This window comes from Amycolatopsis sp. NPDC114484 (assembly GCF_055633755.1).
Genome location: NZ_JBVKDQ010000011.1, coordinates 246,388 through 302,428 on the forward strand (window position 1 = coordinate 246,388; position 56,041 = coordinate 302,428).

The window sequence follows — 56,041 nt, forward strand, 5'->3', positions numbered from 1 at the left end:
TTGGGACCGGGGTGGGGGGTTTCTGGCCAGGGGGGGAAAGATACCGGAAAAACCCCCCCCGCGCCGTGTTTTTGGCTTCGTATCGGGGTGCGGGGGTGGTGTGGGTGCTTGCTTGGTGGGGTGGGTGCGCGGGGTGCGGTTTCGTGGGTGGGGCTGGAGAGATTAAGTCCGTGAGGGGAACCCTGGGGGAATCAGATTCCCCCAGGGTTCCCCTCACGGACGTTGGAGTGGGGGGTTATTCTGTTTCTGCCATTGCTTCTGCGAATTGGGCTGCGTAGAGGCGGGAGTAGGCGCCGCCCGCGTTGATGAGCGTTTCGTGGTTTCCCTGTTCCACGATGTTGCCGTTTTCCATCACCAGGATTACGTCCGCGTCCCGGATGGTGGAGAGGCGGTGGGCGATCACGAAGCTCGTGCGGCCGGTGCGCAGGGAGTTCATGGCGTGCTGGATCAGCACCTCGGTGCGCGTGTCTACCGAGCTGGTGGCCTCGTCCAGGATCAGGATCGCGGGCTTGGCCAGGAAGGCTCGGGCGACGGTGATCAGCTGTTTCTCGCCGGTGCTTACGGTGCCGCCCTCGTCGTCCAGGACTGTGTCGTAGCCGTCTGGGAGGGTGCGGACGAAGCGGTCCACGTAGGTCGCCTTCGCGGCTTCGATGACCTGTTCACGGGTGACGTTGTCCGCGCCGTACGCGATGTTTTCCGCGATCGTGCCGCCGAACAGCCAGGCGTCTTGCAGGACCATGCCGGTCTTCGCGCGCAGTTCTTCGCGGTCCATGGCCTTGATGTCGACGCCGTCCAGGGTGATGCGGCCGCCGTCGATCTCGTAGAACCGCATCAGGAGGTTGACCAAGGTGGTCTTGCCCGCGCCGGTCGGGCCGACGATCGCGACGGTGTGACCCGGTTCGACCGACAGCGACAGGTCTTCGATGAGCGGCGTGTCTTCCAGGTACCTGAACGACACGTGCTCGAATTCGACCTGCCCGTGCACGACCTCCGGACGCTGCGGGTGCTCCGGCTCCGGTTCCTGCTCCTTGGCGTCCAGCAGCGCGAACACCCGCTCGGCCGAGGCCACGCCGGACTGCAGCAGGTTCGCCATGCTCGCGATCTGCGTGACCGGCTGGCTGAACTGGCGCGAGTACTGGATGAACGCCTGCACGTCGCCCAGGGACAGGGTTCCCGAGGCGACCCGCAGCGCGCCGACGACCGCGACCAGGACGTAGCTCAGGTTGCCGATGAACATCATGACCGGCTGGATCGTGCCGGAGATGAAGGCCGCCTTGAAGCTTGCCTGGTACAGCGCCTCGTTCTGCTGCCGGAAGACCTCCTCGGCCTCGTCGCGGCGGCCGAAGACGTGCACCAGCGAGTGGCCGGTGTACATCTCTTCGATGTGCGCGTTGAGCTTCCCGGTCGTGCCCCACTGCCGGATGAACTGCGGCTGCGCGCGTTTGCCGACCTTCGCCGCGACGAACACCGACACCGGCACGGTCAGCAGCACGATCACTCCCAGCAGCGGCGAGATGACGAACATCATCACCAGCACGCCCAGGACGGTGAACAGCGACGTGACGATCTGCGACAGCGTCTGCTGCAGCGACTGCGCCAGGTTGTCGATGTCGTTGGTGACCCGGCTCAGCACCTCGCCGCGCGGCTGGCGGTCGAAGTAGCGCAGCGGCAGCCGCGCGAACTTCTCCTCGATGTCCTGGCGCAGCCGGAACACCGCGCCCTGCACGAGATTCGTGGTGAGCCGCGCCTGGAGGACGCCCAGGAACGACGCGAAAACGTACAGCGCCAGCACGATCATCAGTACCTGGCCGACCGCGGTGAAGTCGACGCCGTGGCCGGGCATCAGGTCGACTCTGGTGAACATGTCGGCCAGGGTGTTCTCCCCGTGCGCTCGCAGGCCGTCGATCACCTGCTCCTTGGTCGCGCCCGGCGGCAGGTGCCTGCTGGTGATGCCGGCGAAGATCAGGTCCGTCGCGCGTGCGAGCACCTTCGGCCCGACCACGGTCAGCGCGACGCCGATCGCGCCGAGCACCAGCACCCCGGCGAGCGCCGCTCGTTGCGGGCGGAGCAGTTTCAGGAGGCGGCCCAGCGAGCCCTTGAAGTCGAGCGCTTTTTCCGCGGGCATGCCGGCGGCCATCATCCGGCCGGGCCCCACCGCCGGTGCCTGCGGCCGCGTCTTGTCGCGCGCGACGGCGGCCGGTTCGTCGGTGTCGGGCGCGGTCTTCGTTTCCTCGCTCACGCCGCCTCCTGTTCGGTCAGCTGCGAAAGCACGATTTCCCGGTAGGTTTCGTTGGTGTCCATCAGCTCGTGGTGGGTTCCGGTGCCGACGACGCGGCCGTCGTCGAGCACGATGATCCGGTCCGCGCCGCGGATCGTGCTGACCCGCTGCGCGACGATGACGACGGTCGCGTCGCGGGTTTCTTCGGTGAGCGCGCGGCGCAGCGCGGCGTCGGTCGCGTAGTCGAGCGCGCTGAACGAGTCGTCGAACAGGTAGATCTCCGGCCGGTGCACCAGCATCCGCGCGATCGCGATCCGCTGCCGCTGCCCGCCCGAGACGTTCGTGCCGCCCTGGGAGATGGGGGAGTCGAGGCCCTGTTCCATCCGTTCCACGAAGTCCTTGCCCTGCGCGACTTCCAGCGCGTGCCACAGCTCTTCGTCCGTCGCGTCCGGATTGCCGTAGCGAAGGTTGCTGGCGACCGTCCCGGCGAACAGGTACGGCTTCTGCGGCACCATGCCGACCACCGACGAGAGCACTGCCGGGTCGAGCTGGCGCACGTCCACGCCGTCGACCCGCACGGAACCCCCGGTGGCGTCCATCAGCCGCGGGATCAGGTTGAGCAGCGTCGTCTTCCCGCTGCCCGTGCTGCCGATGATCGCGGTGGTCTCGCCGGGCCGCGCGAGCAGCGAAACGTCCTGCAGCACCGGCTTTTCCGCACCGGGGTACCGGAATTCCACAGTGGACAGATCGAGATGCCCGCGCTCGGTCCCGGCCGGGAGCGGCCGGTCGGGCGGGCGCACGCTCGACTCGGTGTCCAGCACCTCGGTGATCCGTTCGGCGCTGACCTCCGCGCGCGGCACCATCATGAACATGAAGGTGGCCATCATGACCGCCATCAGGATCTGCAGCAGATAGGCCAGGAACGCGGTGAGCGCGCCGATCTGCATGGCGCCGCTGTCGACCCGCTGCCCGCCGAACCACAGCACGGCGACGCTCGACACGTTCACCACCAGCATCACGGTGGGGAACATCAGCGACATGAGCCTGCCGACCCGCAGCGATACGGTGAACAGCTCGTCGTTGGCGCGGCCGAAGCGTTCGCGCTCGTGCTTGTCGCGCACGAACGCGCGGATCACCCGGATGCCCATGATCTGCTCGCGCAGCACCTGGTTGATCTTGTCGATGCGCACCTGCATGAGGCGGAAGGCCGAGCGCATCCGCATGATGATCAGGCCGACGGCGACGCCCAGCACCGGCACGATCACCACGAGCAGCGACGACAGCGGCACGTCCTGCTGCAGCGCGAGCAGGATGCCGCCGACGCACATGATCGGCGCGGACACCATCAGCGTGAAGGTGAGCGCGGCGAGCAGCTGGATCTGCTGGACGTCGTTGGTGGTGCGGGTGATCAGCGACGGCGTGCCGAACTTGCCGATCTCGCGGGCGGAGAAATCCTGCACGCGGTGGAAGACTCCGGCGCGGATGTCGCGGCCGACGGCGGCGGAAACGCGGGAACCGTAGTAGACGGCCCCGATCGACCCGGCGATCTGCACCAGCGTGATCAGCAGCATCACGCCGCCGATCCTCATGATGTAGCCGGTGTCGCCCTTGACGAGGCCGCCGTCGATGATGTCGGCGTTGAGCGTGGGCAGGTACAGCGCGGCGATCGTCTGCGCCAGTTGCAGCGCGACCACGAGCCACAGCACGGCCCGGTACGGGCGCAGGTAGCTGCGCAACAGTTTGACCAGCACGGTCGGGTACTCCCCCAAAAGTGAATGGCGTCGGTTCGGGTCTAGCGGGCCGCGCCGGACGCGGCCAGGGCCGGCATCCCGGCGGCTGCCTCCCGCAGGAGGCCGGTGAAGGCCGATACGAACTCTTCGTCGTCGGAGTCCGAATTGAGCCAGGTGTCGAAGGCGATGCGCGAAGCGTTCTGCACAATGCTCGCCATCAGCCGGGCGTGCAACGGATTTGCGTGCTCGCCCGCCCGTTCGGCGATGGCGTCGGCCAGCACGCGCTCGACGGTGGCGTACGAGCGCAGCATCTCGCCGAACAGGCCGCCGTTCTCCATCATCGCGCGCACCCGCCGCACGTCGTCGCGGTTCGGGCGGTCGTCCTCGGTGAACCGCGTGATCGAGGCGTTGACGACCGCGTCCCACAGCGGTTCGTCCGCGGGCCTCGCCAGAAGCGCTTCGCGCACGCGCTCCTGCCGTTCGACGATGAACGCGCAGACGGCTTCCTCCTTGCTGGAAAAGTAGTTGTTGAAGGTGCGCGGGGACACGCCCACCTCGTTCGCGATGTCCTCCACCCGAAGCTGGTCGAGGCCCCGTTCGAGCGCGATCCGCAGCGCTGCTTCGGCGAGCGCCCTTCGCGCGGCTCGCTTCTTGCGCTCGCGCAGGCCCAGAGGTGCGGTGGAGGTCACCGGGACGAGAGTAGCAGCGAAAGTTGCGCGATGCGAAAAATTATGCGGACCGCGAAAAGTTTCGTTCTCGCAGGGGGCCCGGCCGGGGCGGGGGGCCGGATGATGGGGAATGATCGGGTGGTGCGGGGACGGGATTTGCCACGGAGCGATCGTCGTAGTCCGCTGTCACTGGGCCGTCACGTCGGCGCACGACCGGGTTCGGACGTCGATTTGTCAGCGCTGTGGCTGCGGCAATGGCCCGGGTGCCCGCCGTTGGCCGACAGGCTGAAGCACGCTTACCGCGACCGATGGGTGCGTTTCCACTGAGTACGACATCGTGCTCGGCCGCTGCAACACGGTCTTGGGCGAATTGTTCGGTGGTCAGGAAGTCTGGATTGGCACCACGGGCTGGGTGAAACCGACCCGGACTTCATCGCCTACGCCCATCTGTGCGTCAGCCGCCGACGCTGGCGGACCGGTCTCGTGGACGTCCTGCTCCGCGCCGTCGCCGATGACGTCGCCGCCAACGCGATGATCGCCAGCCTGTCCTTCGACCGCGTGCACCACCCGTACGACGGAGGCGCCGATGTCCTGCTGCCCACGACCGGTGAACGCGACCGCCTGAAAAGCCGGCACGCCGGCTGGCTCTCCGCTCATCCTCTCGGCTTCTGAGCACCGCATTCCGCGTGGCTGCCCGAGCTCCGCGCATGCGCGGGCGTAACAATGGGGAGATGTCGGGAGAGGCCCAGGCCGGCGCACCGCGCACGCGCAACCGCTGGGGAGAAGGCGAGTTGCTGCGCGGGGAGATCCTCGAGGCGGCCAGCCGGTTGCTGTCCGAACTCGGCGGGGAGGACGGGCTGACCATCCGCGGCGTCGCCCGCGCCGCCGGGATCGCGCCGGCCAGCATCTACCAGCACTTCACCGATCGCGCCGCGCTCGTGGCGGGCCTCGCCGAGCACGAGTTCGTTCGCCTGCGCGTCGCGATGGAGACGGCCGAAGCGCGCGTGGACTCCGCTGACGTGGTCGGCCGGGTGCGGGCGATGCTGCACGCGTCCTGCCGGTTCGCAGTGGACAACCCCGGGCACTACCGGCTGATGACGGCCAACGGGCCGCCCCGGACCGCGCCCGGTGCCCGGCGGGTCGGGCCGCTGGCGGACGTGATCGGCCTGCTCGTCGACGGGTTCGCGCGGTGCGCCGCGGCGGGGATCGCGCTCCGGGTGCCCGCGGAACGAGCCGCCGTGATCGCGTTCGTCGGGGCGCACGGACGCGTCGCCCTCTTCCCGAACTCCGCCGAGCACGCGGACGCGGATGCCGTGCTGGCGTTCGTCGACGAGTTCTTTTCGCTCGTTTTCGCCTGAAACGCCACGGTTTCTCCCGTTCGCTCCCGGTAGATCGGCGGCCTTGATCAAGAGGGTGGACAAGGCAGTCCGAGATGCCTAACATCTGTTCGGTAAGTATCCGAACATTCGTTTGGCAACTTTCGCCGTCTCCCCGCGGGGGAACCGAAAAGGAGCGGAATGTTCCATCTAGATCACCTCTGCCTCGGCGTCCGCGATCTCGGCGAGGGCGTCCGCCGGGTGCGGGAGGAGACCGGGCTCGCCCACTACGACGGGGGAGCCTTCGCCGCCGGCATCGCGAACACGATCTTCCCGCTCGGCGGGGACGTCTACCTGGAAGTCGAGGCGGTGACGGCCCCGGCGGGCGAGCGGGACGAGGGGGTCGCCTGGTTCGACCGCGTCGTCGCGGACGGCGACCGGTGGATGTTCTGGAGCCTGCGCGCCGACACGCTCGAGGAGTTGGCCGAGGTCGCGCAGCGGCTCGGCGGCGAGGTGGCGCGACTTCCCGGGCGCGTCCAGCCCGACGGCACCCAGCGCGTCATCACCACCGCTCCCGGCCCCGGCCGCGCCCTCGACACGTGCTGGCGGCGGGGGCTGCCGAACTGGTTCTACCGCGAGGACCCGGCCACCAATCCGGATCGAGGGGCGGCGGAGCACGGCGAGCGCGGGGCGGCGGTGACCCGGCTGGAGATCGGCGCGGACGCCGACGAACTGCGGGACCACATCGGTGCCGAGACTTTCGACCGGCTGCCGCTGACGGTCGTGTCCGGACGGCCGGGCGTGCACGCGGTCACGGTGCGCACCGATTCCGGGCGCGAGGTCACGCTGCGCGGAGACCCAGCCGACTTGTAAAGATCCAGGAGGATCGAAATCGATGATCGTGCGACGTGCACGCCCATTGCTTTCCCGCTTCGTATCGGACCGTGCTGGGAAAGCTGGCCAAGAAGTCCGAAGCTTCGACCACGGCGAGTTCGGTGCTGGGGGAGCGCAAAACGTTCGCGGTGATGACCGACGAACCGGGGATGATCGAGCAGCGCATCGCCATGATGGACGAGGCCGGAGTGGTGCGGCAGATCCTCTCCGCCGCCGGTATCGCGCCTTACGCGGCGGAATCCCGGGTGGCGGTCGAGGCGGCGCGGGTGCTCAACGACAGCTGCTGCGAGCTGACCGTTTCGCGTCCCGGCCGGTTCTCGTCCTTCGTTTCCCTGCCCTTGCCGCACATCGACGCGGCACTCGAGGAAATGCGGCGCGGACTGGACGAACTGGGCATGGTCGGAGTGACGATGAACTGTTCGGTGTTCAACCGCTCCACGGCCGGAGAGGAATTCGAGCCGCTGTACGAGGAAATGAACGAGCGCGGAACGACCCTCTTCTTCCATCCGGCTCAAAACGGCATCTGTTCGCCGTTCATCAACGACTACGGCTTCACGGCGGCGGCCGGGGCGTCCCTGGAGGACACCGCGCTCGTTCTCCATCTGATCAAGCGGAACATCCCGGTGAGCTACCCGAACATCAAGATCGTCATCCCGCATCTGGGCGGCCTGATCCCGATGCAGCTGGCGAGGCTCGACGGGCAGGCCAGCACGCCGGATCTGCTCAGCCCGCCCAGTGCGATGGCCCGCAGTCTCTACTACGACACCGTCGGCTGGGGCTCGCAAGCCGCCCTCCGGTGCGCCCGCGAAGCCTTCGGCGCCGACCGTCTCGTGCCCGGCAGCGACTTCCCCGTCCTGCTGTCGGTCGAGTCGTACCGGCGGACGTTCGAGTACATCAAGGAATCCCGCTTGCCCGACGAGGAGATCGACAAGATCCTCCACCGCAACGCGCCGGCTCTTTTCGGCTTTGTGCCAGGATGAACACATGTTCGATGGACTGCGCACGATCGTGTATCCGGCCGACGACCTGGCGGCGGCGAAAGAGTGGTGGACCCGGGTCCTCGGGGTGCCGCCCTACTTCGACGAGCCGTTCTACGTCGGGTACCGCGTGCACGGCTACGAGCTGGCGCTGGACCCCAACGGCCGCGCGGAGAACGGCGACGGGCCGGTGACGTACTGGGGAGTGTCCGATGTGGAAGCCGCGGTGGCGAAGCTGGTCGGGGAGGGGGCGGCCGAGCACGCGGCGGTGACCGATTTCGGCGGCGGGATCCGGACCGCTCTCGTGCGCGCGCCGGACGGGAACCTGGTCGGGGTGATCGAGAACCCGCACTTCCCGGGGACCCCGGCCTGAGCCAAGCCGCGGCGCCGCCGTCGTGCTGGCAACCGCCGGGAAGCGCCTGAGCACTCGCCGTGGCCGCGCGCAAGCCCCCTACGTGCGCGGACTGTCGGATTCGGACGATCGCGGCTACGGTGGTCACCGAGCGTGAATACGTACCGGCGAACTCGGCGGAGGTGCGCGGCATGCGGTCGATGTGGAAGGGCTCGGTGTCCTTCGGGCTGGTCAGCATCCCGATCCAGCTGTACGCGGCGACCGAGAACAAGAACGTGTCGCTGCGCCAGGTGCACGTCGCCGACGGCGGGCGGATCCAGTACAAGCGGTTCTGCTCGATCGACGGCGAAGAGGTGCCCTACTCCGACATCGCCAAGGGGTACGAGCTGCCCGACGGCGAGATGGTCGTGATCACCGACGCCGACCTCGCCGAACTGCCGCTGCCCACCCAGCGTTCGATCGACGTCCTCGAATTCGTGCCGCTGGAGTCGATCGACCCGATCCGGTTCGACCGCACCTACTACCTGGAGCCGCAGAAGAACGCGGTGAAGCCGTACATCGTGCTGCGCGACGCGCTGCAGAAGGCCAGCCACGTGGCGATCGCGAAGGTCGCGGTGCGCCAGCGGGAAAGCCTGGCGCTGCTGCGCGTCGTGGACGACGTGCTCGTGATGACCACGATGCTGTGGGCCGACGAGGTCCGGGTCCCGGATTTCCCGTTCCTGCGCGAGGATCCGCCGCAGGTCCGCGCGCAGGAGGTGACGATGGCGGGTTCGCTGATCGACTCGCTGTCCGAGCCGGTGTTCGAACCGGAGAAGTACTCCGACTCCTACCGCGAAGCGCTCGAAGCGATGATCGAGGCGAAGGCGGGCGGCGGCGAGACGGTCGGCGCGCCGAAACAGGGGGAGAAGGCCGAGGTCGTCGACCTGATGGCGGCGCTGGAGGCGAGCGTGTCGGCGGCGAAGAAGGCCCGCGGGCCGGCCAAGGAGACGAAAAAGGCCGCCGCCGGCGGCAAAGCGGCGGCGAAGAAGCCGGCCGCGCGGGCCCGGCGGCCGAAAAGCGCCTGACCGGCGCGAAACCGGGGGTTTCGCGCCGATGCCTCGCGGACGAGTTCCGGGCCAGGATGTTCCGTGTCGCGGAACAGTGAATTTTCTCCGCCGCCGTCCGGAAAATGCCGATCGTCACGCCCGGTGAGCAAGTGCGGCCGACTTCACCGGACCGAGTGGGCCGACACGCCGCCGGGTATCCTGCGACGGCGAGTTTTCCAGTGGTACCAAAGAGGAGTCCGGCCCCGGAGCACCTGGCGCCGGGGATTCGAAAACCTGAGCGGAAGGCGGCTGAGCATGGAGTGCGCGTTCTGCACGAGCGGCATCGACCACTGTCACGGAACCCTGGTGGTCCACCCGGACCGCGGGTTCGCCGAGTGCACGGACCCGTCCTGCCTGGACCTCGACCGGGTACGGCACGGCCTGATCATCGACTGTCACACCCTCGACGCCGACTGTGCCTGCACCGGAGCGGGAAAACCCCTGCTGCGGCAGGCTTCCTGACCTCCGGCGGTCCCGGAGGGCGTCACGCTGCGCGCCCGGCGCATCTGTACCCGATCGGGTACCGGGCCGTGTACAAGCTGCTTGGCAGTGTGCTAACACTACCGGGGGTCCTTCGGCTCTCCCTCCCCCTCGGAGCCGGAGGACCCCTTTCCACGCCGGATCGCGCGGAAGCCGCGCACGATCGCCGCCGCCGGGCGGAAACGGTGGCATCCGGCGCGGCCTCCGCTCCGCCCGGCGGAATCCGCGGAACCCGCCGCGTTCGGCGTCAGTAGCGGTAGTGGTCCAGTTTGTACGGACCGTCCACGTCCACGCCGATGTACTCCGCCTGCTCCTTGCTGAGCTTCGTCAGCCGGACGCCGAGCGCGTCCAGGTGCAGCCGCGCGACCTTTTCGTCCAGGTGCTTCGGCAGCCGGTACACGTCGTTCGCGTAGTCGCCCGGCTTGGCGAACAGCTCGATCTGCGCGAGGACCTGGTTCGCGAACGAAGCGGACATCACGAACGACGGGTGCCCGGTCGCGTTGCCGAGGTTCATCAGCCTGCCCTCGGACAGCACGATGATCGCGTGCCCGTCCGGGAACCGCCACGTGTGCACCTGCGGTTTGACCTCGGTCTTGACGATGCCCGGGATCTTCGCCAGCCCGGCCATGTCGATCTCGTTGTCGAAGTGGCCGACGTTCGCGACGATCGCCTGGTGCTTCATCCGCCCCATCTGCGCGGCGGAGATGATCCCGAAGTTGCCGGTGGTGGTGAGGAAGAGGTCGGCGCGCTCCACGACGTCGTCGAGTTCCACCACCTCGAGCCCGTCCATCGCGGCCTGCAGCGCGCAGATCGGGTCGATCTCGGTGACCACGACGCGCGCGCCCTGTCCGCGCAGCGCCTCGACCGCGCCCTTGCCGACGTCGCCGTACCCGCAGACGACGGCGTACTTTCCGCCGATCATCACGTCGGTGCCGCGGTTGAGGCCGTCCGGGAGCGAATGGCGGATGCCGTACTTGTTGTCGAACTTCGACTTGGTGACCGAGTCGTTGACGTTCATCGCCGGGAACAGCAGTTCGCCGTTGGCGGCGAGCTGGTAGAGCCGGTTCACGCCGGCCGTGGTCTCCTCGGTGACCCCGCGCATCGCGCCGGCGATCCGGGTGAACCGCCGCGGGTCCTCGGCCAGGCTGGCGGCGAGGGTGCGCAGCAGGATCCGGTAGTCCTCCGGGTCGTCCTCGTGCGCGGCGGGCACCGCGCCGGCTTTCTCGAACTCGGCTCCCTTGTGGACGAGCAGGGTGGCGTCGCCGCCGTCGTCGAGGATCATGTTCGGGAGTTCGCCGCCGGGGAAGCGGAACAGCTGGTCGGTGCACCACCAGTACTCGTCGAGGGTTTCGCCCTTCCACGCGAAGACGGCGGTGCCCTCGGGGTGTTCCGGAGTCCCGTCCGGGCCGACGACGACGGCCGCGGCCGCCTCGTCCTGGGTGGAGAAGATGTTGCAGGACACCCAGCGCACCTCGGCGCCGAGCGCGACGAGCGTTTCGATCAGCACCCCGGTCTGCACGGTCATGTGCAGCGAGCCGGCGATGCGCGCGCCCTTGAGCGGCTGGGACTGCGCGAACTCGCGGCGGATCGCCATCAGGCCGGGCATTTCGTGCTCGGCGAGGTCGAGCTGGATGCGTCCGGCCGCGGCGAGCGACAAGTCGGCGACCGCGAACTCCAGGCCGTCGACGGTACGCGGGATGGGCGACATTTTTCCGGTCCTTTCAGGGTTTTCGGGCAGAACGGAGCACGGGCGCCGGGCCGGCGCCCGAAAAGGGAGGCGCGCGCGGTGCGGATCAGGCCACAATGCCGGGCATGACAGAGCGCGCGTTGAGTTTTGGCTCGGTGGCCGCGGCGTACGAGCGGTTCCGCCCGGCCTATCCCGCCGAGCTAGTCGGGAAGGTGCTGGACTACGCGGGCGAACCGGTGGCCGACGCGCTCGAAATCGGGGCCGGCACCGGGAAAATGACCCGGCTGTTCGCGGCGCGGGGCATCGCGGTCACCGCGACCGACCCGGATCCGGCGATGCTCGCCGAACTGCGCGAACACGTGCCCGCCGAGGTCGAAACCCGCCAGGGCACGCTGGAAGACCTGCGTCCGGAGCGGCAGTACGGACTGGTGTACGCGGCCGCCGCGCTGCACTGGACAAAGCCGGCCGGGCGGTGGTCGCGCATCGCCGCCCTGCTCGCTCCGGGCGGGGTGTTCGCGTCGTTCGGCGGACCCGTCGGGCCGGCGGATCCCGTGGTGCGGAAAGCGATCGACGAGGCTCAGGCTCCCTTTCTGGAGAGCGCGCAGGTCCCGTCGCCGGACGGCACGCCGCCGGAGAACGAGCTGCAGTGGCCGGGTACGGAACTCGAGAAGTCCGAGTTGTTCGCCGACGTCCGGCAGGTCGTCGTCCAGCAGCGCGTGACGATGAGCGCGGACGAGCTCATCGGCTTGCTTTCCACCGTCTCGGCGTATCTGGTGCTGCCGATTTCGGTGCGGGAACAGGCTTTCCAGCGGATCCGGCAGGTTCTGCCGGACACCGTCGATCTGGTCTCCGACCACACGGCCCACCTCGCACGACGGTGCTGACCGGGCCGGACTCGCGAGTGGCACGCGACGCCTCCTGAACCAGGAGGCGCCCTTCACTCGAAATCCCGCGGGCCGAGCGTGGCGGGGAAACCCCGTCGCAGCGCCTCTCGGCCCCGAGCCGCGCCCCGGCGGGCGCGTGGGTCCCACTGTGGCAAGGCCGGTCCGGGGCTGTCAAGCGCGCTCGAACTCCGCCCGGACGCCGAGCAGCCGCACCGGTTTGCCGAAACTGAAGCGGCCCAACAGTTCTTGCGCCGCCGCCGCGAGCGCTGCCGGATCGGAGGTCGGTGCGGGCAGCGTCACGCTGTGCGTGTGAGTGAGGAACGGCGCGAATCTCACCTTGACCGCGACGCGCGCGGCAGGACGTCCCTCGTCGGCTACGTCCTGCGCGACGCGTGCCGCCAAGGTCGCGGTCTCCTGCGCGATGACCTCGGGGTCGGTGAGATCTTGCTGGAATGTTGTTTCCCTGCTTCGGGAACGCGCGACGTACGGGGTCGCGCTGACCTCGGTGTCGCCGATGCCGCCGGCGAGCAGGCGGTACCACGGGCCGAGTTTCGGCGCGAACCTCGCGGCGAGCGCGTCCGGGTCGGCGGCGGCGAGTTCGAGAATGGTGGAGTAACCGGCTTCGGCGAGCTTCTTCGCGGTCTTCCGGCCGATTCCCCACAACGCGTCGGTGGGTTTTTCAGCCATCACGTCCCACCAGTTTTCCTGGGTGAGCCGGTAAATTCCGGCCGGTTTCGCGAAACCGGTGGCGAGTTTGGCGCGGAGCTTGTTGTCGCCGATCCCGACCGACGACGAGAGCCCGGTTTCCTCCTCGACGCCGCGCCGGATTTCCGCGGCGAGCGTTTCGGGATCGCCGGCGGTCGCGCCGAGGAAGGCTTCGTCCCAGCCGAGCACCTCGACCACCACCGGGAATTCCCGCAGCCGGGCCATGACGCGGTCGGAGACTTCCTGGTAGGCCGGGGCGTCGACGGGGAGGAGGACCGCGTCCGGGCAGCGTTTGACGGCCAGCCGCAGCGGCATGCCGGAATCGACGCCGAACTCGCGCGCCTCGTAGGACGCGGTGGCCACGACGGCGCGTTCGGCCGGATCGCCGTTCCCTCCGACGATCACCGGCCGCCCCCGCAGCTCCGGCCGCCGCGCGACCTCGACGGCGGCGATGAACTGGTCGAGATCGACGTGCAGCACCCACTCGGACACGGCACCAGTGTGCGGGGTCCGGGGCGGGCGGCGCATCCGGGAATGGCGGGGTGGAGGGACGGGTGGTGGCTGGGTGGCCGGTGAGGCGGGGGTGGGGTGGGGCTGGAGCGGCCGGGGCATGGGGCGGAGTGGTTGGGTCCGGTGCTTGTGTGTGGGCGGCGTTCCGGGTGGGCGGAAGCGGCTGGATGGGCGCGCTCCAGCTCGCGGCGCTTGCGAGGGTGGCTTTGGGGCGGGACGGCGGGGGCGGATGTGCATTGGCGGGGCGGCCTTCCGGAAGCGGTCGGGTTGAGCGTGCTCCAGCTCGCGGCGCTTGCGGGGGCGGCTTTGTGGCGGGACGGCGGTGGTCGGCGGATGTGCGTTGGCGAGGCGGCATTGCGGCCGGGGCTGGACCGGGCCGGGTTGAGCGCGATCCAGCTCGCGGCGTGGTGCGCGGCGCTTGCGGGAGCGGCGTCGCTGGACGTGCGCTGGCGAAGCGGCCTACCGGGCAGAGCGGCGTTTCGATCCGCCACCGTCCGTCCGCGAAGCCAGCGGGGTGTCAGTCACCCAGTCACTTGCGGTCGCGGCGGCGGGCGAGATGCGCAGCCGCCCCGCCCGCGGCGGCGAAGAGGGAGCATACCGTCAGCACCGGGCTGGCCCCGGCGAGACCGGCGGCCAGGAGGCCGCACGCGGCGACGTCCAGCAGGATCGCGAACGCGGTGACCAGCGCGCCGGAGCGGGCCGGTTTGCCTCGGCTCAGGGCGGCGGCCAGTTCCGGGTCGCTGGTTTCGAACCAGCGCTCGATCTTGTCCAGCTCGACGCGTTCGTGGTGACTGAGCATGGAGGTCTCCTCCAGGACGGCCCGCGCGCCGTCCTGGAGGAAGTACCCGTCCCGCCCCGCGGCGAACCGCGCCGCCTTCGATTCACCCGACTGCCCGAACCCGGCGCGCGATTCGGCGGTGCTGGTCACGGTGTGTGCCGCTGGCCGGACTGTCCACAAAGGTCACGGAGCGCAAGCGGGCTCCGGGCCGGTGTAGCCCTCGCGCGAGGAATCGTCGATGCCGACCTCGCACGGGATCGACGGGTCCACGCGGTTGCCTTCGACGCGGGCGCCGGTCGAGTGGATCGCCAAGCCGATCGCGTGGTCCGGACCGGCGGCGAAGGTGTTGCCGGTGATGGTGGCCTGCTGGACGTCCTCGAACATCAGCGTTTGCGAGGCGACCAGCGTCTCGCAAAAGTTGTCCTTGACGAGGAAATCCGCGGTGTGTCCTTTTCCGTCGCCTTCACCGTCGTTAGGGCCCTCCGCCATCAGGCACATGTTGTCGATTTTCTCGCAGCGGTTTCCTTCGATCCGGATGTGCTCGCTCGGCGGGCTGTCGCTGGAAAAGGTTTGCATGCAGTCGGCGTGCGCGCCGTCGCGGTTCTCCGTCTTGCTGATCGTGTTGTGCTCGATGGCGATGTAGTCGCCGAAGAACCGGATGCCGTCGCCGTCCCCGCCGTGCGGGGCCGTGATTCTGGTGTTCTTCAGCGTTACGTGATTGCCGCGGATTTCCACGCCGGGCGCGGACGGTTCGTCGAGGACGAAACCGTCGAGGACGACCCAATCGGCCGCGACGTCGATGCCGGACACGGATTTCCCGTCGCCGGAGTAGACGCGGGGGTGGTCCGAGGGTGCCGCCCGCGGTGATGTGCAGGCGGGAACCGGCGGCGTGCGCGGCCGGAACGAACGCGGCGGCCAAGACGACGGCGAGCAGAACAAGGGTGGGGGCGCGCATCGGGATCCTTTTTTCGCGCGGACGGGGACGTCGGCGAAGGCAGGGCCGGACGGCGGGAGGGGTCCCGGACCGCTTTCTGCCGGCGGAGGCGATGCAGTATCGTCACTGCGAGTTACCTCACAGGGCTCGGACCACGCCGAGGGGAGCGTCGGTGGACGCGGACCAGCTGATCGCGGACCGGTACCGGCTGCTGGAACGGGTGGGCAGCGGCGGCATGGGCGTCGTCTGGCGGGCCCGCGACGACCGGCTCGGCCGCGAGGTGGCGCTCAAACAGGCCCGGCTGTCCGACGTGGCGAGCGGGCGGACGCTGCGCCGCGAGGCCCGGCTGGCGGCCGGGGTGCTGCACCCGAACGTGGTCGCCTTCTTCGACGTCGCCGCCGACGGCGACGAACTGTGGCTCGTGATGGAGTACGTCCCCTCGCGCAGCCTCGCGGAAATCCTCGCCGCGGAGGGGAGACTGCCCGCGCGCACGGTCGCCGAGATCGGGGTGCAGGTCTCGGCGGCGCTCGGCGCGGTCCACGCGCACGGCATCGTGCACCGCGACGTCAAGCCGGGCAACGTGCTGATCGCCTCGGACGGCCGTGCGAAGCTCACTGATTTCGGCATCTCCCGCTCGGTCCGCACGGACGAGACGGTGACCGATTCGCCGCTCATCGGCGGCACGCCGAACTACCTCGCCCCGGAGGTCGCGCAGGGGCATCCGCCCACCGCCGCGTCGGATGTCTTTTCCTTGGGGGCAACGCTTTTCGCCGCTGTCGAGGGCACGCCGCCGTTCTCCGGCGGCAACGAGTACGCCACGATCCGCCGGGTCGCCGAGGGGACGGTCCCGCCCGCCCGGCACGAGGACGGGCTCGCGCCGACGCTGGAACTGCTGATGCGGCTCGACCCCGCCGAGCGGCCGACCGCGGTGTCGGCGGGGGAGCTGCTGGCCGAGGGGATCGACGCGCTGCCGGTCGAGGTGCCGCGGCGGCGCAAGCGGCGCGGGCTGCTGATCGCCGGGATCGCCGTCGCGGCGGTCGCGGTCGTGGCCACCGCGTATTTCGTGCTGCGTCCGGTGCAGACCTCTCCGGCGGCACCGGCAAAGCTCGGGATCGGCCCCGATCCGCGGGCCGCGGACCCGTGCCGGCTGGTCGATGCCGCACCGCTGAAGCCGTTCGGCACCCCGGAAACAATTCCGGACTACGGGAACTTCAACCGCTGCGACGTGATCTTGCACCAGGGCGGGCTGCGGGCGGGCGTCAAGGTGGAGCTGGACCTCCCGCCCGGCGCCGCGCTGGAGGGCGCGCAGTCGAAGTCCGGACCATTCCCGGTTTTCGCGTCTTCGTCGTCGGACGAGTGCGATCGGACCATCCAGCTGCAGGACGGATATCTGGTCCGGGTGGCGGCCAAACTGGATCCGGGCTACGACGCGGAAGGATGCCGGGTCGCCGACACGGCGGTCGCGTCCGCGACGAAAGCCATGGCGACGGCCGGGGTTCCGGCGCGCGCGACGGCTTTCCCGGCCGGTTCGCTGGCGAGCGTGGACGCGTGCTCGCTGTTCGATCCGATCGCTGTCGCCTCGAAGGCCAGGATCGGCTCGCCGGTCCGGATCGAGGCCGGCTTCGGCGGCTGGCGGTGCGACTGGAAGAGCCCGGCGTCCGACCGCTCGGTCACCGTCGTGTTCGACCGGGACCAGCCGCCGGACGGCACCACCGGTCAGCTCGTGCAGGTCGGCGGCCACGACGCGTACCTCAAGACCGACGACTTCGGCGCGGGGACCTGCCAGGCGATCCTCGTCTGCCGCCCTTACCGCGACGCGCACGGGGACAGCCGAGTGGAACGGATGAAGCTGGTCGTGCACGGAAAACCGCCCTCGGAGCAGCTGTGCGCTCCGGTGTCCGCGCTGGCCGGCGAGCTGGCCGGAAAGCTGCCGAAGACATGACCGCGTTTCCCGGTGGCACGCCGGAAGAACTGGGCCCGGAGCACGGCAGCCTCGCCCACGGCGTCCCGCCTTCCCCGCCGGGCACGATTTTCGCGCTCGCCGTCACCGGCGGCGTGCGGATGCCGCCGCGCGACGGCAGGCAGGTGCTTTTCGGGCGCAACCGCGACGACGTGCACGTGTGCGTCGGCGAGGACGACCGGAAGGTCAGCCGGAAACAGGGATTCCTGGTGCGTCGCGGGGATTCCTGGTGGATCCACAACACCGGGAAGCTGCCGATCCGGCTGCCCGGCTCGCGGCTGCTGTTCCCGGGGGAGGAGCCGGTGCCGCTGGCCGAGGGCTACACCGCGGCGTTCGTGCGCGGGTCGGCCGGGCGCGAGCATCTGCTGGAGGTCTACGTCGCGGGCGCGGACGGCCGCCGCCCGGATTCGCGGCCGCAGGACGTGACCGAACCGCCGCGGATGTGGCGGCTCACCCCGGACGAACGGCTCGTCCTGGTTTCGCTCGCGCAGCGGTATCTGCTGCAGGACCAGTATCCGCAGCCGCTCGCGTGGCGGCAGGTGGCGGAGCAGCTGTCCGAGCTGAAGCCGGAAGCGCGCTGGAGCGGCAAGCGCGTCGAGCACCTCGTCGGCGCGGTTCGTGCCCGCCTGGCGCGTGCCGGAGTGGCCGGGCTGACCAGGGAGGAGGTCGGCGAACCGGTCGGGAACGCGTTGAACGACAACCTGATCAAGGAACTCCTGCTGTCGACGTCGCTGGTCCCGCCGGATCTGGCGCTGCTCGAACCCGGCGACGATCCGGGAGGGGTCCCGGCTCCTCCTGCTTGACTCGCGGGGCGCGGCGGATCCGGCCCCGCGCCCCCGGCGGGCCGTCGCGGTCGCCCGGCCGGGGCCGGCAGCGGCTCCGCGGGGGGTGCCCGTGGCAGGGGAGGCGATGCGGACGCTGCCCGCGGGACACCCGAGCCTCGCGCTCGGGTTCGCGTCGCCGCCGGGCACGCTGGCGGTGCTGGGACGCGCGGGGGGAGTCCTGGTGCCGCCGGCGGCGCGCGGGCCGGTCACGTTCGGGAGGAACACGGCCGAGGTGACGGTGCCGCTCGGCGAGGACGACCGGCGGGTCAGCCGCTGTCACGGCGTGCTGGAGCGACGTGCGGGCCGGTGGTGGGTGCGGGCCACCGGCAAGGTGCCGCTGCGGCTGCCGAGGTCGCGGTTGTTGTTCGCCGGGGCCGCGCCGGTTCCGCTGCCGTCCGGCTATCTCCCGGTGTACGCGCGGGGTTCGGGGGACCGCGAGCACGTGCTGGAGGTGCGGATCGCCGACGGGACGCCGGCGCCGCTCCCGGCCGGGCGGCTGCGACCGGACGAACGGCTCGTGCTCGCGATGGTGGCGCGGGGATTCCTGCGGCGGGAGGAACAGCCGCGCCCGGTGCCGGTTTCGCTGGCGGCTCGGAGGCTGTCGGTGCTGGATCCCGGCGGCGGCTGGACCGCGGAGGTCGTGACGGCGGTGCTGGACGCGGTGCGGTTCCGGTTCCGGCCGGGGGCCGCGGATGACGATCTCGTGGCGGCGCTGGTGTCCTCGGCGGTGCTGGTGCCGCCGGATCTGGCGTTGCTGTCGCCTGCTTTGCCGCCGCTGGGAGAGTCGGAGTGGATGCCGTCCACATGGGGGAGTTAGGCGGTGCGAACGGACGGAAGAAGTCACGCGGTTCGAAGTGGATCCGCCGCTCGCCGAGCTGGACGCGGTAGCGCGAGCGCGGGTCTCCTGCTTCGCCCAGTCGAATTCTTCCGATTGGTTTGCGCCGACAGCCGACGTCGACGCCGAGTGCCCGGGGCGTCTCGCCAGCGTGGTCGCGCACAGCCGGAAGCGCAGGTCGGCGAGCTGCGCGGGAGCGGTTTCCGGGGCGAACAATTCCGGCCGCCCGGCCATGCCCGCGAGCCCGCGTGATGTCGGCCGCACTCCGGGAACGCGTTTCTGTCGGTGGTTCTGGGTAGGGTCGGAATCGTCCAGGGGGAAAGGAGCTGCCCGATGACGAGTGTTCCACAGGTGCGCACCCGCGTGCGGATCCCGCTGCGGTTCGGCGACGGTCCCGCGGTCGGTTCGGAGGCGGTCACGTTCACGGGGCTGTCCGACGGGCTCGAGCATCTCGCGTTCGTGCTGGGGGAACCCGGTCCGGTGCCGTTGGTGCGGCTGCATTCGGAATGCCTCACCGGCGACGTCTTCTCCTCCGCGCGCTGCGATTGCGGCCCGCAGCTGGCGGAGGCTGTCGCGCGGATTTCCGAAGCCGGCGGGTACCTGCTCTATCTGCGGCAGGAAGGCCGCGGAATCGGGCTGTACAACAAGCTCGACGCGTACGCGCTGCAGGATTCCGGCTTGGACACCTACGCGGCGAATTCCGCGCTCGGCCTGCCCGAAGACGCACGCGACTACACCGCCGCCGCGCAAATGCTCGCCGTGCTCGGCGTCGCGCAGCTGGACCTGCTTTCGAACAACCCGGACAAGGCGGCGCAGCTGGCGCGGCACGGCGTCGCGGTGCGCGAGCAGGTCCGCACCGGGGTTTTCGCGAACGAGAACAACGTCCGGTATCTGCGCGCGAAAGCCGAGCAGACCGGGCACACGCTCGCGTTGCCGTTCGAGGACTGGCCGGCTAGTTCGGCGGTGTGAGGGCGGAGACCCGGGTGAGGCCGGCGTCGCCCGGCCGCCAGTCCAGGGTGCGGACGGCCAGGTACCGGACCGGTTCGGGGACCGGGACGGAGACGGTGCGTTTTCGGTCGGGGCGGGCAATCTCGGTGTAGGTGACGCCGTCGGTGCTGGTCTCGACCACGGTGACGGGGACGCGTCCGGTCGTCCAGGCGAGTTCGGCGGTCGCGATCTGCAGCGGTGCGCCGAGGTCTATGACCAACCGACCGCCCGGGCCGGGTTGCCATGCTGTCGCCGGGTTGTCGTCGACGGCGGCGTCCGGGCTGGTCATTCCGGGTGGCAGCGGTTCGGCGGGGAAGGTCACGGCTCCGAGGGCGCGGTCGTTCAGCGGGTATGGCCGGGTTTCGGTGAAGACGACCGGCACGATGTGGCGCGGCGGCAGCGCGACTGTGCGCGGACGGCCGTCGGCCGGGGTGACGGTGACGACTGTCGGGAGAAGTCCGGGCGGTGCGGTCAGGTCGACGCGGCTGGCGTCGTGCACCACGGCGGTCAGGCCGGGCGGTACGGCACCGCCGAGCCTGCCGCGCACAGTGAATCGGGGCGGCTCGATCCGGCCTTCGGCAGGGGCCAGTTCGAAACTGAACAAACTGCCGGACGTGGTGACTTTCTGCGTGCCGCGGTAGACCAGCAGCGCGGTGCGATCCTGCGGCAGGGCGGCGGTTCCGGACGCGGTCGTGCCGGAAAGGTTTGCCAGCACCAGGAAATCGTCCGTGACGCTCGCGTGGATTCCGGGCGCGGCGGCGCGGGCCCGCTGAGCGAGCTTCGGCAGGTCCGCGCGCCCGGGATACAGCTCGGCCAGCAGCGGCGCGGGCGGACCGGCGGAAACCGTGACGTGGTCGTTCGTGACGGTGATCGGATTCGGGCCGGTGACCACGATCCCGGCCCGGCCGTCGATGTCCAGCCAGCCGCCGGTGCTGTGCAGCGCGGGCGCCGGATAGGTCGCGACCGGGGTCCAGGCGACGCCGTCGGGCGAGGTTTCGACGCGGTACTTCCGTCCGGCGGCCGCCTCCCAGCTCAGGCGCGCACTGGTAAACCGCTGCGGTGCCCCGAGGTCGACGGCCAGCCAGCTGTCCGCCCTCGGACGGTCCGATGTGGACACTGCCCAGCGGGTCGCGGAATTGCCGTCGGTGGCGTACTTCGCCTCCTTGCCCGGCGCGGCCGACGACGCGGACGCGGTTCCCGCCTGCGCGAGGTCCGGGCCGTCGCCGTCATGGACTTCGAACGACCAGAGCGAGTAGCCGTACTGCGGATCCGGCTGAACGCCAAGCATCCGTACGTGCCGAGCGGTCACCGGAGCGAAGGTCAGGGCATCTGTGCGGCCACCGGCCGACGAAGACTGCGCCGGGAGAGTCACCGAACCCTCGGCGGCGGTGTAGGTGCGGTCGCCGTCGAGGCCGGGAACGCCTGGCATGGCCAGGTTGTAGACGTTGAGGACGCCTTCGTCCGACGCGACGCCGGTGCTGGCGTAGACGGCGGTGCCAGTGGGGAGAGTGGCGAGCGCGGCGTATCCGGCGCCGAACCGCAGGACGCCCACGGTGCCGTCGAATCCGTCGCGGACCTTCCGGTACGTCGTGGCGTGGCGTTCGCGCACGGCGAGGTTCGTGGCGGGCAGCAGCATCGGGTTGGCTCCGCCGAGGACGAACAGCCAGTCGTCGTGGTTCGGCTGCCAGGCGAATTTCACGAAACCGGGTTTGCTGACGGTCGCCGCCCACGCGGCGGGGGAGCGGTGCGCCAGCAGGCCCGGCCCGGGGCCGAAATCGGCGGAACGCGCGGCGCGGGCGTCGAATTCTTCCTTGCGCACCGCATTGATCGGGCCTCCGTGTTCGGCGCGCCATTCGTGCAGCAGGTAGCTGATGGCGAGTTCGGCGCGGGCTTCCGGTTCGTACTTGGGTTCGCCGGAGAACTTCGTGATCCGGTCGACCGGCGGGTAGGCCTGGTACGGCTCCAGCCGCGCGGCCAGCTGGGCCTCGGCGTAAGCGGCGCAGCGGTCGCCGAGCACTTGGGCGCGGAAGGCGAGCGGGATGGCGTCCCGGCCGTAGAGGTGTTCGCGGTCGGCGACCATCGGCATCAGCGGTTCGCCGGCGTCGCTGGTCATCAGGAGCATGGTGCGCCACAGCAGTTCGCCGTTCGGCTGCGCGGTGAGCACCTCGGGCAGCGGGACGCCGGCGGCGAGGAAATGCATCGCGTTGCGGCCGGACGTGCGCCAGAGTTCTTCCTGGTAGTGCGGTCCGAACGAGCCGTGGTTCTCGACGAGGAACGTGTCGTGCAGATTGGCCGCGGTGTTGGCGCTGACCGGTTTTCCGTCGACGAGCCGGGGATTCGCCAGATCAGCCGCGGGCAGGCCGCCTTCGTTGCGGCTCCAGGAACCGAAGGCCGCGCGCCATTCCGGAGCGCGCGGATCGTTCGGGGCCCAGGCGAGCGCGGGGGCGAGCGACTGCGCGTAGACGCCCATCTCTTCGAGTTTCGTGTCGCCGACGTAGCCGCCGCGCAGGCCGTTGGGCGTCCAGTCGCCGGAGGCGGGGTCGTCGCCGGTGCCGAGGCCGGTCGTGTAGGCGGCCTGTTCGGTGGCGATGCGCTCGACGTTCCGTTGCGTCGCGGGGTCCAGCTCTGTCCACAAGAGACGGGCGGCGAGCTGGAAGTAGGACTGGAAAGTGGTGTCGAAGAACAGTTTCCGGCCCCATTCGGTGCCGCCGGAGAGCCGGTTCGAGGCGGCGAAGTGCTTGATGGTGGCGAGGGTGTGCGCGCGGAGGGTGTCGCGGTCGACCCCGGCGATGGCGGCGTCGTAACCGTCGCGGGTCAGCAGGAGAGCGTTGCCGAGGACGACCGCGAAGGTGAAGTCGCGGGCGGGGTAGCTGCCGGCAGCCGGGTCGAACTGCTGCTCGGCCCAGCGGGTGTGCCGGAGGAGGACTCGCAGGTACGTCGCGGCGACGGGATCCGGAGCGGGCCGGGAGGCCGCGCGTGCTGTTCCCGAGGCGAGGAGGAGTGCGGCGCCGGCGCCTGCGAGACCGAGCGCCTGCCGCCGGGTGAACCCGTCCATCCCGCGTCCTCCAGCATTGTTGACAACCTTGTCGGCGCGGATTCTGTGCGGCGGCCGAGCGACCGGGCAACCCTCCCGGCCGATCCCGTCCGGTTTCGGACAACGACGGACGAAATCGTATAACGCCCTATACGTTCCGTCGGGGGAGCGCCGATCCGGCCGGCGTCCCCCGCCGGAAGACGCCGGGACCGGCGTGTTGAGATGACAACGTGATCACTGGCCCCGGCGGATTCCTGCTGCTCGTGCTGGCCGGGGTCGGGGCCGGGCTGACCGGCGCGACCGCGGGCCTCGCGTCGCTGGTGTCGTACCCCGCGCTGCTCGCCGCCGGGCTGCCGCCGGTGATCGCGAATGTCACCAACACCGTCGCGATGCTGGGAACGACCGCCGGGGCGGCCGTCGGCGCGCGTCCGGAGCTGAAGGGGCAAGGCCGCCAGCTGCTGCCGTTGTGCCTGATCACCACGGCGGGCGGGGCGTGTGGCGGGCTCGTGCTGCTGGTCAGCTCCGCGGACGCGTTCACCGTCGTCGTGCCGTGGCTGATCGGCGGCGCGTCGATCGTGCTGATGGCCGGCCCGCGGCTGCGGCGGCTGGCCGAACACCGGGAACACCACGGGATCGGCCCGTTCACCGGGATCGCCGCGTTCCTCGTCGGGGTGTACGGCGGGTACTTCGGGGCCGCAGCCGGGGTGCTGATGCTCGCGCTGCTGACGACGGTCTGGAGCCAGTCGCTGGCCCGCACGAACGCGGCGAAGAACATCGCCACCGGCACCGCGAACCTGATCGCCGCGCTGGTGTTCGCCTTCACCGGCAAGGTCTGCTGGCCCGCGGCGATCGCGGTGTGCCTCGGCTCGGTGGCGGGTTCGTGGCTGGGCTCGGTGCTGGTGCGGTACCTGCCCGCGACGCCGTTGCGGATCGCGATCGGGCTGGGAGGGCTTTCCCTGGCGGTGGTGCTGGGTTGGCAGGCGTACTCGGGCTAAGGCGGGGCGGGGTAACGCGCGGCTGACCGCATGCGCCTCCGGGGCAAGACAGAGGGACGCCTAAATGACTCAGCCAGCTGACTTTGACTACACCACTGCCAACAGGGCGCTCCGACTGCTCCAGCGCTCGCATGACCGGTGCCTGCAAGATCTCGCCGCGTTCGATGGCGCGCGTTTCGAGGAGGGGTCGACTCGCGAAGAGGCGGGTTTTCTGCTTCACGGCGGAGCCGTCGAGGTGCTCATTTGGGTACGGGGCCTGCCCGACTGGTGCAAGAACATGCCGGGTTACAGCGGAGGGTGTCTGGTCGGCAAGCTGTCTGGTGCTCGTTACGTTCGCAGAGGCTCGCTGGGCAGGCGAGCAATTCCTGCATCCTGAGGACAGCGAGCTGCGGGGCCAGCTCCCGCTGCGCAAGGAGTATCTGGAGCACCTCGCTGGCCAGAACATCGCAGACACCCCGCAGTCGCTCCGGACTTGGTTCGAGGAGCAAATCCCGGCCGCGGCCGCGCGGTGACGGCGAAGACCCTCCCCCGACTGACCACAAGGCACCCGCCGAGGCCCGCCACCGCTAGAGCGGAGTCGGTCGCCAGCCCGCCCCAACCCCTGCGCTATCTTCCGCCACGCCGCCGCAGGCTCTCCCGCACGGCAATTTCGGCGTGGCAAACCTATTCGGGCTGACGCGCGGCGCCGGATGCGGGCATAGTCGGCGGGGTACCCGAGCAGGAGGACAGATGAGCATTGTCGGCACCCGGGTGGTGCGCGTCGAAGACGAGAAGCTGATCACCGCGGGCGGAACGTACGTCGACGACCTCAAGGAGGAAGCGCTCGCCGGCGCCGTGCACGCGGTTTTCGTGCGCAGCCCGATCGCGCACGCGCGGATCGCGGGCATCGACGTGGAGGAGGCCCGCACCGCGCCGGGCGTCGTCGGCGTTTACACCGCGGCGGATCTCGATCTCGAACCGGGCAAGGCCGGGCCGGTCGCCGAGCCGTTCCTGGCGGCGGACGTCGTGCGGTACGTCGGCGAGCCGGTCGCGCTGGTGCTCACCGAGGAGCGGTACCAGCTCGCCGACGCGGCCGAACTGGTCGATGTGGACTACGACCCGCTGGACGCGGTCGCGGACTTCGACACCGCGCTCGCCGGCGAGACCCTGGTGTTCCCGGACCACGGCAGCAACGTGGTCCACTCGAACGGCCCGGAGGAGTTCGACGATTCGGTGTTCGAGGGCTGCGAGGTCGTCGTCACCGGGGAGATCCTGAACCAGCGCGTGGCCCCGGCTCCGGTCGAGCCACGGGGCGCGTCCGTCGCGTGGGGCGAGGACGGCCGGGTCACGCTGTGGCTTTCCACCCAGAACGCGCAGATCGGCCGCAGCGTGGTGGCCGGCGGGCTGGGCATCGGCGAGGACCGGGTGCGGGTGATCGCGCCGGACGTCGGCGGCGGGTTCGGCGCGAAGATCGGCGCGGACCCGGAAGCGATCCTGCTCGCCTGGGCGGCGAAACGCGCCGGCCGTGCGGTGCGCTGGGCCGAATCGCGCAGCGAGAACCTCACCTCGATGACTCACGGCCGCGCCCAGCGCAACACCGTGACCGTCGGCGGCAAGCGCGACGGAACCGTGCTGGCATACCGGCTCGACGTCCTCCAGGACACCGGCGCGTACCCGCGAGCCCTGTTCCTGCCGACGCTCACCGAGCTGATGGCGCCGGGCGTCTACCGCTTCCCGGTGGTGCAGACGCGCAGCCGCGGCATGGTCACCACGACCACGCCGATCGCCGCCTACCGCGGCGCGGGCCGTCCCGAGGCGACCGCGGCCGTCGAGCGCGCGATCGACATGTTCGCCGCGGAAATCGGGATGGACCCGGCCGACGTCCGGCGGGTCAACTTCATCCGTCCCGAGGAATTCCCTTACCAGACACCGACTGGCGGCTCTTACGACACCGGCGAGTACGCCGCGGCGCTCGACAAGGTGCTCGACGCGGCGGGATACGCGCAGCTGCGCGAGGAACAGCGGAAGCGCCGCGAGGCCGGGGATCCGGTGGCGCTGGGGCTCGGGATCGCGTCCTACGTCGAGATCACCGGCGGAGACGCGGGGGGCGAGAGCGGCCGCGTCGACGTGCACCCGGACGGTTCGGTCACCGCGTGGACCGGCAGTTCCCCGCACGGGCAGGGGCTCGGGACGTCGCTGGCGATGCTGCTGTCGGACCAGCTGGGCGTGCCGATGGACAAGATCACCGTGCGGCACGGCGACACCGACGAGGTCCCGCGCGCGGTCGGCACGTTCGGCTCGCGGTCGCTGCAGCTCGGCGGTTCGGCGATCCGGCAGGCGGCCGAGGAGGTCGTGGCACAGGCCCGCCAGGTCGCGGCGGAACTGCTCGAAGCGGCGCCGGACGACCTCGAATTGGACGCTGAACGCGGCGTCTGGCAGGTCCGCGGCGCGCCGTCCAGCACGACGCTCGACTGGGCCCGGGTCGCCGCCGAGGCGGAGGGGTTCACCGCCGACGTCTGGTTCGGCGACGGCGCCCCGACGTTCCCGTTCGGCGCGCACCTCGCCGTCGTCGAGGTGGACACCGAGACCGGCAAGGTCGAGGTGCGCCGGCTGGTCGCGCTCGACGACGCCGGTCCGATCGTGAACCCGCTGACCTTCCGCGGCCAGCGGCACGGCGGGCTCGGCCAGGGCATCGCGCAGGCGCTGCTCGAGGTGATGAACTACGACGCGGACGGCAACCCGACCACGGCGACGCTGGCCGACTACTCGTTCGTCACCGCGCCCGAGCTGCCCGATTTCGAACTGGTGGACATGGAGACGCCGACGACCCGGAACCTGCTGGGGGTCAAGGGAATCGGCGAGGCGGCGACCATCGGGTCGACGCCGGCGGTGCACAACGCGGTGGTGGACGCGCTCGCCCACCTCGGCGTGGCGCACCTGGACATGCCGACCACCCCGCTGCGGGTGTGGACGGCCCTGAACGACGCTAGGAAGGCGAACTGACGTGCGGGTCTCGATCGAGGTGAACGGGAAGACGATCGGCGGGGAGGTGCCCGACCGCACCCTGCTCGTGCACTACCTGCGGGACACCGCGGGCCTCACCGGCACGAACATCGGCTGCGACACCACGTCCTGCGGGGCGTGCACGGTGCTGCTCGACGGCGAATCGGTGAAGTCCTGCACGGTGCTGGCCGCGCAGGCGGACGGCCACGAAGTGACCACTGTGGAGGGTCTGGCCTCCGGATCGGGCACCGACGGCCTGCACCCGGTGCAGCGCGCGTTCCGCGAGCAGCACGGCCTGCAGTGCGGGTTCTGCACGCCCGGCATGATGATGGCGACGGTGTCGCTGCTGAAGGAGAACCCGAAGCCGACCCGCGAGGAGGCCCGTGCCGCGCTGGAGGGCAACCTCTGCCGGTGCACCGGGTACCACAACATCGTCAGCGCCGTGATCGACGCGTCCGGCCAGGAGGTGGCGCAGTGATCCCGGCTGGGTTCGCCTACCGGCGTGCGTCCACTGTGGACGAGGCGCTCGCGCTGCTCGCCGAGCACGGGGAAGACGCGAAGCTGCTCGCGGGCGGGCATTCGCTGCTCCCCTTGATGAAGCTCCGGTTCGCCGCGCCGGAGGTCGTGGTGGACATCGCGCCGTTGCGGGAGCTGAAGTTCGTCCGGGTCGACGGAGACGAGGTGGTGATCGGGGCGCTGTCCCGGTACCACGATCTGCAGCACGACCCGGTGCTCGCCGAGCACGCGCCGTTGCTTGCGCACGTCTCCGGGTCGGTCGGCGACCCGCAGGTGCGCCACCGCGGCACGATCGGCGGTTCGCTGGTGCACGCCGACTCCGCGGCCGACCTGCCCGCGGCGGTGCTCGCCGCGGACGGGACGCTCGTCGCGCGCGGGCCGCGAGGGGAGCGGCGGATCCCGGCCGCGGAGTTCTTCCTCGGGCCGTTCACGACGCCGCTGGAACCGGACGAGCTGCTCACCGAGATCCGGCTGCCGAGCCAGGCCGGACTCGGCTGGGGCTTCGAGAAGTTCACCCGCCGGGCCATCGACTGGGCGATCGTCGGCGTCGCGGTCACCGGGCGTTCGGTCGGCCTGATCAACATGGGCGGCACGCCGCTGCGGGCCTCGGCCACCGAACGCGCGCTGGCCGGCGGGGCCACCGCGGCGGAGGCGGCGAAGCTGGCCGCGGAGGGCACTTCGCCGCCGGAAGAACCGCACGCCACGGCCGAGTACCGCCAGCACCTCGCCCGGGTCCTCACCGGCCGCGCCCTGGCCGCCGCCGGCGTCGCCTGACCGACTGACCGTGAGGGGAACCCTGAAGGAATCAGATTCCCTCAGGGTTCCCCTCACGGCTTTGAAAGCGACGGCCGATTTCCGCCAGCGGGGCGCGGGCGGCGGTGGCCAGACTGAGCGGTGTGAACACGACTTTTCCCGCCCACACGGCAATCGAGCCCGGAATCCTGTACTTCGGCACCCCGGTGGTGCTGGTCTCGACGTCCAATGAGGACGGTTCGGCCAACCTGGCCCCGATGTCGTCGGCGTTCTGGCTCGGCTGGCGCGCGATGCTCGGCCTCGGCGCGCGCTCGAAGACCACGCTCAACCTCCTGCGCACGCGCGAATGCGTGCTGAACCTGCCGTCGTCGGCGATGGCCGCCGCGGTCGACCGGCTCGCGCTGACCACCGGGTCCGATCCGGTGCCGCCGCGCAAGGAGGAGCGCGGCTACTTCCACGTCGCGGACAAGTTCGGGCGCGCGGGGCTCACCCCGGTGCCGTCGGAGACCGTGGCGCCACCCCGGGTCGCCGAGTGCCCGGTCGCGATGGAAGCCGTGCTGGAGTCCGTGCATCCGTTCGCCGAGGACGACGAGGCCCAGCGCGGCGGCATCGTCGGGCTGGAGGTTCGGGTGCAGCGGGTGTTCGTGCACGACGACATCCGGCTGCCGGGCACCGACGACCACGTCGACCCGGACGCCTGGCGGCCGCTGATCATGAGCTTCCAGAAGCTGTACGGGCTCGGGCCGCAGGTGCACGAGTCGACGCTGGCGCGGATCCCGGAGCGGATGTACCGCTCGCCGGACATCGAACGGGCCCGCGGCGTCTCCTGAGCCGCTGCGGTCCACTGTGGAGCAACGACCCGGCGAAACGACGGCGAAGAGCAGAAGAACAACTCGGTAAAACCGGATACGACAAGGGGCCGCCGCGATCCGCGGCGGCCTTTTGTCAGCTTTCTCGCACTCAGGAATTTCCGTCGCCAATCGTTCGCGCGTCAAGCGGCGCGCACGGCGAAACCGCAGGTCGTGTCTCTTCGGACACGGCCCGCGGTACATTGGGGCAGCTGTCCCCGTGGTGATCACCGGCCCCTGCCGGACTGATAGTCTTTCCCCATTGCGAATCCCAGGCACGGCAACGCAATTCGGTGTCACTCACAAGGGTGCCGAAGCGGCCGTGCCCGACCCGGCTGTGGGAAGGATGCCCTCGGGATGGCGGACAGGTTCGAGTTCGTTCTCGACGTCGTCGAAGCTTTGGTGGTCGGGGAGGCGACCGGCGGGAACATCCGCCAGTTCCCGCTCCGGATCGGCTCCGTGCCCGCGGAACCGGACCGGTACGTCCAGGTCGCGAAGGTCGTCAACGACGCGATCGAGGAGCGCAGACTCTCCAGCGGCGACGAGCTGAGCCCCTACGTGCGCACCGCCTTCGAGCTGCTCGCGAAGCCGCGGGTCTCGGTCGCGGTCAGCGGGATCGACGGCCTCGGCGCGGACATCGCGGTGGTCGCGCTCAGCGACGGCAGGCAGGCGCTCGGGATCACGCAGGACCCGAAGACCGACAAACTGCTGTTCTCGCTCTTCGACGACGAGGAACTCGTCGAGGTGATCGCCGGGGTGCTGCCGCAGGCGCGCCCGGCCAGCACCGGCGCGCACACGATCCGCCAGGCGGCGTCGCAGGAAGTGTCCGCGATGACCGCGCGCCGCCGGGCCGAGGCGGCCGAGGACGAGGAAGAGACCGACGCGTTCGGGATGATCGAGGTCAGCGGGCGCGTGCAGCCGCGCCGCCCGGACCCGCGGGTCTCCCGCCCCGCCCCCGGCGGGGTCGAGGTGCTCGAACGCGTGCTGGCGCAGCCCCGGCTCGGCGGCGGGCACATCGCGGTGAGCGGCTGGGGCCGCCACGGCGAGCGGCGCGGCGGCAACCCGATCGGCTGGCTCGACACCGCCGACGGCCGCTACCTGATCAAGTCGACCGTCAGCGAGGCGGGCGACCTGACCGCGGAATACCTGCCCGCCGGGCACCGCGACCTCAAGCGCGCGGTGCAGCAGGCGGTTTCCGAGGTTTACTGAGCATTCCACTGCAACGGCGACAGTTCATGAGGAGAACGAGGTCCCGATGACCGACGAGGCACCGATGACGCTGGTGGACGCCAAGGCGGCGACCGTGACCGCGGCACGGACCGACTTCCTGCCCGCGAAGCAGCTGAAGACGCTGGCCGAGCGCGGATCGTTCGCGGTGGACGACAGCACCGGCGACAAGATGATCGCCGCGCTCCAGGGCGTGCTCGACGCGCTGGAGGCGCACGTGCAGCTGATCGAGAAGATCGCCGGGGTCCCGGCGATGTCGAAGAGCCCGGCCGGGATGTTCGTCAGCAAGCACATGGCCGAGACCGCGCGCGACCAGCAGGGCCTGGTCACCCAGCTGCAGGCGGCGAACCGGGAGTTCCCGACCTACGTCGAGGCGATCAAGCTCGCGAAGAAGAACTACAAGGAGCGCGAGCACAGCTCCAAGGAGAGCTTCGAGCGCATCCACCGCACCGCGCAAGAGCAGGGCTGAAGGGGAGACCAGTGGCCGACAAGAAGCAACCGACCGCCGAGTCCGTCTCCGACCCGTCCTCGACGGACTACGACCCGGGCAACACCGCGCTCTACAACCCGACGCTGGACCCCTCGTCGAAGTACTACATCGGCCCGGTGCGCCCGGACGACGTGGCCTCGGGCGACCAGCTGCGCGAGGACGCGCAGCACAAGATCGACGCCGTGTTCAACGGCTGGCTGCTCCCGAACGTCCAGGGGAAGGCGCGCGACCAGCTGATCCAGGCGATGTACCAGCGGAACCTGGAGGAGTCGAAGAAGCATCTCGGCAAAGACCTCGAGATGCGCGATCCGGGCGCCGCGCCGCACACCGACTGGAAGAACGCGACGCACGAGCAGATGATCGACGCCATCACCACGCACGCGGACCCGGCCTCGGTGGCCGAGTCCTCGGAGGCGTGGGTGAGCCTCGGCAACGAGCTGGCGACGCACCAGAAGAACCTCGGCGACGCGATCAACGCGAGCACCTCGAACTGGAAGGGCGACGCCGGCGACGCCGCGCGCGTGCACCTCGCCAACGTGGGCAAGTGGCTCGGCACCACCGCGCAGGGCGCGTCGCTGACCGGGCGCCAGCAGGAGGTCCACTCGCAGGCGCTCAACGAGACGCAGAAGGCGATGAACGCCAACCCGCCGGTGAACTTCTCGGCGCAGGACGCGAACAAGGTCCTGATGACGATCAAGGACCCGGCCGCCTACGTCGTGGCCTACTCCTCGGCGATGAAGACCTTCACCGACCAGCAGGCCGCCCGGGAGCAGGCCGCGCAGATCATGACGCGGTACGACCAGACGATCGGCGGCGCGGTCGCCACGCCGCGGTTCGCCGAGCCGCCGAAGCTGCCCACCGCGCAGCTGTCCCCGGCGCTCAGGGGCACCCCGATGAAGCCCGGCGGCGGCGCCGGCGCGCCCGGCGGGGTGCGGGTCGGCCCGGACGGCCGCCCGATCGGCCCCGACGGCAACCCGATCGGCCCGCCCGGGACCACGGTCGGCCCGAACGGCCAGCTCATCGGCCCGGACGGGCGTCCGCTGGGTCCCGACGGCAAGCCGATCGGCCCGCCGGGGACGACGGTGGGCCCGAACGGGCAGCCGATCGGCCCCGACGGACGGCCGATCGGACCGGACGGCAAACCGTACGGTCCCGGCGGCGGGGGCCCGGGCGGCGGCGGACCGGGCGGCGGCGGACCGGGCGGCGTCCCCGGCGGGCCTGGCGGGCAGAGCCCCGAGCGCAGGTTCGACCCGGCGTCGCTGAACATCCCGCAGGGCGGTCCCGGCGGAGCGACCGGCGGACCGGGCGGCGTCCCCGGCGGGCCCGGCGGCTCGTTCCCGCCCATCCCGGGTTCGAACGACCCGGGTTCGACGAAGGCGCAGGGCTTCACCCCGCCGAACCTCCCGCCCATCCCGGGCGGCAACCCCGGCGGCGGCTCGAACTTCACCCCGCCGAACCTCCCGCCGATCCCGGGTCCCGGCGGAGGCAACCCCGGCGGCGGCCCGAACTTCACCCCGCCGCCCATCCCGTCCATCCCGACCGGCAAGGACGGCGACCCGTACAAGTCGAATCCGTACAAGCCGCAGCCGTTCAAGCCCTCGATCCCCGAGGGCCCCGGCGGGCTCAAGCCGTACGAGCCGAAGCCGTTCAACCCCGGCAAGATCGGCCCGGACGGCAAACCGCTGTTCCCCGGCGGCGGCACCGGCCCGAGCGGCGAGAAGCTCGGCGGCATCGGCAAGGTCGGCGGCGTCAACGGCGAGAGCATCAGCAGCAGGCTCGGCGGCGGCGGTGCGGGCGGTCTCGGCGGCGCCAAGGGCGGCCCGGGCTCCGGCGGCGCGTTCAGCGGCGCGGGCGGCTCCGGCGCGGCTGAAGAAGGCGTCGCCGGGCGCGGCGGCCCCGGCTCGGGCGGCGCGGGCGGCAAGGGCGCGGCCGGCGCTCCCGGCATGGGAGCCATGGGCGGCGGCAAGGGCGGCAAGGGCCCGGAGGACAAGGAACACAAGGTCGCGAGCTTCGTCGAGTCGGACGATCCGTCGTTCTTCGCGCCGGACGAGGTCGTCGCCCCGCCGGTGATCGGCGACTGGAAGAACAAGGACTGGAAGTGAGGCGGCGATGAGCGGAGGCGCGCAGGGGTTCCGCGTAGAACCCGACGACCTCGTGGCGCACGCGAGCCACCTGGACGGCCTGGTGGACCGGCTGAACACGGCGGCGCAGGCGGCGAACTACGCGATGTCCGACGACGCGTACGGGCTGCTGTGCGCTTTCCTCCCGCCGATCATCAACCCGACCGGCGAGAAGGCCAAGGAAGCGATCAGCGGCGCGATCGAGGGCGTGCAGGCGACCTCGGACAACGTGCGGACCGCCGCGAAGTCCTACCAGGAGGGCGACGAGGGCCAGTCGAAGCCGTTCAAGAAGGTGGCGACCGAGGGGATGCTCAGCAAGACCGACAGCGGGGAGCTCAAGGAGAGGTTCCGCGTCGGCGGGGTGCAGGCCCCGACCGGGCAGAACGTGCCTTTCAACCGGGACGCCATGCCCGCGGAGGCCCGGTACGACAGCGCGGAGCCCTTGCAGCCGCGGGAACGGGTCGAGGCTCCGTCGCGGCCGGACCGGGGCGTTTCGCCGAACGAGACGTAGCGAGGCGGTGGCGCTCTCGCGGCGCTGCGGCGGGCGGGTACCGTCGACGGGTGACGGCGCCCGTCGCGGCGAGGACAAGACCAGCCCGCAACGGAGCGGGTGACGGGATTCGAGGAGAACGAAAAGCATGACCAGCGCGGGTGGGCTGGGCGACCTGATCAGGGACCCCGACGACGCAATCCGGCGAATGGACGAATGGGCGGCCGGGTTCGCCCGCAAGGCGGAGCGCTACGCGGCGGCCCAGCAGGAAACAGAACAGCTGCGGCTGACCGCGACCAGCCCGGACGGAACCGTCAAGGTCACCGTCGGGGCCGACGGGGTCGTGTCGGACCTGGTGTTCAGTTCTCGCACGCGCACCATTCCGCCGGAGGAGCTCTCCAGGATGGTGCTCGAGACCATGCGGAAGGCGCAGTCGGGCATCACCGACCGCGTGGCCGAGGTCATGGGCCGCAGCCTGGGCGACGAGGACCCGGACACCCGCGCCGTCATGCTCGATTCGCTCCGCAACCGGTTCCCGGACCCCGACCCGGACCCGGCCGAGCAGCAGGACAGCGCGGAAGAGCAGCCGGAGCCGCCCGCCAAGACGCCGCCGCCGGCGCCTCCGGCAGGGGGCGCGCCGCGTCCGCCCGCGTCGCCGCCCGCGCCGGGCGGGCCCGCCTCGCCGCCGCAGGGACGCCGCCCGGGCGGCATCGACCCGGACGAGCAGGACAACAACCCCTGGTGACCACCAGTGCGCCCCGGCCTTCCGGCCGGGGCGCACTGTCGTTTGTGGACGGTCCGATGTGGACTCGGCGAAACCGGTCCGCGGCCCAGCGCCGACGCCGCGGGCCCCGCCCCCGGATCCGGTCGGCTGCGGGCGGAGCGGGTCCGGCTCAGAGAACCTGTTTGCGGTCGGCGAGGTAGCGCAGGTAGAGCAGCGCCAACAACGACACGCTGATCAAAACCCTGCCCCATTCCGACGGGTTGGCGTAGGACGGGCCGCACCAAGCGGGCTGGTCCCGGGCCGGGAGGCACGCTCGAGCGGGCCAGCCGGCGAAAAACGGCTGATAGAGCAGGAACAGCCCCATGGCCAGCACCCCGAACGCCACCAGCACCTGCACCGACCGCCGCGACACCGCAGCCCCCCTCGTCTCAGAACACGAAGAAGATCGGCAGTGCCCGCCGGTTCGTTACCCGATATGCCGGATTGTCAGAGCTGCGGCAGCGGAACCTCGGCCGCCAGGTCTTCCGGGGCCGAAAGCCGCCACGCCTCGTACACGAGTTCGGCCAGTTCGTCGGCCTCGATCCCGCTCAACTGCACCACCACCCAGCCGAACCCGCCGGACGTGAACTGCTCCTCGAAGACGTCCGGGCGTTCCGCGACGAGCGCCTGCTGTTCCGCGACGGTCTGCTTGAGCCCGACCGTGTCGGTGCGCGGCCAGTGGTAGCCGAAGCGCTTGCCGCGCACGCTGAACGACGTGTAGTCGCGGCCGCTGCCGCGTTCGACTTCGCGCAGCTTGCGGATGATCCGTTCGAAATCCTTGCTCGGCACCGGTCCTGGCCCCCTCCATCGTGGACTCGGCCATCTTACGGCGGCGGATCCGGCGGGTTCGGCTTACGGTGGTGCGCGGAGGTGCCCGAATGTCCGAACCGGCCCGCGGCATGCCGCCCGCGATCGAGCCGATGCTGGCGTCGCCCGACGGCGGCACGCTGCGCGACGATCCGGCGTACGCCTACGAGTTCAAATGGGACGGTTACCGGGCGACCATGCGCGTCGCGCCGGACGGGCGCACATTGCTGACCAGCCGCAACGACAACGACTTCACCGCCAGATTCCCGCAACTGTCCGGCGCGCTCGGCGATGCGCTCGGCGGCCGCCCGGCGGTGCTCGACGGCGAGATCGTCGCCCTCGACGAGCACGGCCGTCCCGATTTCGGGCTCCTGCAGAACCGCACCTGGCAGGCCGTCGCGTACTTCGCCTTCGACATCCTGAGCCTGGACGGCGAAAGCCTGCTCGACGCGCCGTACGAGGAACGCCGCGGCATTCTCGCCGAGATCGAGCCGCCGGACCGGCAGCTGGTCGCGATCACGCCCTGGTACCGGCACCGCGATCTCGCCGCAGACGGCATGACCCCGGCCGGGCTGCTCGACGTCGCGCGGAAGATGATGCTCGAAGGCCTGCTGGTGAAGGCCCGTACGTCGCGGTACCACCCGGGACGGCGCAGCCCGGAATGGCTCAAACACCCGCTGGTGCAGACGACCGAGGTGGTGCTCGGCGGCTGGCGTCCGGGCCAGGGCCGCCGGGAGGGCACGATCGGCGCGCTGCTGCTCGGCGCGCACGACCCGGGCTCGGGGGAGCTGCGGTACCTGGGCGACGTCGGCACCGGCTTCACCGACGCGATGCTCAAAGACCTTCAGGCACAGCTGATTCCCTTGGAGCGCAAGACAAGCCCGTTCGCCGACCAGGTGCCGCGGGACCGGGCGCGCGGCGCGCATTGGCTGAATCCGGAGATGGTCGGCGAGGTTGTCTACCGCCGCCTCACACCAGGGGATGGGCGATTGCGGCATACCGCTTGGCGAGGGTTGCGTCCGGAACGGCGTCCGGACGAGGTGAAGGCTCCGGACGCGCGGTAGCGGATACGCGCGGTTCGCCGCGCTTACCCGGTCTGCCGCAGCCCGGTGATCAGCAGCGCGGCCAGGCGGCGCGCGTCATAACTGTCGTCGGCTTCCGCGCCGATGCACAGGTTTCCCACGCCGCGCATCAGGTGCACAGCTTCCAGATCGGTGTGGATTTCCCCGGCTTCGGCGGCGGCGCCGAGCAGCTCAGTGCACACCGGGACTAGCCGCTCGAGGAAATACGCGTGCAGCGCCTCGAACCCGCTGTGGTCGGACTGCATGATCCCGGCCAGCCCGTGCTTCGTGACGAGGAAGTCGACGAACAGGTCGATCCACTGCGCGAGCGCGGCGTGCGGGGAAGCGTTGTCCGCCAGCAGTTTCGGTCCCGCGTCCGCGCACGCTTCGACCTGGTGCCGGTACACCGCGATGATCAGGTCGGCGCGGGTGGGGAAGTGCCGGTAGATCGTGCCCACGCCGACGCCCGCCCGGGTCGCGATGTCGCGCACCGGCGCGTCCACCCCGGACTCGACGAACACCGCCGACGCCGCGTCGAGCAGGGTTTTCTCGTTGCGCCGGGCGTCCGCCCGTTTCGCGCGGGCTCCCGCGTTCTCACCCACGTGCCACTCCCTCCGCGTGCTGCCGGTAGACAAGCGGAACCGTGTTCCGTATAGTTACCGGAGCAACGTTCCGTTTGCTCATGATGCCAGATCGGGCCGCCGGCCACCACACCCTCGTGCCCGACGGCGAAAGAAGGTACTCCCATGTCTCCAGTACAGCTCGCGGCTCCGGTCGTCTCCGTCAAACCAGTGCGGCTCGACGCGCCGGGCCGCGGTGAAGACCTGCCAGTGCGCGTGTCCGCCCCGGCGACCGGACGGGACCTTCCGGTGATCGTGTTCTCGCACGGCTTCGGCTCGTCCCTGGACGGTTACGGCCCGCTCGCCGACTACTGGGCCGCGCACGGATTCGTTGTCGTGCAACCGACTCACCTCGATTCGCGGACCCGCGCGCTGCCCGCGGAAGACCCGCGCACGCCGAACATCTGGCGGTTGCGGGTCGAGGACCTCCGGCACGTCATCGACCAGCTCGACACCGTCGAAGCGGCGGTGCCGGGGCTGAACGGGCGGATCGACCACGGCCGGATCGCTGTCGCCGGGCATTCCTGGGGAGCGCAGTCGGCGAGCATGCTGCTGGGAGCGCGCATCGTCGAGGCGGACGGCAGCGTCGGCGAGGATCTGTCCGATTCCCGGGTGACCGCCGGGGTGCTGTTCGCCATCACCGGCACCGGCGGTGCGGATCTGTCGCCGTTCGCGGCCGAGCATTTCCCTTTTATGAGCCCGAATTTCGCCGAGCTGAAGGTGCCCACGCTGATCGTCGCGGGGGACCAGGACGACTCGATGCTGTCCGTGCGCGGCCCGGACTGGTTCACCGATGCCTACCGGCTCAGCCCGGGGGAGAAGAGCCTGCTGACGCTCTTCGGCGCGGAGCATTCACTTGGCGGCATACCGGGCTACGAGGCCAAGGAAACCACTGACGAAAGCCCCGCCCGCGTCGCGCTCCAGCAGCGGCTGACCACGGCGTACCTCCGCAGCGCGCTCATCCCGGGCGACGACAGCTGGGCCGGGATCGAGGACAGTCCGCTCGGCCGCGTCGAATCGCACGAGTGAAAGGACTTCCCGCGATGACCACGAAACCGCGGTTCGGCATCATGACCGCGCCGATGCAGACCAGTTACGCCTCGCTGCAGCAGGTCTGGCGCGAGGCGGACGCCATCCCGGACATCGAGCACGCCTGGCTGTTCGACCACCTCCTGCCGATCGCGGGCGAACTGGACGGGCCGATTTTCGAAGGCTGGACGCTGCTTTCGGCCCTGGCCGCGCAAACCGGACGGCTGCGGCTCGGGCTTTTGGTGACCAGCAACCGGTTCCGCCCGCCGGCGATGCTGGCGAAGATCGCCGCGACCGTCGACGTCGTCTCCGGCGGACGGCTCGACTTCGGCCTCGGCGTCGGCTCCCGGCCGAGTCACCCGCTCGCCCGCCGGGAGTACGACGCGCACGGCCTGCCGTATCTGGACACCGCCGACGCGGTGGGCCGGTTCGCCGAGGCGTGCGCAGTGATCAGGAAGCTGTGGACGGAGGACAAGCCGTTCGATTTCGCGGGCGAGCACGTCCGGCTCACCGGCGCGTTCGGCAATCCGAAACCGGTGCAGCGCCCGCATCCGCCGTTCGTCATCGGCGGCCGGGCCCGCGCGACGCTGCGCGTGGCCGCCGAGCACGCCGATGTCTGGAACATCCCCGGCGGGGACCTCGCCGACGCCGTCGAACGCGACGCGATGCTGGACGGGTACTGCGCGGAAATCGGCCGCGATCCGGCGGAGATCACGCGCTCGATCCACCTGCCGGTGTCCTACGACCAGCCCGCCCTCACCCGGACGGCGATCGGGCAGGCGCTCGAAGCCGGGTTCGGCCACGTCGTGCTCGGGCTGCCCGCTCCGTATCCGGCCGGGGTCGCGCGGTGGGTCGCGGACGAGCTGATCGCCAAGGCGGGCTAGGGCCGGTTCCGGATGTGTGATCTCCCCTCGCGCTGAAGCTGGGTCAGCCGCACGCGCTCAGGCGAACGGAGTGCGCGGACAACTCGGCAAGCAAGCATCGTGAGGGGAATCAGATGAATCTCGCCCGAAAGCTGGCGGGCGGAGCCACGGTCGTGAACTCCACGTGCGACCTCTCGGACGTCGTCCGGGTCTATTACGGCGGCGGCTCCTGCTGCTACGTCTGGGACGGCAAGAGCCCCACCTTCGGCTGGATGGACATCAAGGGGGCCTATCGGGTGGAGGCGGACAGCTATGAAGGATCCGTGCGGGACAACCAAGGAAACCTGCACCCCCTCACCCGCGGCCACCCGCTGTCGCTTGACGATCTGTGGCTGACCGGGATCTTCTCCACCGGCAACTGAGGCGAACAGGCCCCGGCGGCCCGTGATGCCGAGCAGCTGAGGCACGTTGACGGGGCGGCACACCGGCGCGCGCTTGACGGACCGCTGTCCGCCGGGCGCGCGCCTTTCGGCTGCCCTTTGCTGCCTCCCCGAACCTCCGGTGACACCAAGCCCGCGTGCTTCGGCGCACGCGCCAGGCGCTCTCAGCGGGCGGCTCGCTGGAGCCGAAGCTGGCCGATCTCCGCGACGTTCTTCATCAATTCGGCGTTCGCCCAGGCGATCAGGTGCCCGATGGTGCGCCGGGGATCGCCTTCCGGCCGGAACGGGACGGGCGAGGCCAGATCGGCGCCGGTGAGCCGGTCCAGTGCGGCGAGCCAGTCCGTGCGCAGGCCGCGGAGCCAGGCGACGGCCGGTTCGCCCGGGCCCGGCCAGGCGATGTCGCTGCGTTCCCTCGGTTTGCGGCCGCGGATCTGGTCGAGAGCGACGCTCCACCACCAGCCGAGATGCCAGCTCAGCCAGGCGGTCGTGGGCACCGGAACGGGATCGGGCTCGGGCTCGGCCCAGTCCGGCGTCCAGATTCCGTCGTCGGCCTGGCGCATCGTCCAGCACCGTGCGACAGGCTCCCAGCAGAAATCGTCGGGTGCCAGCCGTTCCAGGTGGTACTCGACCAGCGACCAGGCGAGGTCGAATTGCCAGCGCTGCAGTTCGAGGAAGGAATCGGGCACCGGCCGACCCTGGCACACCGAAGGGCGCGGCGGGAACCGGGTTTCCGCGCGCCGGGCGGGTGAAGCCCCCGCCTTCCGGTGGTCGACCGGGAGGGAGCCGCCGTGCCAAGATGACGCGCCTGAACGAGAAGGGGGCTCGGCAGTGGTGCTTGAGCAGGACGTGAACACGGCGGGGCGGGTCCGGCGGGTGGCACTCGCCAGCGCGATCGGGACGACCATCGAGTGGTACGACTACTTCGCCTACAGCACGGCGACCGCCTTGGTGTTCAACAAGCTTTTCTTCCCGTCGCTGTCCCCGTCGTCGGGCACGCTCGCCGCGTTCGCGACGCTCGGCGTCGGGTTCGTCGCGCGGCCGCTGGGCGGGATCGTCTGGGGGCACTTCGGCGATCGCGTGGGGCGCAAGGCGATGCTGGTCGCCTCGCTGGTGCTGATGGGGCTCGCGACCGCGGGCGTCGGGGCGTTGCCGACGTATCACCAGGCGGGCGTGCTGGCCCCGGTCCTGCTCGTCGTTCTCCGGGTGTTGCAAGGGATTTCGGCCGGCGGCGAATGGGGCGGCGCGGCGCTGATGGCGGTCGAGCACGCTCCGGAGGGCAAACGCGGCCGGTACGGATCCTTCTCGCAGATCGGCGTCCCGGCCGGGCTGATCCTGGCGCAGCTGGTGTTCTTCCTGGTGAACAACTCGCTCTCGGCCGACGATTTCCGGTCGTGGGGCTGGCGGATCCCGTTCCTGGTCAGCCTCGTGCTGGTGGGGGTCGGGCTGGTGATCCGGTTGCGGGTGGAGGAAAGCCCGGTGTTCGCGAAGCTGCGCAGCACCGGCGCGCGCAGCCGGCTGCCGATCGTGGAGGTGCTGCGCGCGCGGCCGAAACAGGTGCTCGCCGCCGCGGCCAGCTTCATCGCGAACACCGCGCTCGGCTACATCTTCTTCGCTTACCTGCTGTCGTACGGAACTTCGGTGCTGAAGCTGTCCAGCACGACGATGCTGGTCGTGGTGATCGTCGGCAGCGTGGTGTGGCTGGCGAGCATCGTCGCGGCGGCGATCTGGTCGGACTCGGTCGGGCGGAAACCCGTTTACCTCGCGGGTTCCGTGCTGCTGGTGGTCTGGTCGATCCCGTTCTTCCTGCTCGTGGACACCGCGCGGCCGTGGCTGCTGATCGTCGCGGTGGTGGTGCTGAACATCGGCCTCGGCGCGACGTACGGCCCGCAGTCGGCGCTGTTCTCGGAGCTGTTCGAATCCCGGTTCCGCTACAGCGGATCGTCGTTCGCCTACGCCGTGGGCGCGGTGCTGGGCGGAGGGTTCGCCCCGCTGATCGCGGCGTCGCTGCAGAGTTCGACCGGGACGTCGTTGTCCGTTTCGCTCTACATGGCGGGCGTCGGCGTGCTCAGTCTCCTCGCCGTGCTGACGTTCCCGAGCAAGCCGCTCGTGCCGGTCACAGGAGAGTGAGCGGCACCGCGTCGGCCATCCGCTGGTACCCGGCGTCGTTCGGGTGCAGGTGGTCGCCGGAGTCGTAGGCGGGGAGCATCGCGAGCGGGTCGGCGGGATCGCGCACGGCCGCGTCGAAGTCGACGACGCCGTCGTAGATCCCGCTGGTCCGGATGAAGGAGTTCACCGCCTGGCGGGTCTTCTCCAGCGTCGGGTCGTAGACCTTCCAGCCCTTGAACGGCGTCAGCGTGCCGCCGATGACCCGGATGCCCTGCGCCTTGGCCTGCGCGACGACCTGGCGCAGCGCGGCGACGATCATCGCCGGATCGGTCTGGTGCGGGTTCTGCTGGATGTCGTTGATGCCTTCGAGCACGATCAGCGTGCGGACGTCGCCGCTGGTCAGCACGTCGTCGGCGAGCCGGGCGAGCGCGTTGCGGCCCGCGGTCGCGCCGTCGAGCAGGAGCCGGTTTCCGCTGATCCCGGCGTTGAGCACGCCGAGCTGTCCGTGCAGCCGGTCGCTCAGCTTGTCCGGCCAGCGCCGGTTCGCGCCGGGGGTGGAGTGCGCGCCGTCGGTGATCGAATCGCCGAGCGTCACGACGGTGCCGCGCGCGGGTCCGCGTACGTCGACTTCGCTGACGTAGTGCCACACCGCGGTCTGCTCGGTGAACGACGCGCCGGATTCCTCGCCCGCGAAATCTCCGGCGCGGGTGAAGAACGACGTCTGCTGGGCGAGCGGATGGTAGGTGACCGGACCGGACGGCGTGGGCACGTAGGTGGTCACCAGCAGGTCGGCGTCGGCCGGGACGCGCAGCCACGCCGGGTCGCTCAGCACCTCGGCTCCGGGCGGAACGACCACTGTGGACTGTCCGCCGAACGTCAGCGCGCGCATGGTGCCGCCGGCCGCGCGCGGGCCGTCGGCGGCGACGGCGAGCGTCACGTGGCCGAAGGTGAGCGGGGCGGTGCCGAAGGTGTTGGAAAGCCTTACCCTGGCCTGATTTCCGCCCGCGCTGGTGTGCACGACGTTGCGGATCGAGTAGTTCGGATACCCCTGCGGCGTGTTCGCCACCGCGGCCGCGGGCGGCGCCGCCCACGTGCCGACCCAGCCGTGCGCGGCCAGGTCGCCCTCGGCGCTGCCCGACGCGGTGACCGCGCCCAGCGTGAGCACGGCGGCCGTGCCCAGAGTCAGGATCCGTTTCATGGAGACACTGTGCGCGCGCCCGGGCGGCACGGCAGCCGCGGTCCCGTTCATCGGGTCGACAAAAAACCGGACAGGTTTTGCCGCCGGACGGGGGATACGACGGTGGTGCCCGGACCACGGCGGGGCGACCATGGAGTGATGACAGAATCACAGTGGGTATCGCTATCCGGAAGTCTGCGTCCCGCGCTGGCCGGGGCCGAGGTGCTCGGCCCGCTCGACGCGGACGCCACCGTCACCGCGACCGTCGTGCTGCGGCGGCGCGCCGAACTGGACGTGGCCGCGCTGAGCGAGCCGCTCGCTCCCGCGGATTTCACCGAGCGCTACGGGGCCGCCGCCGACGATCTCGACCTGGTGCGCACCGTCCTCACCGACGCCGGGCTCACGGTCACCGACGTGCACGCCGGCTCGCGGCGCGTCTCGGTCCGAGGCCCGGCACGCGCGATGACGGCCGCGTTCAAGACCGAACTGAACCGGGTCCGTCACGGCGAGACCGGTGAATTCGCCGCGCGCAGCGGGGTACTGGAACTGCCGGCCGCGCTCGGGGACGTCGTGGTCGCGGTGCTCGGCCTGGACGAACGGCCGCAGGCGCGAGCGCAGTTCCGGCTGCACAAGGAAGCCGCCGCGAAGGGGTACACGCCGGACCAGGTCGGGCAGCTGTACGGGTTCCCGGCCGACGCCGACGGCACCGGCCAGACCGTCGCGGTGATCGAACTCGGCGGCGGGTATAAGCCGGAGGACCTCAAAAAGTACTTCGCCGGCTTGAAGATCACCGAACCGAAGATCGCCGCGGCCGGGGTGGACGGCGGCAAGAACGCGCCGGCCGGCGACCCGAATTCGGCCGACGGAGAAGTGGCGCTGGACGTCGAGGTGATCGGCGCGCTCGCGCCGGGAGCCGCGCAGATCGTGTACTTCGCGCCGAACACCGACCAGGGTTTCCTGGACGCGGTGAGCACCGCGGTGCACGCCACGCCGACCCCGGTCGCGGTCAGCATCAGCTGGGGCCAGTCCGAGGACCAGTGGACGCCGCAGGCCCGCACCGCGATGGACCAGGCGTTCGCCGACGCCGCCGCGCTCGGCGTGACGGTGTGCTGCGCGTCCGGCGACAACGGCAGCGCCGACGGGCAGACCGACGGGGCGCAGCACGTCGACTTCCCGGCGTCGAGCCCGCACGCGCTCGCCTGCGGCGGCACCAAGCTCGACGGCACCCCACCGTCCACAGTGAACTCCGAAACGGTCTGGAACACCTCCGGCGGCGGGGCGACCGGCGGCGGCGTGAGCGACGCGTTCCCGGTGCCGGACTACCAGCAGGCCGCGGGCGTGCCCGCGCGGGCGGGCGACGGCAAGCCCGGCCGCGGCGTCCCGGACGTGGCCGGCAACGCGGATCCCTCGACGGGGTACCAGGTTCTCGTCGACGGACAGCAGATCGTGGTGGGCGGCACTAGTGCGGTTTCGCCCTTGTGGGCGGCGTTGCTGGCCAGGCTGGCGCAGGTGGCCGGGCGCGGATTCGGGCTGGTGCACAGCAAGCTGTACGCCGGGGTCGGCGCGGGCAAGACGCAGCCGGGGTTCCGCGACATCACCGAGGGCGGCAACGGCGCGTACTCGGCCGCCGCCGGATGGGACGCGTGCACCGGGCTCGGGGTACCGGACGGCGCTGCGCTGCACCAGGTTCTCGGCGGCAAGAAGTCCTGAGCGGACGGTCAGGAAGCGGCGCCGAGTTCCTTCCGGATCCGGGGGAGGACCTCGGTGCCGAGCAGTTCGATCGCTTTCATGACCTTGCGGTGCGGCACGCCGGACCAGTCCATCTGCAGGGCGTAGCGGTCAGCCCCGGTGAGTTTCCCGACGGCGATCAGCCGGTCGGCCACCTCGTCGGGGCTGCCGACGAACAGCGCGGCGGCGTCCCGCGTGTACTCGTCGTACTCCGCGCGGGTCGGGATCTGCCAGCCGCGGGCCCGCGCGCCGTACTTCATCGTTTCCAGCCAGTACGGGTAGAAACTCTCCTTGGCGTCCTGCGAATTCTCCGCGACGAGACCGATCGCGCTCATCGTGACGTGCAGGTCGCCGGGGGAGTGCTCGCCCGCCTCGCCCGCCCGGCGGTAGAGGTCCACGAGCGGTGCGAACCGCTCCGGCTCGCCGCCGATCACCGCGTACACCACGGGCAGGCCGAGCAGCCCGGCGCGCACTGAAGACTCCGGATGCCCGCCGGTGCCGACCGAAATCCGCAGCCGCCGTCCGTACGGGCGCGGGTAGACGTGCGCGTCGGTCAGCGGCGGCCGGAACCGGCCGGACCAGGTGATCGGGTCCTCGCGGTCGAGCCGCAGCAGCAGGGCGAGCTTCTCCTCGAACAACTCGTCGTACTCGGCGAGGTCGGCCCCGAACAGCGGGAAGGACTCGGTGAACGAACCCCGCCCGGCGAGCAGTTCCGCGCGGCCGCGGCTGAGCTGGTCCAGGGTGGTGAACTGCTGGTACACGCGCACCGGGTCCTCGGTGGACAGCACGGTGACCGCGCTGGAGAGCGTGATGCGCTCGGTGACGCTCGCCGCGGCGGCCAGCACGGTCGCCGGGTTCGAGATCGCGAACTGCTCCAGATGGTGCTCGCCGAGGCCGTAGAACCCGAGGCCGAGCTCGTCGGCGAGCCGGATCCGCTCCAGCGTTTCGGCCAGCCGCCGCGCGACCGGGACCTGCTCGCCGGTCACCGGGTCGGCGGGCCGGTCGCCGAAACTGTAGATGCCGAGTTCCATCGCTTCACCTCCTCGTCGTCGCCCGCCGACGATACCGGTTGTTGACGCGTCATCGTTCGCAACCTTCCGGCCCGCTCGCCCGTAGGGGACTGTGGAGCGAACGGCGGGAGCGGACGGATGCGCGGGAAGATCGTCGCGATGGTGCTGGCCGGGACGGCCGCGGTCGCGGCCGGGTGCGCGGCGCGGGCGGAGCCGGAGGCGCGGGCGGCCGGACAGCCGCTGGCGCCGTCGCCGGAACTGCCCGTGCCGCGGGTCAAGCACACCCCGCCGGGCCCGTCGTGCTCAGTGGTCACCGGTGCGTGCGCCAGCCTCTCGCTGCGGCGGGCGTGGCTGCTGGAGAACGGCGCGGTGGTGCGCTCGGTCCCGATGGAACCGGGCGCGCCGGGCCAGCCGACCCCGGCCGGGAGGTTCACGGTGGCGTGGAAGGACCGCGTGCACCGCAGCGACGAATACGGCGACGAGATGCCGAACTCGGTCTTCTTCGCCGCGGGCGGCATCGCCTTCCACGCCGGGCCGCTCGACCGGCCGTCGCACGGCTGCATCCACCTGACCGAGGAGGATTCGGCGCTGTTCTTCGACCGGCTGCCGCTGGGGGCCGAGGTGGAAGTGCGGAGCTGACCGGCGGTTCAGCCCGGCTGGCCGATGTTGACCATCCAGGAGATCCCGAACCGGTCGGTGCAGGCGCCGAATTCGTCGCCCCACATCTGCTTCTCCAGCGGAACCGCCACGGTTCCGCCGTCGGACAGCTTTTCCCAGCAGCCGCGCAGCAGGTCGCCGTCGTCGCCGCTGAGGCTGATCGAGATGTTCGTGCCCGGGTTGTGCTCCATGCCGGGCGGGACGTCGGAGGCCATGAGCGTGAAGCCGTTGCCGCCCTCCAGCATCGCGTGCATGATGCTGTCCGCGTTGCCTGCCTCCGCGGGTGCGCCGGACTCTCCGTAGGTGTTCAGCGCGAGGTCGCCGCCGAACACGCCGTGGTAGTACTCCATCGCCTCGCGCGCGTTGCCCGCGAAGCTGATGTACGGGTTGAGTTTCGAGGCCATCGGGCCCTCCTGAAGCTGATGGACGGGCTCGCATCGTCGCAGATCCGCGGGGGTGCGACAACGGGATCGAGCCCGGTCGGGCGACCCCCGGTCGCGGGCTTGCTCAGGGGTCGCCGGTGAGTTTGCCGCGCAGCTGTTCGAGCGTCTGCGACAGCAGCCGGGACACGTGCATCTGGGAGATCCCGACCTGCTCGGCGATCTGCGTCTGGGTGAGGCCGCCGAAGAACCGCATCACCAGGATCGCGCGCTCCCGCTTGGGCAGTTCGCGCAGCAGCGGCTGCAGCGCCTCGTGGTTCTCGATGTGCTCGATCTCCGGGTCGTCGCTGCCGAGCGTGTCGGCGAGCAGCAGCGGCTCGGCGTCGTCGTGCACGGGCTTGTCCACCGACAAGGTCTGGTAGGCGTGGCCCGCGACGAGCCCTTCGTGGACCTCCGAGAGCTCGAGGCCGAGGTGCTCGGCGAGCTCGGTGGGCGTCGGCGCGCGGCCGAGCGTCTGCGACAGCGTGCCCGAACCGCGGCTGAGCGCGAGGTGAAGTTCCTTGAGCCGCCGCGGCACGCGCACCGACCAGCCGGTGTCGCGGAAGTAGCGGCGGATCTCGCCCATGATCGTCGGCACGGCGAAGGACAGGAAGTCCGGGCCGCGGTCCGGGGTGAACCGGTCGATCGCGTTGATCAGCCCGATCCGGGCGACCTGGACGAGGTCCTCGCGGGGTTCGCCGCGCCCGGTGAACCGGGTGGCGATGTGCTCGGCGACCGGCAGGAATTCGGTGACGAGCTGTTCGCGCACCCTCGGCCGCCGCCCGTCGTCGGCGGGCAGGGCGGCGAGCTGTTCGAACAGCGGCGCGGTGTGCGCGTATTCGTCTCTGTGGCGGATGACCGGCTGCTGGTTCACCCGCCCGCCTCCCGGTGCAGGTCGAGGTCGAGGGTGAGCGCGTACCCGTCTTCGGCGGGATCGGGCACGCAGCGAGCCGACACGTTCGCGGCCAGGGTGGTCAGCACGTGCCAGCCGAAACTCCGCTCGCTCGGAGGTTCGGCGTGCTGCGTGCGGGTCCGGACACCGAACCGGATCCCTTCGGGCGAGATGGTGAACTGGCAGGTCATCGCGGCCCCGGGGGCCGCGGTCGAGACGACCTGGGCACACGCCTCGTCGACGGCCATCTTGGCGTCGGCGATCGCGTCGAGCCCGTAATCGGCCCGCGCGGCGACTGCCTGCGCGAGCATGCGGACAAGCGGGATCTGATAGGTCTCCGCCGGAAGCCGCAGCTCGATCACCTCGTCGAGCAAACGGTCCACGGCTGGCATGCCGCCGCTGGCGCGGCTGCCGGGTCCCTCGTCGTTCATGGCTCCGGCATACCCACGCGCGGCGCGATCGACACGTGCGGCGGGATTCCCGGAATGTGCGCCGCGGCACGTTTGCGCCCGGATCCCGCCGGCCCGGCGGCTCCGGCGCGTGAATCCGGGGTGAGGCGTCCGGCGATTTTGCGTGACAAACCGCGGGACGTTGGGTAGTCAGCAGGGAGAACCTTTTCGGAAGCGGGGTGACCCCCATGGTGCAGGTGCGGGTGCAGGGGCTGGCCGTGGTGGCGCAGGAGTCGGCGCCGGTCGTGCTGCTGCGCGAGGAATCCGGCTCGCGCCGGTGGCTCGCCATCACCATCGGCGCGCCGGAAGCGCAGGAACTGGCGGCCGCGCAGGAGCAGGTCGTGTCGGCGAGGCCCGGGACGGTCGAGCTGATCATCGAGGTGCTGGCGGCGCTGGGCCAGCGCGTCGAGCGGATCGAGATCACCCAGCTGCTGGACAGCATCTTCCACGCGGACCTCGTCCTGACCGGCGGCGTGCGGGTGTCGGCCCGCCCGAGCGACGCGCTCGCGATCGGATTGCGGACGCACGCCCCGCTGGAGGTCGCCGAGGCGGTGCTGGACGAGGCGGCGGTCGACGTGACGGTGGCGGCGAGCGACGAAACGTCCCTCGGCTCCGCTCTCGAAGCCGCGGCGGACCTGGAGGAACCGGCGGAGGCGAACGAGGACGAGATCCGCCGGTTCCGGGATTTGCTGAACGATGTGAGCCCGGAGGACTTTCGCGATCCGGACGCCTGAACCCAAGTCCGTGAAGAAGCCCCTACACCACACAATCGCTGGTCGTGAGGGGAACCCTGTGGTACTCAGAGTCCCGCAGGGTCCCCCTCACGGACGGTGCCGGGTGCCAGGTCTCGGCTCGGCTGTGGCCGCGGCGGGTTCGCCGAGGCGGGAGGAGTTCCGCTTGAGCGCCGGGCTGCGGTCTTGTCGGGCGGATTGCTCAAGCTCGTGCCCGCTGTGGTTCTCAGCGTCGGCAGTGTCCTCAGTGGACGGTCAAGCCTTCTCCGCGGGCCGGGGCAGCGGGATCTCGGTGAGCCCCTCGGCGGCACCGGAGCGTACGCAGTCCAGCGGGAAGAGCGAGAGCAGGCGCCGGACCGTGGGCGCGGTGCCCGGGTCGACGTAGAAGTCGGTCTCCGCCCCCGCGGCGAGGAGTTTCAGCCGGATCAGGACGCGAAGTCCGGCGACGCCGAGGAAGGTCGTCCGGCGCAGGTCGACGATGACCAGGCTGACCGTGCTGCGCAGCCTCGACTCGACGACCTCGGCCAGCCGCGGCGCGGTGGCCAGGTCAACTTCCCCGGCGACCTCGACGACGGCTGTCCCCGGGGCGGGATGGCGGACGCGCAGCCGGAGCATCCCCGTCGGGTCCGGCGACGGCAGTGCGGGCAATCGGGCAATGTGCGCGGAGGTCATCACGGCACTCTCTCTGAGCCGCGCGCAGGGCTGCGGCGGAATGCCGGACCGGCCGGGCACCGGGCATCCCGGCGCGCGGGACGAAATCACGGTGGCTGGAGGCTCAACCACCCTCCACGGTAGCTCTCCCGCGCCGTACAGGGAAGCCGCCGAAGGGGGACGGATGGCGACCGGCTGCCCCGGAAGGTGGATGCCCGCTGGACGGGGCGGGGAGGGGGACGGACGGCGACCGGCTGCCCCGGAAGGTGGATGCCCGCTGGACGGGGCGGGGAGGGGGACGGACGGCGACCGGCTGCCCCGGAGGGTGGATGCCCGCTGGACGGGGCGGGGAGGGGGACGGACGGCGACCGGCTGCCCCGGAGGGTGGATGCCCGCTGGACGGGGCGGGGAGGGCCGGGAGGTTGTTGAACGATCAGGCGATCGTGGGGGAGGTCGCGGCCGCGGGTGCTGAAAACGGTGCGGACGAAGAACAATCCGGCCGGGCGGGGAATTCTTGCCGACAGGCGACGAAAATCCGTCGCGGCGGGCGGCGGGCGGCGGGCGGCGGGCGGCGGGCGGCGGTGGCGGGCGGAGAGGTGCTGACCGGTTCGGCACGGCCGGGTTCCGGCGGTGTGACCGGTCTGGGTTTGGCGGGCGCTGGCTGCGGGGAATTGGGTTGCCGGGTCGGGTTGCCGGGCAGGTGGCTTGGGCTGAGCCCTGACCAGTCCTGGTGACCGGGGCGGCGGGCGACCGCTTGAGGGCGGGCCTCGAACGGAAGCCGGTGAGCTGCTTCCGGCCGATCGGTCTCGCGGTGGCCCGGGCCGGTGCTGAGTTGCGGTGCGAACCAAGCCCCGCGACCAGATTCCGGCTCTGGCAGGCAAGGCTTGCCGCCGGATCCGTGCTCGCCGACGCATGGCCGGGCCGGGCGGGTGCTGGCCCCAGCGCCGGGCATCGCGCCCGGCCAAGCGCAGGCCCCGGTATAGGGTGCCGCGCCCGGAGAAGCGCTGGTCCCGGGACACAGAACCGCGCCCGGCCAAGCGCGGCCCCCCGGGTATAGCGCGCCGCGCCCGGAGAAGCGCTGGTTTCGGGACACGGCACCACGCCCGGCCGAGGGCTGGTGTCGACCGTGTGGCGGTGCCTGCTCGGGCGAGTGTTGGTGCCGACCGCGCGGCCGTGCCCGCCCGGGGCGATCCCGTCGAGCCGCCCAGCCATCCCCGCCTAGCTGCCGTCAGTCACCTCGGCTCAGACTGGATTTGGCCGCCGCCTGCACCTCCGCCCAGGCCCGATCTGGCCGCCGCCAGCGAAATCCCCCGATCGCTCCCCGTCTAACCCCCGATCCGGGGCGGTCCGGCATCCACCACAGTCAGCGAAAGCTCCAGCGGATCGAAGTGGATCAGCGATTCCATCCACCACGTCATCCCCGCCTCGGCGAGCCCCGCCAGGTCCACCGTGGTCGGGTCTTCCCAGGCCGGGCTGGCGTTCCCGGACACCGCGACGGCATACGGGCGGTCCGCGGGCCGGACTCGGGCGACCAGAGCGGCCAGCGCCGAGGGCGAAGGCGGCCGGGGACCGGGATTCGGGAAGATCCCGTCGCTCGCGGCGGCGCGGCGCAGGACCCGCTCGTGGTCGGTGGTGCTGGCCGTCCACAATGGAATCGGGTAGGGCTCCGGATCGGCGGCGTCCAGGTTCACTCGGTAATGCCGCCCCTCGTGCGCAATGGCTTTTCCGGCCCAGATCGCGCGGGTGATCTCCAGCGCCTCGTCAGTCCGCGACGACAACTCGGCGGGGGAGGACGGATCGCCGAAGCGGCTGAAGTCGCCCGTTTCGTCGGAGCCGATGCCGGTTCCCAGGATCAGCCGCCCTCGGGAGAGACGCGCGACGGTGGCGGCCTCGCGGGCCAGGACCCACGGACGGCGGCGGCTCGGCGGCGTGACCATCGGGCCCAGCGACACGCGGCTGGTCGCCTGGGCGATCGCGGCGAGGGTGGTCCAGGTGTCGGCGATCGGCGCCATCGCGGGAACCACGTGGTCCCACAGGAACACGCCGTCCCAGCCGGCGGTTTCGGCTCGGACCGCCAGGTCGACCAAGGCGGCCGGGTCGCCGAACGGGCCGAAGGGCGGCAGGTAGAGGCCGTAGCGAACGTGGTCGGACATCGGGATCCCCCTCTGGATCGGTCGAATCCGACCGTACTGGGAGGGACCGACGAAAAACGGGCCCGAGATCTTCTCCCGGCATCCGCCGTTCGGACGTTGCCGGGCAACGGACCCTAGGTTACGGTGACCTATGTGTGGATCGACGTGCTCCTGCTCGCGAAGCTCGCCGAGCGGCCGCGGCACGGGTACGAACTGCGCAAGCAGGTCGAGGAATCCAGCGGTCGCGCGCTGTCGAACAACTCGCTCTACCCGGCGCTTCGGCGATTCGCCGAGGCGGGCGCGGTGACCCGGACCGCCGAGCCGCAGGAGGGCCGTCCGCCGCGGCACGTCTACACGATCACCGACGTCGGGCGGGAACTGCTGCACGATCTGCTCGCCGATCTGCCGCCGGAGCTGGCGGGGGACCCGGCCGAGTTCCTGGCGCGGCTGGCCGGGTTCGGCAGGCTCGCCCCGGAGGAGCGGCTGCGGGTGCTGGACGCGCGCGAGACCGCCGTCGCGGCGCAGCGGGACCGGCTGGCGAAGCTCGGGGCGGGGCAGACCGACCCGTGGAGCAGGCTCGTGCTGGCCGAGGTCCAGCGCCGCGCGGAGAACGAACAGGACTGGCTCGCGTCGTTGCGCACGCGGGCGGGCTGACCCGAGGAGGACCCCGAATGCCGACCCCTGCCCGGCTGCCGTTCGCCAGGCCGAACGTGCTGGACATCGCGCCGCTCTACGAAGTCCTGCGCCGCGAAGGCCCGATCGTCCCGGTGACGACCCCGGCGGGCGACCCGGCCTGGCTCGTCACCGCCTACGAGCAGGCGCGGGAAGTGTTCGCGGACAACCGGTTCGGCCGTTCCCACCCGCACCCGGAGGAGGCCTCGGCGGTCTCCGACGCCGCGGTGCTGAACGGGCCGCAGGGCGATTTCGAGACCGAGCAGCAGGAGCACGCCCGGTTGCGCCGCCTGCTGGTCCCGGCGTTCTCGGCGAACCGGATGCGCCGGCTCGGCAGCCGGATCCAGGAACTCGCCGACCGCTGCCTCGACGGGATGGAAGCCGCGGGCTCGCCGGCGAATCTGCACGAGCACCTGTCGTTTCCCTTGCCGGTGCTGGTGATCTGCGAACTCCTCGGCGTCCCGTACGGCGACCGCGAGAAGTTCCGCGACCTCTCCGACCGCATCGGCGTGCTCGACAGCGGCGGCGACGCCGAGGTGGCGATGACCGAGTTCACCGCCTACATGTCCGGTCTCGCCGACGCGAAACGCGCGAACCCGGGCCAGGACGTGGTGTCGGACCTGGTCGCCGCGCAGGCCGACGACCCGACCTTCACCGACGACGACCTCGGCCGGCTCGCCGCCGGGCTGCTGTTCGCCGGCCACGAGACCACGTCGAACCGGATCGATCTCGGCGTGCTGTTCCTGCTCGCCGACCTCGCCCGCCGCGACGCGCTGGCCGCCGACCCCGAAGCACGCGTGCACGCCACCGTCGAGGAGATTCTGCGGATGTCCGCGCCGGGCGGGCTCGGGCTGCTCCGGTACGCGCACGAGGACGTGGAAATCGGCGGCGTCCGCATCCCGCGCGGCGACGCGGTGATGATCTCGACCGCTTCGGCCAACCGCGACCCGTCGGTGTTCGCGGACGCGCACGAGTTCGACGCGGACCGCAAACCCAACTCCCACATCGCTTTCGGGTACGGCGGCTACTTCTGCATCGGTGCCAGCCTCGCGCGCACGGAGTTGCGCGTGGTGTTCACGACGTTGTTCCGCCGCTTCCCGAACCTGCGGCTCGCGGTGCCCGCCGATGAGCTGGAAGTGCGGGCGAACCGGTTGACGGGCGGTGTTTCGCAGGTGCCGGTCGTGTGGTGAGGCCGGGGGCCGCGCTCACAAGGACTCGATCGTCGCGGTTCCGGTGTTGACGAACGGATGCGTGGCGCTCACGGTGATCGTGCCGGGAGTGCCGCGCATCGACCGGACCCACACCGCCGCCGCCCCGCCGAGCGCGCCGAAATCCAGGTAAGGATCGCCGATCAGCACGCCGGGGCCTTTCACCGCGACGGCCAGCACTCCGCGGGCGTGCGGCCGCGGTGCGCCGTAACGGTCGAGCAAGCGCAGCGCGACCCGGGTGGTGTCCGCCCCGTCGGCGATGATCCGGTCGTCGTCGGCGGTCACCGCGATGGCGTCGTACGCCGGATCCGCGCTGAATCGCCTGCGCAGCACGGTTCGCCCGCCGATCCGGCCCTCGACGGCCAGTTCGGGGCGCGTCCGGCCGTCCACCCGCAGATCCACCGGGAACGGCGGATACGCCAGGTGCGGGAACCTCGCGCGATCCGGCCGCACGGTGATCGGGCGCTTGCCCGCGACGGTCACCACGAGCACCTCGCAGTTCGACCAGACGATCGCGTCGCGGCCGGGCCCGCCCGGTGGTGAGCCGGGGCCGAAATCCCAGTAGAAGGCCGGTTCGATCACCGCGCCGCGGGACGGGTCGCGCTGCGCCCGGTAGAACGCCGCGCCCAGTTTGGGGATGCGGAAGAAATCCATCACGCCGGGGTATTTCACGCCGCGATAGTGGTGGTACCAGCCGGAGGGATAGTCGAAACCGCACCAGCCGAGCAGGCCGCTGTAGCGCGGATCGGACGCGGCGTGGTCGTGCACCCAGGCGTGCAGCATGCTCTGTTCCCGTTGCACCGCGAGGGAATCCGTCCTCCGGAAGTAGGCCGAGCCGACCAGTGTGCCGATCGCTTCGCTGATCAGGTAAGGAACTCCGCGGCGCGGCGGGCGCAGCGGGGGAGGAGAACCCGGCGGACGCGGGCGGCTGTAGTCGTTGAAGGAGAACACCCCGCCGGCCGCTTTCACCGGGTACAGCGGCGAAACGTAGCCGCGTTCGCCCGCGACGGCGCCGGTGCACGGCCGCATCGGGTCGAGTTCCGCGGCGAGCTGATCCGTCCGCCCGTACAGCGCGTATTGGCCGAGCGTCTCGTTCACCCGGGTGCCCCACACGATGATCGACGGATGGTTGCGGTCGCGCACGATCATGTCGTGCACGTCGCGCACCGCCAGTTCCTGCCACGCGGTGTCGCCGACGTGGTCCCAACCCGGCAGTTCCTCCCACACCAGGATGCCCAGCTCGTCGCAGGCGTCGAGAAACGCCGTCGCCTGCGGGTAATGCGAGCAGCGCACCATCGTGCAGTTCAGCTCTTCTTTCAACAGCTGGGCATCGCGGCGCTGCACCCGATCCGGCATCGCGCCGCCGACGAACGGGTACCACTGGTGCCGGTTGAGCCCGAACAGCTTGAGCGGCTTCCCGTTGAGCCGGAAACCGTCCACAGTGAACTGAGTGTCGCGCAATCCGGTGCGCACCGGGTAGGTGTGCACTTTCCGGCCGTCGACGGCGAGCGTGACGAGGATGTCGCACAACGCCGGGTCGTCCAGATCCCACAATTGCACCGCTTCCAGGTCTTGCAACGACACCGTGACCTCGGTGTTTCCCTTCGGCAGCCCGGTGAGATCGGTATAGGACGACGCCACTTCGGCACCGTGCTGGCTGAGTGCGGCGGTGAGCCGAACCGGGCCCTTCACCGGCTTCGCCGAATCCACTGTGCAGTGCAGCAGTACCTCGCGATTCGGGGTCAGCACAGCGATCTGCTGGGCGTACACATCGGACAGATAGGTCTGGGGCACTCCAGTCAGCCGGACTTCGCGGTACAGCCCGGCCGGCTGGTAGAAGTCGATGGCCGTCGGGTTGGGGAATTCCGGCAGATCCGGCGGCGTGTTCTGCTGCCAGCGGCCGTCGACGACCACCGCGAGCACGTTGTCCTTGTCGGTCAGCAAACCGGTGACCTCGCAGCGCAGCGGCAGGTAACCGCCGCTGCGCACGGCGACGCGGCGGCCGTTGAGATACACCGTCGCGGCGCTGAGCACCCCGTCGAACTGCAGGAACGCCCGGTTCCGGCGAAGCTGCGCGGGCGCGAGGAAATGCTGCCGGTACACCCAGACGTGCTGCCAGTCCGACGGATCCCAGTCCTGCCAGGACAGCGGGACGACGCAGTGCGGCACCGAAACCAGCGCCATCTCGCCGTCGTCGAAGTCCGGATCCGTGCTGCCGGGCACGAACGGGCCGAACAGCCAGTCCGCGCCGAACCGGTCCCGCGCCACCGGGGGCGCGGGACGGGAAAGCGCGGCCGCGAGCGCGCCCGAACCGGCGATCGCCGCGCCGGCCCCCAGCAGGAAACCTCGCCGGGGGTGCGCGGCGGGCCAGGGGGCCCGCCCGGAAGGCTCGCCCGTCATCCCCGCCGGCGGGCAGTTCCGGGGCGGGGCGCGGAAGAGCCGCCGGGAAGCGTCGCTGCCTGCATGGCGGCGAGCTTACTTCCAGTGCTGTTCAAGGGACGTCAGCTGTTCAGGGAGATCAGCTGTTCAGCAGAGGTCGGCGAGCCGGTCGACCTGGGCGGGATCGCCGCCGTAGCAGTACAGCATCACCTCGTCCGCGCCGAGATCGCGGTACGCCCGGATCGCGGCCCGGATGTCGGTTGCCGTGGTGAGCATTCCGCTCACCATCCGCTCGGCCATTCCGGTGAATTCGTAGTACGCGTGCATGGCCGCTTTGGCTTCGTCCACGAGGGAATCCGGGCCGAGCGCGACGTTCACCTGCGCGACAAGACGCGGTTCGCCCTCGCGGCCGTGTTCCTGCCAGTCGCGGCGGACAGTGTCGAACAGCCCGCCTGCCCACGACGGCGGCGCGGCGGCGAGCAGTCCGTCGCCCCATCGGGCGATTCGAGCCAGCGCCTTGGGTTTGAACGCGCCGATCAGCAGCTCCGGACCGCCTTCGCGGACCGGGGCCGGGCCGATCGGACCGGCTTCGGCGCTGTGCGGCTTGCCGGACCACAGCGAGCGCAGGTCGGCGAGCTGCTGGTCGAAACGGCGGCCGCGCTCGCGCAGCGGGGTGCCGGCGGCGTGGTGGTCGTCCTCGCGGCCGCCGACGCCGAGGCCGAGCACGAACCGGCCGCCGCTCATCCGGTCGAGCGTGGCGGCCTGCTTGGCGAGCAGCGCCGTCTCGCGCAGCGGGGCGAGCAGGACCTCGGTCTGCAGCCGGACGTGGGTGGTCGTGCCGGCCAGCACCGCGAGCGCGGTGAGCGGTTCGGGATTGTGGTACACGAGCCGGTCGAGCAGCCCGAGCGTGCTGAACGGGCCGGCGTCCGCGCGCCGCGCCCATTCGAGCAGGGCGGCGGGATCGCTGA

At 70.9% G+C, this 56,041-nt stretch carries 53 protein-coding genes and 1 pseudogene (1 of these 54 cut by a window edge); 33 read left to right on the forward strand and 21 right to left on the reverse strand.

The features are described 5' to 3' along the window. Window positions 1-235: 235 nt before the first annotated feature. The 3 genes from ACZ7SW_RS26570 to ACZ7SW_RS26580 all read right to left on the reverse strand — a co-directional run bounded on the left by ACZ7SW_RS26570 (window position 236) and on the right by ACZ7SW_RS26580 (window position 4,637). Window positions 236-2,140: an ABC transporter ATP-binding protein gene (locus ACZ7SW_RS26570; protein ID WP_470233140.1), complete on the reverse strand. Its 1,905-nt coding sequence runs from the start codon at window positions 2,138-2,140 to the stop codon at window positions 236-238. Between the two features lie 95 nt (window positions 2,141-2,235). Next, entirely contained in the window at window positions 2,236-3,969 is a 1,734-nt protein-coding gene (locus tag ACZ7SW_RS26575) for an ABC transporter ATP-binding protein (protein ID WP_470233058.1), read from the reverse strand. Window positions 3,970-4,010: 41 nt separating this feature from the next. Then, window positions 4,011-4,637: a TetR/AcrR family transcriptional regulator gene (locus tag ACZ7SW_RS26580; RefSeq protein WP_470233059.1), complete on the reverse strand. Its 627-nt coding sequence runs from the start codon at window positions 4,635-4,637 to the stop codon at window positions 4,011-4,013. Window positions 4,638-5,024: 387 nt separating this feature from the next. On the opposite strand from ACZ7SW_RS26580, the gene ACZ7SW_RS26585 reads away from it, so the two are divergent. The 7 genes from ACZ7SW_RS26585 (at window position 5,025) to ACZ7SW_RS26615 (ending at window position 9,702) form a co-directional block, all read left to right on the forward strand. Then, a complete protein-coding gene (locus ACZ7SW_RS26585; protein WP_470233141.1) occupies window positions 5,025-5,288 on the forward strand; it encodes a DUF3885 domain-containing protein in 264 nt (87 codons plus the stop codon). Between the two features lie 59 nt (window positions 5,289-5,347). After that, window positions 5,348-5,974 carry a TetR/AcrR family transcriptional regulator gene (locus ACZ7SW_RS26590; RefSeq protein WP_470233060.1) on the forward strand — a complete coding sequence of 209 codons (627 nt, stop codon included), beginning with the start codon at window positions 5,348-5,350 and terminating at the stop codon, window positions 5,972-5,974. A gap of 159 nt (window positions 5,975-6,133) precedes the next feature. Continuing rightward, window positions 6,134-6,805, forward strand: a complete 672-nt coding sequence (locus ACZ7SW_RS26595; protein ID WP_470233061.1) for a VOC family protein — start codon at window positions 6,134-6,136, stop codon at window positions 6,803-6,805. Window positions 6,806-6,840: 35 nt separating this feature from the next. After that, a complete protein-coding gene (locus ACZ7SW_RS26600; RefSeq protein WP_470233062.1) occupies window positions 6,841-7,806 on the forward strand; it encodes an amidohydrolase family protein in 966 nt (321 codons plus the stop codon). A gap of 4 nt (window positions 7,807-7,810) precedes the next feature. Next, window positions 7,811-8,176: a VOC family protein gene (locus tag ACZ7SW_RS26605; RefSeq protein WP_470233063.1), complete on the forward strand. Its 366-nt coding sequence runs from the start codon at window positions 7,811-7,813 to the stop codon at window positions 8,174-8,176. 170 nt (window positions 8,177-8,346) lie between these two features. Next, a complete protein-coding gene (gene ku / locus ACZ7SW_RS26610) occupies window positions 8,347-9,219 on the forward strand; it encodes a non-homologous end joining protein Ku (protein ID WP_470233064.1) in 873 nt (290 codons plus the stop codon). 276 nt (window positions 9,220-9,495) lie between these two features. Beyond that, window positions 9,496-9,702: a hypothetical protein gene (locus ACZ7SW_RS26615; protein ID WP_354746612.1), complete on the forward strand. Its 207-nt coding sequence runs from the start codon at window positions 9,496-9,498 to the stop codon at window positions 9,700-9,702. A 265-nt stretch (window positions 9,703-9,967) separates the two neighbouring features. On the opposite strand, the gene ahcY is transcribed toward ACZ7SW_RS26615, so the two are convergent. After that, on the reverse strand, window positions 9,968-11,428 hold the full coding sequence (gene ahcY, locus ACZ7SW_RS26620) for an adenosylhomocysteinase (protein WP_470233065.1): 1,461 nt from the start codon (window positions 11,426-11,428) through the stop codon (window positions 9,968-9,970). 104 nt (window positions 11,429-11,532) lie between these two features. Here ahcY and ACZ7SW_RS26625 point away from each other — a divergent pair, with 104 nt between their 5' ends. Continuing rightward, window positions 11,533-12,291 carry a class I SAM-dependent methyltransferase gene (locus ACZ7SW_RS26625; RefSeq protein WP_470233066.1) on the forward strand — a complete coding sequence of 253 codons (759 nt, stop codon included), beginning with the start codon at window positions 11,533-11,535 and terminating at the stop codon, window positions 12,289-12,291. Window positions 12,292-12,462: 171 nt separating this feature from the next. Here ACZ7SW_RS26625 and ACZ7SW_RS26630 read toward each other — a convergent pair whose 3' ends face one another. The 3 genes from ACZ7SW_RS26630 to ACZ7SW_RS26640 all read right to left on the reverse strand — a co-directional run bounded on the left by ACZ7SW_RS26630 (window position 12,463) and on the right by ACZ7SW_RS26640 (window position 15,094). Further along, window positions 12,463-13,524, reverse strand: coding sequence for a DNA polymerase IV (locus ACZ7SW_RS26630; RefSeq protein WP_470233067.1), 1,062 nt, complete (start codon window positions 13,522-13,524; stop codon window positions 12,463-12,465). Window positions 13,525-14,035: 511 nt separating this feature from the next. Beyond that, complete coding sequence (locus tag ACZ7SW_RS26635) at window positions 14,036-14,434, reverse strand: DUF3040 domain-containing protein (RefSeq protein WP_470233068.1); 399 nt, start codon at window positions 14,432-14,434, stop codon at window positions 14,036-14,038. Window positions 14,435-14,467: 33 nt separating this feature from the next. After that, on the reverse strand, window positions 14,468-15,094 hold the full coding sequence (locus ACZ7SW_RS26640) for a right-handed parallel beta-helix repeat-containing protein (protein WP_470233069.1): 627 nt from the start codon (window positions 15,092-15,094) through the stop codon (window positions 14,468-14,470). Window positions 15,095-15,390: 296 nt separating this feature from the next. On the opposite strand from ACZ7SW_RS26640, the gene ACZ7SW_RS26645 reads away from it, so the two are divergent. From ACZ7SW_RS26645 to ACZ7SW_RS26660, 4 genes are all read left to right on the forward strand, one after another. After that, complete coding sequence (locus ACZ7SW_RS26645) at window positions 15,391-17,160, forward strand: serine/threonine-protein kinase (protein WP_470233070.1); 1,770 nt, start codon at window positions 15,391-15,393, stop codon at window positions 17,158-17,160. Beyond that, a complete protein-coding gene (locus tag ACZ7SW_RS26650; RefSeq protein ID WP_470233071.1) occupies window positions 17,157-17,981 on the forward strand; it encodes an FHA domain-containing protein in 825 nt (274 codons plus the stop codon). Before ACZ7SW_RS26645 ends, ACZ7SW_RS26650 begins: the two co-directional genes overlap by 4 nt. A 106-nt stretch (window positions 17,982-18,087) precedes the next feature. Continuing rightward, on the forward strand, window positions 18,088-18,819 hold the full coding sequence (locus tag ACZ7SW_RS26655) for an FHA domain-containing protein (protein ID WP_470233072.1): 732 nt from the start codon (window positions 18,088-18,090) through the stop codon (window positions 18,817-18,819). A 351-nt stretch (window positions 18,820-19,170) separates the two neighbouring features. Next, window positions 19,171-19,806, forward strand: a complete 636-nt coding sequence (locus ACZ7SW_RS26660; protein WP_470233073.1) for a GTP cyclohydrolase II — start codon at window positions 19,171-19,173, stop codon at window positions 19,804-19,806. On the opposite strand, the gene ACZ7SW_RS26665 is transcribed toward ACZ7SW_RS26660, so the two are convergent. Continuing rightward, a complete protein-coding gene (locus ACZ7SW_RS26665; RefSeq protein WP_470233074.1) occupies window positions 19,790-22,879 on the reverse strand; it encodes a discoidin domain-containing protein in 3,090 nt (1,029 codons plus the stop codon). The genes ACZ7SW_RS26660 and ACZ7SW_RS26665 overlap by 17 nt on opposite strands. Before the next feature lie 209 nt (window positions 22,880-23,088). Between ACZ7SW_RS26665 and ACZ7SW_RS26670 the strand changes: the two genes are divergently transcribed. The 11 genes and pseudogenes from ACZ7SW_RS26670 (at window position 23,089) to ACZ7SW_RS26720 (ending at window position 34,024) form a co-directional block, all read left to right on the forward strand. Then, window positions 23,089-23,853, forward strand: a complete 765-nt coding sequence (locus ACZ7SW_RS26670; RefSeq protein WP_470233075.1) for a sulfite exporter TauE/SafE family protein — start codon at window positions 23,089-23,091, stop codon at window positions 23,851-23,853. 320 nt (window positions 23,854-24,173) lie between these two features. Continuing rightward, entirely contained in the window at window positions 24,174-24,365 is a 192-nt protein-coding gene (locus tag ACZ7SW_RS26675) for a hypothetical protein (RefSeq protein ID WP_470233076.1), read from the forward strand. A gap of 217 nt (window positions 24,366-24,582) precedes the next feature. Continuing rightward, on the forward strand, window positions 24,583-26,835 hold the full coding sequence (locus tag ACZ7SW_RS26680; RefSeq protein WP_470233077.1) for a xanthine dehydrogenase family protein molybdopterin-binding subunit: 2,253 nt from the start codon (window positions 24,583-24,585) through the stop codon (window positions 26,833-26,835). Window position 26,836: 1 nt separating this feature from the next. Beyond that, window positions 26,837-27,313 (forward strand): (2Fe-2S)-binding protein, encoded by a 477-nt coding sequence (locus tag ACZ7SW_RS26685; RefSeq protein ID WP_470233078.1) that lies wholly within the window; start codon window positions 26,837-26,839, stop codon window positions 27,311-27,313. Continuing rightward, complete coding sequence (locus tag ACZ7SW_RS26690; protein WP_470233079.1) at window positions 27,310-28,125, forward strand: FAD binding domain-containing protein; 816 nt, start codon at window positions 27,310-27,312, stop codon at window positions 28,123-28,125. The genes ACZ7SW_RS26685 and ACZ7SW_RS26690 overlap by 4 nt, the downstream gene beginning before the upstream one ends. A 122-nt stretch (window positions 28,126-28,247) precedes the next feature. Then, on the forward strand, window positions 28,248-28,934 hold the full coding sequence (locus ACZ7SW_RS26695) for a flavin reductase family protein (RefSeq protein WP_470233080.1): 687 nt from the start codon (window positions 28,248-28,250) through the stop codon (window positions 28,932-28,934). Between the two features lie 375 nt (window positions 28,935-29,309). Further along, entirely contained in the window at window positions 29,310-30,161 is an 852-nt protein-coding gene (locus ACZ7SW_RS26700) for an ESX secretion-associated protein EspG (protein WP_470233081.1), read from the forward strand. Window positions 30,162-30,207: 46 nt separating this feature from the next. After that, window positions 30,208-30,648 carry a hypothetical protein gene (locus ACZ7SW_RS26705; RefSeq protein WP_470233082.1) on the forward strand — a complete coding sequence of 147 codons (441 nt, stop codon included), beginning with the start codon at window positions 30,208-30,210 and terminating at the stop codon, window positions 30,646-30,648. Window positions 30,649-30,659: 11 nt separating this feature from the next. Continuing rightward, window positions 30,660-32,771: a PPE domain-containing protein gene (locus ACZ7SW_RS26710; RefSeq protein ID WP_470233083.1), complete on the forward strand. Its 2,112-nt coding sequence runs from the start codon at window positions 30,660-30,662 to the stop codon at window positions 32,769-32,771. A gap of 7 nt (window positions 32,772-32,778) precedes the next feature. Further along, window positions 32,779-33,078 (forward strand): annotated as a pseudogene (locus ACZ7SW_RS26715) (type VII secretion target); the annotation flags it as partial. Between the two features lie 349 nt (window positions 33,079-33,427). After that, entirely contained in the window at window positions 33,428-34,024 is a 597-nt protein-coding gene (locus ACZ7SW_RS26720) for a YbaB/EbfC family nucleoid-associated protein (protein WP_470233084.1), read from the forward strand. 148 nt (window positions 34,025-34,172) lie between these two features. Here the strand turns inward: ACZ7SW_RS26720 and ACZ7SW_RS26725 are convergent, their stop codons facing one another. Together ACZ7SW_RS26725 and ACZ7SW_RS26730 are read right to left on the reverse strand one after the other, a co-directional pair. After that, window positions 34,173-34,415: a hypothetical protein gene (locus ACZ7SW_RS26725; RefSeq protein ID WP_470233085.1), complete on the reverse strand. Its 243-nt coding sequence runs from the start codon at window positions 34,413-34,415 to the stop codon at window positions 34,173-34,175. Between the two features lie 74 nt (window positions 34,416-34,489). Next, on the reverse strand, window positions 34,490-34,831 hold the full coding sequence (locus ACZ7SW_RS26730) for an MmcQ/YjbR family DNA-binding protein (RefSeq protein ID WP_470233086.1): 342 nt from the start codon (window positions 34,829-34,831) through the stop codon (window positions 34,490-34,492). 89 nt (window positions 34,832-34,920) lie between these two features. Here ACZ7SW_RS26730 and ligD point away from each other — a divergent pair, with 89 nt between their 5' ends. Then, the gene (ligD, locus tag ACZ7SW_RS26735) at window positions 34,921-35,913 is read left to right on the forward strand and encodes a non-homologous end-joining DNA ligase (RefSeq protein ID WP_470233087.1); all 993 of its coding nucleotides are present in this window, start codon (window positions 34,921-34,923) and stop codon (window positions 35,911-35,913) included. Between the two features lie 23 nt (window positions 35,914-35,936). Here ligD and ACZ7SW_RS26740 read toward each other — a convergent pair whose 3' ends face one another. Then, complete coding sequence (locus ACZ7SW_RS26740; RefSeq protein WP_470233088.1) at window positions 35,937-36,512, reverse strand: TetR/AcrR family transcriptional regulator; 576 nt, start codon at window positions 36,510-36,512, stop codon at window positions 35,937-35,939. A 144-nt stretch (window positions 36,513-36,656) separates the two neighbouring features. Here ACZ7SW_RS26740 and ACZ7SW_RS26745 point away from each other — a divergent pair, with 144 nt between their 5' ends. The 3 genes from ACZ7SW_RS26745 (at window position 36,657) to ACZ7SW_RS26755 (ending at window position 38,844) form a co-directional block, all read left to right on the forward strand. Continuing rightward, window positions 36,657-37,559, forward strand: coding sequence for an alpha/beta hydrolase family protein (locus tag ACZ7SW_RS26745; protein WP_470233089.1), 903 nt, complete (start codon window positions 36,657-36,659; stop codon window positions 37,557-37,559). A gap of 14 nt (window positions 37,560-37,573) precedes the next feature. Beyond that, window positions 37,574-38,443 carry an LLM class flavin-dependent oxidoreductase gene (locus ACZ7SW_RS26750; RefSeq protein ID WP_470233090.1) on the forward strand — a complete coding sequence of 290 codons (870 nt, stop codon included), beginning with the start codon at window positions 37,574-37,576 and terminating at the stop codon, window positions 38,441-38,443. A gap of 113 nt (window positions 38,444-38,556) precedes the next feature. Further along, window positions 38,557-38,844 (forward strand): hypothetical protein, encoded by a 288-nt coding sequence (locus tag ACZ7SW_RS26755; protein WP_470233091.1) that lies wholly within the window; start codon window positions 38,557-38,559, stop codon window positions 38,842-38,844. Window positions 38,845-39,026: 182 nt separating this feature from the next. On the opposite strand, the gene ACZ7SW_RS26760 is transcribed toward ACZ7SW_RS26755, so the two are convergent. Then, window positions 39,027-39,548: a DinB family protein gene (locus tag ACZ7SW_RS26760; protein WP_470233092.1), complete on the reverse strand. Its 522-nt coding sequence runs from the start codon at window positions 39,546-39,548 to the stop codon at window positions 39,027-39,029. 142 nt (window positions 39,549-39,690) lie between these two features. Between ACZ7SW_RS26760 and ACZ7SW_RS26765 the strand changes: the two genes are divergently transcribed. Next, entirely contained in the window at window positions 39,691-40,989 is a 1,299-nt protein-coding gene (locus ACZ7SW_RS26765; protein WP_470233093.1) for an MFS transporter, read from the forward strand. Here ACZ7SW_RS26765 and ACZ7SW_RS26770 read toward each other — a convergent pair. Next, window positions 40,976-42,166: an SGNH/GDSL hydrolase family protein gene (locus ACZ7SW_RS26770; RefSeq protein WP_470233094.1), complete on the reverse strand. Its 1,191-nt coding sequence runs from the start codon at window positions 42,164-42,166 to the stop codon at window positions 40,976-40,978. The genes ACZ7SW_RS26765 and ACZ7SW_RS26770 overlap by 14 nt on opposite strands. A 138-nt stretch (window positions 42,167-42,304) precedes the next feature. Here ACZ7SW_RS26770 and ACZ7SW_RS26775 point away from each other — a divergent pair, with 138 nt between their 5' ends. Further along, window positions 42,305-43,855 carry a S53 family peptidase gene (locus ACZ7SW_RS26775; protein ID WP_470233095.1) on the forward strand — a complete coding sequence of 517 codons (1,551 nt, stop codon included), beginning with the start codon at window positions 42,305-42,307 and terminating at the stop codon, window positions 43,853-43,855. An 8-nt stretch (window positions 43,856-43,863) separates the two neighbouring features. On the opposite strand, the gene ACZ7SW_RS26780 is transcribed toward ACZ7SW_RS26775, so the two are convergent. Beyond that, window positions 43,864-44,904 carry an LLM class flavin-dependent oxidoreductase gene (locus ACZ7SW_RS26780; protein WP_470233096.1) on the reverse strand — a complete coding sequence of 347 codons (1,041 nt, stop codon included), beginning with the start codon at window positions 44,902-44,904 and terminating at the stop codon, window positions 43,864-43,866. A gap of 117 nt (window positions 44,905-45,021) precedes the next feature. Here ACZ7SW_RS26780 and ACZ7SW_RS26785 point away from each other — a divergent pair, with 117 nt between their 5' ends. After that, entirely contained in the window at window positions 45,022-45,522 is a 501-nt protein-coding gene (locus ACZ7SW_RS26785) for a L,D-transpeptidase (protein ID WP_470233097.1), read from the forward strand. 8 nt (window positions 45,523-45,530) lie between these two features. Here the strand turns inward: ACZ7SW_RS26785 and ACZ7SW_RS26790 are convergent, their stop codons facing one another. The 3 genes from ACZ7SW_RS26790 to ACZ7SW_RS26800 all read right to left on the reverse strand — a co-directional run bounded on the left by ACZ7SW_RS26790 (window position 45,531) and on the right by ACZ7SW_RS26800 (window position 47,282). After that, window positions 45,531-45,944, reverse strand: a complete 414-nt coding sequence (locus tag ACZ7SW_RS26790; RefSeq protein WP_470233098.1) for a VOC family protein — start codon at window positions 45,942-45,944, stop codon at window positions 45,531-45,533. 103 nt (window positions 45,945-46,047) lie between these two features. After that, window positions 46,048-46,833: a SigB/SigF/SigG family RNA polymerase sigma factor gene (locus tag ACZ7SW_RS26795; RefSeq protein WP_470233099.1), complete on the reverse strand. Its 786-nt coding sequence runs from the start codon at window positions 46,831-46,833 to the stop codon at window positions 46,048-46,050. Continuing rightward, window positions 46,830-47,282, reverse strand: a complete 453-nt coding sequence (locus tag ACZ7SW_RS26800; protein ID WP_470233100.1) for an ATP-binding protein — start codon at window positions 47,280-47,282, stop codon at window positions 46,830-46,832. The genes ACZ7SW_RS26795 and ACZ7SW_RS26800 overlap by 4 nt, the downstream gene beginning before the upstream one ends. Window positions 47,283-47,488: 206 nt before the next feature. On the opposite strand from ACZ7SW_RS26800, the gene ACZ7SW_RS26805 reads away from it, so the two are divergent. Then, window positions 47,489-48,034 (forward strand): bifunctional nuclease family protein, encoded by a 546-nt coding sequence (locus tag ACZ7SW_RS26805; protein WP_470233101.1) that lies wholly within the window; start codon window positions 47,489-47,491, stop codon window positions 48,032-48,034. A gap of 252 nt (window positions 48,035-48,286) precedes the next feature. Here ACZ7SW_RS26805 and ACZ7SW_RS26810 read toward each other — a convergent pair whose 3' ends face one another. Next, on the reverse strand, window positions 48,287-48,703 hold the full coding sequence (locus tag ACZ7SW_RS26810) for an STAS domain-containing protein (protein WP_470233102.1): 417 nt from the start codon (window positions 48,701-48,703) through the stop codon (window positions 48,287-48,289). Window positions 48,704-50,007: 1,304 nt separating this feature from the next. After that, a complete protein-coding gene (locus tag ACZ7SW_RS26815; protein WP_470233103.1) occupies window positions 50,008-50,835 on the reverse strand; it encodes an LLM class flavin-dependent oxidoreductase in 828 nt (275 codons plus the stop codon). 123 nt (window positions 50,836-50,958) lie between these two features. On the opposite strand from ACZ7SW_RS26815, the gene ACZ7SW_RS26820 reads away from it, so the two are divergent. Beyond that, entirely contained in the window at window positions 50,959-51,468 is a 510-nt protein-coding gene (locus ACZ7SW_RS26820) for a PadR family transcriptional regulator (protein WP_470233104.1), read from the forward strand. A gap of 17 nt (window positions 51,469-51,485) precedes the next feature. Then, window positions 51,486-52,676 (forward strand): cytochrome P450, encoded by a 1,191-nt coding sequence (locus tag ACZ7SW_RS26825; protein WP_470233105.1) that lies wholly within the window; start codon window positions 51,486-51,488, stop codon window positions 52,674-52,676. Window positions 52,677-52,691: 15 nt separating this feature from the next. On the opposite strand, the gene ACZ7SW_RS26830 is transcribed toward ACZ7SW_RS26825, so the two are convergent. Both ACZ7SW_RS26830 and ACZ7SW_RS26835 read right to left on the reverse strand, forming a co-directional pair. Then, on the reverse strand, window positions 52,692-55,094 hold the full coding sequence (locus ACZ7SW_RS26830; RefSeq protein WP_470233106.1) for a glycoside hydrolase family 2 protein: 2,403 nt from the start codon (window positions 55,092-55,094) through the stop codon (window positions 52,692-52,694). Window positions 55,095-55,220: 126 nt separating this feature from the next. Then, window positions 55,221-56,041 carry the 3' portion of an LLM class flavin-dependent oxidoreductase gene (locus ACZ7SW_RS26835; RefSeq protein ID WP_470233107.1) on the reverse strand. 25 nt of this gene lie beyond the right edge of the window, so the window shows 821 of its 846 coding nt (coding positions 26-846); its start codon lies off the right edge, out of view; its stop codon occupies window positions 55,221-55,223.

Coding starts and splice junctions, on each gene's coding strand:
- ACZ7SW_RS26720 (WP_470233084.1), top strand. CDS start 33,428: ATGACCAGCGCGGGTGGGCTGGGCGACCTGATCAGGGACCCCGACGAC.
- ACZ7SW_RS26805 (WP_470233101.1), top strand. CDS start 47,489: ATGGTGCAGGTGCGGGTGCAGGGGCTGGCCGTGGTGGCGCAGGAGTCG.
- ACZ7SW_RS26825 (WP_470233105.1), top strand. CDS start 51,486: ATGCCGACCCCTGCCCGGCTGCCGTTCGCCAGGCCGAACGTGCTGGAC.
- ACZ7SW_RS26650 (WP_470233071.1), top strand. CDS start 17,157: ATGACCGCGTTTCCCGGTGGCACGCCGGAAGAACTGGGCCCGGAGCAC.
- ACZ7SW_RS26655 (WP_470233072.1), top strand. CDS start 18,088: ATGCGGACGCTGCCCGCGGGACACCCGAGCCTCGCGCTCGGGTTCGCG.
- ACZ7SW_RS26775 (WP_470233095.1), top strand. CDS start 42,305: ATGACAGAATCACAGTGGGTATCGCTATCCGGAAGTCTGCGTCCCGCG.
- ACZ7SW_RS26630 (WP_470233067.1), bottom strand. CDS start 13,524: ATGCGCCGCCCGCCCCGGACCCCGCACACTGGTGCCGTGTCCGAGTGG.
- ACZ7SW_RS26755 (WP_470233091.1), top strand. CDS start 38,557: ATGAATCTCGCCCGAAAGCTGGCGGGCGGAGCCACGGTCGTGAACTCC.
- ACZ7SW_RS26605 (WP_470233063.1), top strand. CDS start 7,811: ATGTTCGATGGACTGCGCACGATCGTGTATCCGGCCGACGACCTGGCG.
- ACZ7SW_RS26830 (WP_470233106.1), bottom strand. CDS start 55,094: ATGACGGGCGAGCCTTCCGGGCGGGCCCCCTGGCCCGCCGCGCACCCC.
- ACZ7SW_RS26625 (WP_470233066.1), top strand. CDS start 11,533: ATGACAGAGCGCGCGTTGAGTTTTGGCTCGGTGGCCGCGGCGTACGAG.
- ACZ7SW_RS26705 (WP_470233082.1), top strand. CDS start 30,208: ATGACCGACGAGGCACCGATGACGCTGGTGGACGCCAAGGCGGCGACC.
- ACZ7SW_RS26745 (WP_470233089.1), top strand. CDS start 36,657: ATGTCTCCAGTACAGCTCGCGGCTCCGGTCGTCTCCGTCAAACCAGTG.
- ACZ7SW_RS26665 (WP_470233074.1), bottom strand. CDS start 22,879: ATGGACGGGTTCACCCGGCGGCAGGCGCTCGGTCTCGCAGGCGCCGGC.
- ku (WP_470233064.1), top strand. CDS start 8,347: ATGCGGTCGATGTGGAAGGGCTCGGTGTCCTTCGGGCTGGTCAGCATC.
- ACZ7SW_RS26595 (WP_470233061.1), top strand. CDS start 6,134: ATGTTCCATCTAGATCACCTCTGCCTCGGCGTCCGCGATCTCGGCGAG.
- ACZ7SW_RS26780 (WP_470233096.1), bottom strand. CDS start 44,904: ATGGAACTCGGCATCTACAGTTTCGGCGACCGGCCCGCCGACCCGGTG.
- ACZ7SW_RS26590 (WP_470233060.1), top strand. CDS start 5,348: ATGTCGGGAGAGGCCCAGGCCGGCGCACCGCGCACGCGCAACCGCTGG.
- ACZ7SW_RS26750 (WP_470233090.1), top strand. CDS start 37,574: ATGACCACGAAACCGCGGTTCGGCATCATGACCGCGCCGATGCAGACC.
- ACZ7SW_RS26570 (WP_470233140.1), bottom strand. CDS start 2,140: ATGATGGCCGCCGGCATGCCCGCGGAAAAAGCGCTCGACTTCAAGGGC.
- ACZ7SW_RS26680 (WP_470233077.1), top strand. CDS start 24,583: ATGAGCATTGTCGGCACCCGGGTGGTGCGCGTCGAAGACGAGAAGCTG.
- ACZ7SW_RS26700 (WP_470233081.1), top strand. CDS start 29,310: ATGGCGGACAGGTTCGAGTTCGTTCTCGACGTCGTCGAAGCTTTGGTG.
- ACZ7SW_RS26785 (WP_470233097.1), top strand. CDS start 45,022: ATGCGCGGGAAGATCGTCGCGATGGTGCTGGCCGGGACGGCCGCGGTC.
- ACZ7SW_RS26810 (WP_470233102.1), bottom strand. CDS start 48,703: ATGACCTCCGCGCACATTGCCCGATTGCCCGCACTGCCGTCGCCGGAC.
- ACZ7SW_RS26770 (WP_470233094.1), bottom strand. CDS start 42,166: ATGAAACGGATCCTGACTCTGGGCACGGCCGCCGTGCTCACGCTGGGC.
- ACZ7SW_RS26790 (WP_470233098.1), bottom strand. CDS start 45,944: ATGGCCTCGAAACTCAACCCGTACATCAGCTTCGCGGGCAACGCGCGC.
- ACZ7SW_RS26660 (WP_470233073.1), top strand. CDS start 19,171: ATGACGAGTGTTCCACAGGTGCGCACCCGCGTGCGGATCCCGCTGCGG.
- ACZ7SW_RS26800 (WP_470233100.1), bottom strand. CDS start 47,282: ATGAACGACGAGGGACCCGGCAGCCGCGCCAGCGGCGGCATGCCAGCC.
- ACZ7SW_RS26615 (WP_354746612.1), top strand. CDS start 9,496: ATGGAGTGCGCGTTCTGCACGAGCGGCATCGACCACTGTCACGGAACC.
- ACZ7SW_RS26815 (WP_470233103.1), bottom strand. CDS start 50,835: ATGTCCGACCACGTTCGCTACGGCCTCTACCTGCCGCCCTTCGGCCCG.
- ligD (WP_470233087.1), top strand. CDS start 34,921: ATGTCCGAACCGGCCCGCGGCATGCCGCCCGCGATCGAGCCGATGCTG.
- ahcY (WP_470233065.1), bottom strand. CDS start 11,428: ATGTCGCCCATCCCGCGTACCGTCGACGGCCTGGAGTTCGCGGTCGCC.